General features: G+C 72.3%; 54 protein-coding genes, 1 pseudogene and 1 riboswitch (1 of these 56 only partly in view). Of the genes and pseudogenes, 23 read left to right on the top strand and 32 right to left on the bottom strand.

Translation table 11 applies throughout. From position 1 onward, the window contains the following. The 3 genes from RM446_RS03065 to RM446_RS03055 all read left to right on the top strand — a co-directional run. Positions 1-846, top strand: the 3' portion of a protein-coding gene (locus RM446_RS03065) for a polyprenyl synthetase family protein (RefSeq protein ID WP_311543514.1). It extends 225 nt beyond the left edge of the window; the window shows 846 of its 1,071 coding nt (coding positions 226-1,071); its start codon lies beyond the left edge, outside the window; it ends in the stop codon at positions 844-846. Between the two features lie 213 nt (positions 847-1,059). Further along, positions 1,060-2,349, top strand: coding sequence for a DUF418 domain-containing protein (locus RM446_RS03060; protein ID WP_311543513.1), 1,290 nt, complete (start codon positions 1,060-1,062; stop codon positions 2,347-2,349). Positions 2,350-2,440: 91 nt separating this feature from the next. Continuing rightward, the gene (locus RM446_RS03055) at positions 2,441-3,319 is read left to right on the top strand and encodes an NAD(P)H-binding protein (RefSeq protein ID WP_311543512.1); all 879 of its coding nucleotides are present in this window, start codon (positions 2,441-2,443) and stop codon (positions 3,317-3,319) included. Between the two features lie 24 nt (positions 3,320-3,343). Here RM446_RS03055 and RM446_RS03050 read toward each other — a convergent pair whose 3' ends face one another. The 4 genes and pseudogenes from RM446_RS03050 to RM446_RS24890 all read right to left on the bottom strand — a co-directional run. Continuing rightward, entirely contained in the window at positions 3,344-4,969 is a 1,626-nt protein-coding gene (locus RM446_RS03050) for a long-chain fatty acid--CoA ligase (RefSeq protein WP_311543511.1), read from the bottom strand. Between the two features lie 187 nt (positions 4,970-5,156). Next, the gene (thiE, locus tag RM446_RS03045; RefSeq protein ID WP_311543510.1) at positions 5,157-5,807 is read right to left on the bottom strand and encodes a thiamine phosphate synthase; all 651 of its coding nucleotides are present in this window, start codon (positions 5,805-5,807) and stop codon (positions 5,157-5,159) included. Between the two features lie 113 nt (positions 5,808-5,920). Then, positions 5,921-6,280, bottom strand: a complete 360-nt coding sequence (locus RM446_RS03040) for an Rv2175c family DNA-binding protein (RefSeq protein ID WP_311543509.1) — start codon at positions 6,278-6,280, stop codon at positions 5,921-5,923. A gap of 116 nt (positions 6,281-6,396) precedes the next feature. Next, positions 6,397-6,761 (bottom strand): annotated as a pseudogene (locus RM446_RS24890) (IS982 family transposase); the annotation flags it as partial. A 78-nt stretch (positions 6,762-6,839) separates the two neighbouring features. Continuing rightward, a riboswitch (TPP riboswitch) is annotated at positions 6,840-6,953 on the top strand. On the opposite strand from RM446_RS24890, the gene thiO reads away from it, so the two are divergent. The 5 genes from thiO to RM446_RS03010 all read left to right on the top strand — a co-directional run bounded on the left by thiO (position 6,950) and on the right by RM446_RS03010 (position 12,091). After that, positions 6,950-8,176, top strand: coding sequence for a glycine oxidase ThiO (thiO, locus tag RM446_RS03030; protein WP_311543506.1), 1,227 nt, complete (start codon positions 6,950-6,952; stop codon positions 8,174-8,176). It overlaps the preceding riboswitch by 4 nt. After that, entirely contained in the window at positions 8,167-8,367 is a 201-nt protein-coding gene (gene thiS, locus RM446_RS03025; RefSeq protein ID WP_311543505.1) for a sulfur carrier protein ThiS, read from the top strand. The genes thiO and thiS overlap by 10 nt, the downstream gene beginning before the upstream one ends. Positions 8,368-8,470: 103 nt before the next feature. Next, positions 8,471-9,217: a thiazole synthase gene (locus RM446_RS03020; RefSeq protein ID WP_311543617.1), complete on the top strand. Its 747-nt coding sequence runs from the start codon at positions 8,471-8,473 to the stop codon at positions 9,215-9,217. 174 nt (positions 9,218-9,391) lie between these two features. Continuing rightward, entirely contained in the window at positions 9,392-11,338 is a 1,947-nt protein-coding gene (pknB, locus tag RM446_RS03015) for a Stk1 family PASTA domain-containing Ser/Thr kinase (RefSeq protein WP_311543504.1), read from the top strand. A 60-nt stretch (positions 11,339-11,398) separates the two neighbouring features. Continuing rightward, entirely contained in the window at positions 11,399-12,091 is a 693-nt protein-coding gene (locus tag RM446_RS03010; protein WP_311543503.1) for a response regulator transcription factor, read from the top strand. A gap of 102 nt (positions 12,092-12,193) precedes the next feature. On the opposite strand, the gene glpK is transcribed toward RM446_RS03010, so the two are convergent. After that, on the bottom strand, positions 12,194-13,672 hold the full coding sequence (gene glpK / locus RM446_RS03005; protein WP_311543502.1) for a glycerol kinase GlpK: 1,479 nt from the start codon (positions 13,670-13,672) through the stop codon (positions 12,194-12,196). 277 nt (positions 13,673-13,949) lie between these two features. Between glpK and RM446_RS03000 the strand changes: the two genes are divergently transcribed. Both RM446_RS03000 and thiI read left to right on the top strand, forming a co-directional pair. Continuing rightward, positions 13,950-14,975 (top strand): 6-phosphofructokinase, encoded by a 1,026-nt coding sequence (locus RM446_RS03000; protein ID WP_311543501.1) that lies wholly within the window; start codon positions 13,950-13,952, stop codon positions 14,973-14,975. A gap of 252 nt (positions 14,976-15,227) precedes the next feature. Continuing rightward, complete coding sequence (thiI, locus tag RM446_RS02995; RefSeq protein ID WP_311543500.1) at positions 15,228-16,502, top strand: tRNA uracil 4-sulfurtransferase ThiI; 1,275 nt, start codon at positions 15,228-15,230, stop codon at positions 16,500-16,502. A gap of 119 nt (positions 16,503-16,621) precedes the next feature. On the opposite strand, the gene aroF is transcribed toward thiI, so the two are convergent. Next, on the bottom strand, positions 16,622-17,668 hold the full coding sequence (gene aroF / locus RM446_RS02990) for a 3-deoxy-7-phosphoheptulonate synthase (RefSeq protein ID WP_311543499.1): 1,047 nt from the start codon (positions 17,666-17,668) through the stop codon (positions 16,622-16,624). A gap of 338 nt (positions 17,669-18,006) precedes the next feature. On the opposite strand from aroF, the gene RM446_RS02985 reads away from it, so the two are divergent. Continuing rightward, positions 18,007-18,609: a molybdopterin-dependent oxidoreductase gene (locus RM446_RS02985; RefSeq protein ID WP_311543498.1), complete on the top strand. Its 603-nt coding sequence runs from the start codon at positions 18,007-18,009 to the stop codon at positions 18,607-18,609. Positions 18,610-18,703: 94 nt separating this feature from the next. On the opposite strand, the gene macS is transcribed toward RM446_RS02985, so the two are convergent. From macS to RM446_RS02970, 3 genes are read right to left on the bottom strand one after another with little or no spacing between them, the layout of a single operon-like run. After that, entirely contained in the window at positions 18,704-20,041 is a 1,338-nt protein-coding gene (gene macS, locus RM446_RS02980; RefSeq protein ID WP_311543497.1) for a MacS family sensor histidine kinase, read from the bottom strand. Between the two features lie 51 nt (positions 20,042-20,092). Continuing rightward, entirely contained in the window at positions 20,093-20,914 is an 822-nt protein-coding gene (locus RM446_RS02975) for a hypothetical protein (RefSeq protein WP_311543496.1), read from the bottom strand. After that, a complete protein-coding gene (locus tag RM446_RS02970; protein ID WP_311543495.1) occupies positions 20,911-21,678 on the bottom strand; it encodes an alpha/beta hydrolase in 768 nt (255 codons plus the stop codon). The genes RM446_RS02975 and RM446_RS02970 overlap by 4 nt, the downstream gene beginning before the upstream one ends. Before the next feature lie 295 nt (positions 21,679-21,973). Between RM446_RS02970 and RM446_RS02965 the strand changes: the two genes are divergently transcribed. Next, on the top strand, positions 21,974-22,864 hold the full coding sequence (locus tag RM446_RS02965; protein ID WP_311543494.1) for a lysophospholipid acyltransferase family protein: 891 nt from the start codon (positions 21,974-21,976) through the stop codon (positions 22,862-22,864). 143 nt (positions 22,865-23,007) lie between these two features. On the opposite strand, the gene RM446_RS02960 is transcribed toward RM446_RS02965, so the two are convergent. The 3 genes from RM446_RS02960 to RM446_RS02950 all read right to left on the bottom strand — a co-directional run bounded on the left by RM446_RS02960 (position 23,008) and on the right by RM446_RS02950 (position 25,340). Continuing rightward, positions 23,008-23,727, bottom strand: a complete 720-nt coding sequence (locus RM446_RS02960; RefSeq protein ID WP_311543493.1) for an endonuclease/exonuclease/phosphatase family protein — start codon at positions 23,725-23,727, stop codon at positions 23,008-23,010. Between the two features lie 87 nt (positions 23,728-23,814). Next, positions 23,815-24,765 (bottom strand): ROK family glucokinase, encoded by a 951-nt coding sequence (locus RM446_RS02955; protein ID WP_311543492.1) that lies wholly within the window; start codon positions 24,763-24,765, stop codon positions 23,815-23,817. A 134-nt stretch (positions 24,766-24,899) separates the two neighbouring features. Then, positions 24,900-25,340 (bottom strand): hypothetical protein, encoded by a 441-nt coding sequence (locus RM446_RS02950; protein WP_311543491.1) that lies wholly within the window; start codon positions 25,338-25,340, stop codon positions 24,900-24,902. A gap of 274 nt (positions 25,341-25,614) precedes the next feature. On the opposite strand from RM446_RS02950, the gene RM446_RS02945 reads away from it, so the two are divergent. Then, the gene (locus RM446_RS02945; RefSeq protein WP_311543616.1) at positions 25,615-27,408 is read left to right on the top strand and encodes an AMP-dependent synthetase/ligase; all 1,794 of its coding nucleotides are present in this window, start codon (positions 25,615-25,617) and stop codon (positions 27,406-27,408) included. 100 nt (positions 27,409-27,508) lie between these two features. Here the strand turns inward: RM446_RS02945 and RM446_RS02940 are convergent, their stop codons facing one another. From RM446_RS02940 to RM446_RS02915, 6 genes are all read right to left on the bottom strand, one after another. Further along, a complete protein-coding gene (locus tag RM446_RS02940) occupies positions 27,509-28,660 on the bottom strand; it encodes a glycosyltransferase family 4 protein (protein WP_311543490.1) in 1,152 nt (383 codons plus the stop codon). Positions 28,661-28,710: 50 nt separating this feature from the next. Continuing rightward, positions 28,711-29,001: a hypothetical protein gene (locus RM446_RS02935; RefSeq protein WP_311543489.1), complete on the bottom strand. Its 291-nt coding sequence runs from the start codon at positions 28,999-29,001 to the stop codon at positions 28,711-28,713. Further along, the gene (locus tag RM446_RS02930; RefSeq protein WP_311543488.1) at positions 28,992-29,375 is read right to left on the bottom strand and encodes a maleylpyruvate isomerase N-terminal domain-containing protein; all 384 of its coding nucleotides are present in this window, start codon (positions 29,373-29,375) and stop codon (positions 28,992-28,994) included. Before RM446_RS02930 ends, RM446_RS02935 begins: the two co-directional genes overlap by 10 nt. 7 nt (positions 29,376-29,382) lie before the next feature. Then, complete coding sequence (locus RM446_RS02925) at positions 29,383-30,390, bottom strand: C40 family peptidase (protein WP_311543487.1); 1,008 nt, start codon at positions 30,388-30,390, stop codon at positions 29,383-29,385. 497 nt (positions 30,391-30,887) lie between these two features. Continuing rightward, complete coding sequence (locus RM446_RS02920; RefSeq protein ID WP_311543486.1) at positions 30,888-31,880, bottom strand: C40 family peptidase; 993 nt, start codon at positions 31,878-31,880, stop codon at positions 30,888-30,890. Positions 31,881-32,276: 396 nt separating this feature from the next. Next, on the bottom strand, positions 32,277-33,710 hold the full coding sequence (locus RM446_RS02915; protein WP_311543485.1) for an NYN domain-containing protein: 1,434 nt from the start codon (positions 33,708-33,710) through the stop codon (positions 32,277-32,279). A gap of 323 nt (positions 33,711-34,033) precedes the next feature. On the opposite strand from RM446_RS02915, the gene RM446_RS02910 reads away from it, so the two are divergent. The 3 genes from RM446_RS02910 (at position 34,034) to RM446_RS02900 (ending at position 36,937) form a co-directional block, all read left to right on the top strand. After that, positions 34,034-35,776, top strand: a complete 1,743-nt coding sequence (locus RM446_RS02910) for a DEDD exonuclease domain-containing protein (RefSeq protein WP_311543484.1) — start codon at positions 34,034-34,036, stop codon at positions 35,774-35,776. A 67-nt stretch (positions 35,777-35,843) separates the two neighbouring features. Further along, entirely contained in the window at positions 35,844-36,605 is a 762-nt protein-coding gene (locus RM446_RS02905; RefSeq protein ID WP_311543483.1) for a rhomboid family intramembrane serine protease, read from the top strand. A 53-nt stretch (positions 36,606-36,658) separates the two neighbouring features. Continuing rightward, the gene (locus RM446_RS02900; protein WP_311543482.1) at positions 36,659-36,937 is read left to right on the top strand and encodes an Lrp/AsnC family transcriptional regulator; all 279 of its coding nucleotides are present in this window, start codon (positions 36,659-36,661) and stop codon (positions 36,935-36,937) included. Positions 36,938-37,036: 99 nt separating this feature from the next. On the opposite strand, the gene RM446_RS02895 is transcribed toward RM446_RS02900, so the two are convergent. The 3 genes from RM446_RS02895 to RM446_RS02885 form a co-directional block, all read right to left on the bottom strand. Next, complete coding sequence (locus RM446_RS02895) at positions 37,037-37,246, bottom strand: hypothetical protein (RefSeq protein WP_311543481.1); 210 nt, start codon at positions 37,244-37,246, stop codon at positions 37,037-37,039. A 390-nt stretch (positions 37,247-37,636) separates the two neighbouring features. Further along, the gene (gene trpD / locus RM446_RS02890; protein ID WP_311543480.1) at positions 37,637-38,704 is read right to left on the bottom strand and encodes an anthranilate phosphoribosyltransferase; all 1,068 of its coding nucleotides are present in this window, start codon (positions 38,702-38,704) and stop codon (positions 37,637-37,639) included. Positions 38,705-39,113: 409 nt separating this feature from the next. Then, positions 39,114-39,554, bottom strand: a complete 441-nt coding sequence (locus RM446_RS02885; RefSeq protein WP_311543479.1) for a hypothetical protein — start codon at positions 39,552-39,554, stop codon at positions 39,114-39,116. A 391-nt stretch (positions 39,555-39,945) separates the two neighbouring features. On the opposite strand from RM446_RS02885, the gene ctaE reads away from it, so the two are divergent. The 4 genes from ctaE to qcrB are packed head-to-tail and all read left to right on the top strand — an operon-like array spanning position 39,946 to position 44,337. Next, on the top strand, positions 39,946-40,572 hold the full coding sequence (gene ctaE / locus RM446_RS02880) for an aa3-type cytochrome oxidase subunit III (protein ID WP_449657169.1): 627 nt from the start codon (positions 39,946-39,948) through the stop codon (positions 40,570-40,572). Positions 40,573-40,589: 17 nt separating this feature from the next. After that, positions 40,590-41,522: a cytochrome bc1 complex diheme cytochrome c subunit gene (gene qcrC, locus RM446_RS02875; protein WP_311543478.1), complete on the top strand. Its 933-nt coding sequence runs from the start codon at positions 40,590-40,592 to the stop codon at positions 41,520-41,522. Continuing rightward, the gene (qcrA, locus tag RM446_RS02870; protein WP_311543477.1) at positions 41,515-42,648 is read left to right on the top strand and encodes a cytochrome bc1 complex Rieske iron-sulfur subunit; all 1,134 of its coding nucleotides are present in this window, start codon (positions 41,515-41,517) and stop codon (positions 42,646-42,648) included. Before qcrC ends, qcrA begins: the two co-directional genes overlap by 8 nt. Positions 42,649-42,651: 3 nt before the next feature. Then, a complete protein-coding gene (gene qcrB, locus RM446_RS02865) occupies positions 42,652-44,337 on the top strand; it encodes a cytochrome bc1 complex cytochrome b subunit (RefSeq protein ID WP_311543476.1) in 1,686 nt (561 codons plus the stop codon). 390 nt (positions 44,338-44,727) lie between these two features. Here the strand turns inward: qcrB and RM446_RS02860 are convergent, their stop codons facing one another. From RM446_RS02860 to ctaC, 4 genes are all read right to left on the bottom strand, one after another. Beyond that, positions 44,728-46,047: a L,D-transpeptidase gene (locus RM446_RS02860; protein ID WP_311543475.1), complete on the bottom strand. Its 1,320-nt coding sequence runs from the start codon at positions 46,045-46,047 to the stop codon at positions 44,728-44,730. A 211-nt stretch (positions 46,048-46,258) separates the two neighbouring features. Then, positions 46,259-46,684 (bottom strand): cytochrome c oxidase subunit 4, encoded by a 426-nt coding sequence (locus RM446_RS02855; RefSeq protein ID WP_311543474.1) that lies wholly within the window; start codon positions 46,682-46,684, stop codon positions 46,259-46,261. Between the two features lie 15 nt (positions 46,685-46,699). Next, positions 46,700-48,373, bottom strand: coding sequence for an aa3-type cytochrome oxidase subunit I (gene ctaD / locus RM446_RS02850; protein WP_311543473.1), 1,674 nt, complete (start codon positions 48,371-48,373; stop codon positions 46,700-46,702). Beyond that, positions 48,373-49,380: an aa3-type cytochrome oxidase subunit II gene (gene ctaC / locus RM446_RS02845; protein ID WP_449657168.1), complete on the bottom strand. Its 1,008-nt coding sequence runs from the start codon at positions 49,378-49,380 to the stop codon at positions 48,373-48,375. Before ctaC ends, ctaD begins: the two co-directional genes overlap by 1 nt. Positions 49,381-49,773: 393 nt before the next feature. Between ctaC and RM446_RS02840 the strand changes: the two genes are divergently transcribed. After that, complete coding sequence (locus RM446_RS02840) at positions 49,774-50,010, top strand: sulfurtransferase TusA family protein (RefSeq protein WP_311543471.1); 237 nt, start codon at positions 49,774-49,776, stop codon at positions 50,008-50,010. A gap of 90 nt (positions 50,011-50,100) precedes the next feature. Here RM446_RS02840 and rpsD read toward each other — a convergent pair whose 3' ends face one another. Then, positions 50,101-50,712: a 30S ribosomal protein S4 gene (gene rpsD, locus RM446_RS02835; RefSeq protein ID WP_311543470.1), complete on the bottom strand. Its 612-nt coding sequence runs from the start codon at positions 50,710-50,712 to the stop codon at positions 50,101-50,103. A gap of 75 nt (positions 50,713-50,787) precedes the next feature. Between rpsD and RM446_RS02830 the strand changes: the two genes are divergently transcribed. Further along, the gene (locus RM446_RS02830) at positions 50,788-51,141 is read left to right on the top strand and encodes a hypothetical protein (protein ID WP_311543469.1); all 354 of its coding nucleotides are present in this window, start codon (positions 50,788-50,790) and stop codon (positions 51,139-51,141) included. 167 nt (positions 51,142-51,308) lie between these two features. On the opposite strand, the gene RM446_RS02825 is transcribed toward RM446_RS02830, so the two are convergent. The 5 genes from RM446_RS02825 to RM446_RS02805 all read right to left on the bottom strand — a co-directional run bounded on the left by RM446_RS02825 (position 51,309) and on the right by RM446_RS02805 (position 55,564). Beyond that, positions 51,309-52,283 carry a carbohydrate kinase family protein gene (locus RM446_RS02825; protein WP_311543468.1) on the bottom strand — a complete coding sequence of 325 codons (975 nt, stop codon included), beginning with the start codon at positions 52,281-52,283 and terminating at the stop codon, positions 51,309-51,311. 458 nt (positions 52,284-52,741) lie between these two features. Continuing rightward, positions 52,742-53,092, bottom strand: a complete 351-nt coding sequence (locus RM446_RS02820) for a HesB/IscA family protein (protein WP_311543467.1) — start codon at positions 53,090-53,092, stop codon at positions 52,742-52,744. 239 nt (positions 53,093-53,331) lie between these two features. Next, positions 53,332-54,477 carry a glycerate kinase family protein gene (locus RM446_RS02815; RefSeq protein WP_311543466.1) on the bottom strand — a complete coding sequence of 382 codons (1,146 nt, stop codon included), beginning with the start codon at positions 54,475-54,477 and terminating at the stop codon, positions 53,332-53,334. A gap of 128 nt (positions 54,478-54,605) precedes the next feature. Continuing rightward, entirely contained in the window at positions 54,606-54,785 is a 180-nt protein-coding gene (locus RM446_RS02810; protein ID WP_311543614.1) for a DUF397 domain-containing protein, read from the bottom strand. Further along, on the bottom strand, positions 54,785-55,564 hold the full coding sequence (locus tag RM446_RS02805) for a helix-turn-helix domain-containing protein (RefSeq protein WP_311543465.1): 780 nt from the start codon (positions 55,562-55,564) through the stop codon (positions 54,785-54,787). Before RM446_RS02805 ends, RM446_RS02810 begins: the two co-directional genes overlap by 1 nt. Before the next feature lie 97 nt (positions 55,565-55,661). On the opposite strand from RM446_RS02805, the gene RM446_RS02800 reads away from it, so the two are divergent. Then, the gene (locus tag RM446_RS02800) at positions 55,662-55,928 is read left to right on the top strand and encodes a hypothetical protein (protein ID WP_311543464.1); all 267 of its coding nucleotides are present in this window, start codon (positions 55,662-55,664) and stop codon (positions 55,926-55,928) included. A 110-nt stretch (positions 55,929-56,038) separates the two neighbouring features. Here RM446_RS02800 and pspAB read toward each other — a convergent pair whose 3' ends face one another. After that, the gene (pspAB, locus tag RM446_RS02795) at positions 56,039-56,629 is read right to left on the bottom strand and encodes a PspA-associated protein PspAB (RefSeq protein ID WP_311543463.1); all 591 of its coding nucleotides are present in this window, start codon (positions 56,627-56,629) and stop codon (positions 56,039-56,041) included. Between the last annotated feature and the right edge of the window lie 35 nt (positions 56,630-56,664).

Raw genomic sequence — 56,664 nt, 5'->3', positions numbered from 1 at the left:
CACGCCGCCGCGGCGTCGCTGGAGTTCCTGCAGGCCTGCGCGCTCATCCACGACGACGTGATCGACAACAGCGACACGCGGCGCGGCCTGCCCGCCACCCACAAGCGCCTGGAGGAGCTGCACGAGCGCTCAGGCTGGAGCGGGTCGGCCGCGGACTTCGGCCGCGGCGCGGCGATCCTCATCGGCGACCTGTGCCTGGCCTGGAGCGAGGACCTCTACCAGGCCAGCGGGCTGGAGCCGGAGGCGCTGCAGGCCGGGCGCACGCCCTTCGACGCGATGCGCACCGAGGTGATGGCCGGGCAGTACCTGGACATGCTGGAGCAGGTCCGCGGCGGCGGCGCCGTCGAGGCGACGCTGCGGGTCATGCACTACAAGGCCGCCAAGTACACGGTCGAGCGCCCACTGCACCTGGGCGCTGCGCTGGCGGGCCGCTACGAGGACCTCTCCCCCGTCTACACCGCCTACGGGCTACCGCTGGGCGTGGCATTCCAGTTGCGCGACGACATCCTGGGGGTCTTCGGCGACCCCGAGGAGACGGGCAAGCCGGCAGGCGACGACCTGCGCGAAGGCAAGCGCACGCTGATCGTGGCCGAGACGCTGGAGCGCGCGGGGGCGGCCGACCGCACCGAGTTCCTCCGGCTTCTGGGAGACCCCGGCCTGTCGACGGGGGCCGTGGAGTGGATGCGCGGTGCGGCCGAGGACTGCGGCGCGCTCGCGGCCTGCGAGCGCCGCATCGACGACTACGTCGAGCAGTCCGGAACGGCGCTGGAGAGCGGCCTGCTCGACGGCTCGGCGCGCTCGGCGCTGGCCGACCTCGTGGTCGCGGCCACCGCCCGCAAGCACTGACGGGCCCCGGCGCCGTGCGGGCCGCTGCGGCCCCGGAGGCGCGCGGCCCCGGGCCAACGGCCCGGTGCGGCGGTCCTCGCTGCCTCCGGGCCCCGCGCCTCACCCGGCGGCGGAGCAGCGTCCCTTTCGCCGACGGTCGCACCGGGACGCCGCTTCGTGCACGCTGAGGGGAAAGCACGTCCCGCGGCGCCGCCCGCGCTTGGAGGCACCATCGTGGACGCCACACCACCCCCCGCACGCGGCCCCCTGCGCCCGGCAGAACGCGCTCCGGCCCCGGATCTGGCCCGCGGGTTCATGCTCCTGCTGATCGCGCTGGCCAACACCCCTCTGTACCTCTACGGATCCCGGCAGTCGCCGCTGGGCGCCCACCCCGTCGACGGGACGGCGGCCGACCGCGCCGTGCAGTTCGTGATGATCCTGGCCGTGGACGGGCGCGTCTACCCGATGTTCGCGTGCCTGTTCGGCTACGGGCTGATGCGCATCTACGACCGCCAGCGCGAGGCCGGCGCCTCGCGGCGGGAAGCGGCCGCGGTGGTGCGCCGACGCAACCTGTGGTTGCTCGTGTTCGGATTCGTGCACGCCGCGCTGCTGTTCCTCGGCGACGTCCTGGCCGCCTACGGGCTGCTCGGGCTCGTCCTGGGCGGCCTGCTGCTGGGACGCGGCGAGCGCGCGATGCGGTGGACGGCGGCGGTCCTCGCCGGACTGGCGCTCGTGCTGTGGGTGTTCAGCGCGCTCGGCGCCGCCCTGGCGGCGCTCGCCCCGCCCGGCGCCGTCGGCGGGGGCGAGGCGGAAGCCGGCGTGTCCGGCATCCTGCGGTCCTCGTTCAGCGAGAAGGACTACCTCGCCTCCGTCGCGGACCGTCTGGCCGCCTGGGCGTTCATTGCGCCGCTCCAGGCCCTCGCACTGGTGATGCCCGCCATGATGGCGCTGGGCCTGGTGCTGGGCCGCCGCCGGGTGCTGGAGCGCCCCGACCGGTACTTCCGCCCGCTCGTCGCCACCGCCGCGGCGGGGATCGGTCTCGCCTGGGCGTCGGCCCTGCCCGAGGCGCTGGCCCATGTCGGCGCCGTTCCGGCGAGCGGCGCCGTCACCGCGGCGCTCAGCGGTGTGCGGCAGCTGAGCGGCGTGCTCGGAGGCGCGGGCTACGTGGCGCTGTTCGCGCTGGTCGGCCGCGCGGTGGGCCGCAGGGCGCACCGCGGACCGGGCACTGCCGCCGTCGTCGCGGTCGGCAAGCGCTCCCTGTCCTGCTACCTGGCCCAGTCGGTGCTGTGCGCGCCGCTGCTGGCGGCCTGGGGCCTGGGCCTCGGCGCGCACCTCGGCAGCGCGGCCACGGCCCTCTTCGCCGCCGGCGTGTGGCTGGCCACGCTGGTGGGCGCTTACGCACTGGAGCGGGCCGGTCGGCCCGGACCGGCCGAGGCGCTGCTGCGCCGGCTGAGCTACGGGCCCGCGGCCCGCAGCGGCGCCGACGGCGCGCAGGCCGGCCCGACCGGCGGTCCGACGCGCTGAGAGGCGCGCGAAAACCCGTGACCGCGGGCGTCCCGAACGCGCCCTCCCGGGGTCGGTGACCCCGCGCCCCGACTGTCGCAAAATGCCATCCATGGGGAAGTACGGGGACTACCAGGCATCGACGCACATGATCGGCATCACGGGCGCCACCGGCGCCCTCGGCCGACGGGTCGCCGAACGGCTCGCGCAGCGCGGCGCGTCCCAGCGGCTCATCGTCCGCGACCTCAACCGCGCACCGGATCTGCCCGGGGCGAGCGCGGCCATGGCCGCCTACGAGGACATCGACGCCTTCGAGCGCGCCGCCCGGGGCGTCGACACGCTGCTGCTGATCCCGGCCCCCGCCTCCGACGATCGCGTCGAGCGGCACCTCGGCGCAGTGGACGCGGCGCTCGCGGCGGGTGTCGGCCGCATCGTCTACGTGTCGTTCCTCTCCGCCGGGCCCGCCTCGGTCTGCGCCGCGGCCCGGGACCACTTCTACACCGAGGCCCGCATCCGCGCCTCGGGGGTGCGCCACACCTTCCTGCGGCCCGGCCTGTACCTGGACCTGCTGCCGTCCTGGGTGGACTCCGCCGGGCTCATCCGCGGGCCGGCCGGCCAGGGCCGCCTGGCGTGGGTCTCGCGCGAGGACGCGGCCGAGGCGGCGGTGGCCGTCCTCACCGGCGGTACCGGGCACGACGGCCGCACCTACGATCTCACCGGGCCCGAGGCGGTGGGGCTGGGCGAGACCGCGCGCCGGCTGTCGGCGCTGACCGGGCGCACCATCGCCTACGCGCCCGAGAGCGTGCCGACGGCCGGGGGCCGCCTGCGGGTGGGAGAGTCGTGGGCCGGAGGCGGCGCCTGCGCCGCGATCGCCGCAGGCGAGCTGGACGTGGTCTCGCCCTCCGTGCCCGAGCTGATCGGCCGGCGCGCCCAGTCAATCGAGGGCTACCTGCGCACCCGCCCCAGCGCGCTGCACCACGCACCGGTCTGACGCCCTGCGGCACCGCCGGGAGCGTCACTCGCGCGTGTCGACGACCTCAAGCCCGCCCGAGGCGTGCCTGGATCGCAGGGCCTTCTTGTCGAACTTGCCGACGCTGGTCTTGGGCACCTCCGCCACGAAGGTCCAGAACTCCGGAAGCTGCCAGCGCGCCATCTTCTCGGCGAGGAACTCCCGCAGCTCCGCTGCGCCGGCCTCCGCGCCGTCCCTGAGGACGACGGCGACCAGGGGGCGCTCGTCCCACCTGGGGTCGGGAACGGCCACGACGGCCGCCTCGGCGACGTCCGGATGGGCCATCACGGAGTTCTCCAGCTCGACCGAGGAGATCCACTCGCCGCCGGTCTTGATGACGTCCTTGGCGCGATCGGTGAGCCGCAGGAAGCCGTCCGGGGTCAAGGAGCCGACGTCGCCGGTGCGCAGCCAGCCGTCGTGGAACTTCTCCGGGTCCTCGCCGCCGTAGTAGGAGCCGGTCACCCAGGGCCCGCGCACCTCCAGCTCGCCGACGGAGACGCCGTCGTGCGGCACCGGCGCGCCGTCGGGGCCGATGAGCCGGCCCTGCACCGACGCGGGCAGGCGCCCTTGGCTGAGGCGGTAGGCGCGGCGCTCGCTTCCGGCGGCCTCGGCGGGCGGGCGGGCGAAGCTGCCCAGCGGGGAGGTCTCGGTCATGCCCCAGGCGTGCAGCACGGGCACTCCGTAGTGCTCCTCGAAGCGCTCCATGAGCGAGGGCGGGCAGGCCGATCCGCCCACCACGACGCTGTGCAGGCTGGACACGTCGCGCGGCGCCGACTCCAGCTCCTCGAGCAGCCCCTGCCAGATGGTGGGCACGGCCGCCGCGATGGTCGGGCGCTCGGCCTGGATCATGTCGGCCAGCGGGCCCGGCTGCAGGAAGCGGTCGGGCAGCAGCAGCGAGGCGCCCACCATGAGCGTGGCGAAGGGCACCCCCCAGCTCATGGCGTGGAACATGGGCACCACCGCCAGCGCGGTGTCGCCTTGGCCCACGGCCTTGCTGTCGGTCATGCACACCTGCATGGAGTGCAGGTACATCGACCGGTGGCTGTAGGCGACGCCCTTGGGATCCCCGGTCGTACCGGAGGTGTAGCACATCGCGGCGGCGTCGCGCTCGTCGATCTCGGGCCAGTCGAAGGTGTCGGGCCGGCCCGCCAGGAGGTCCTCGTAGGAGTGCACCTCCACGCCCTCGGCGGCGAGGCCGCCGGGCTCGCCGCCGGCGACGACCACGTGGCGCACGGTGCGCAGCCGCGGCAGGACCGGCGCGAACAGCGGCACGAGGGAGGAGTCCACGATGACGACGCGGTCCTCGGCGTGGTCGGCGATGTAGGCGACCTGGTCGGCGTGCAGCCGGATGTTGAGCGTGTGCAGCACCGCGCCCATGGCCGGGACGGCGAAGTAGGCCTCCAGGTGCTCCTGGTTGTTCCACTGGAAGGTGGCCACGCGCTCGTCGCCGGTGACCCCGAGTCCGCGCAGGGCGTGGGCGAGGCGGGCGGCGCGCGCGCCGACCTCGCCGAGGGTGGCGCGGCGGGGCTCCCCGCCGGTCCAGGTGACGACTCGGGCCCGGCTGTGCACCGAGGTTCCGTAGCGGACGAGGTCGCCGACGGACAGCGGAACGTCCTGCATGGTGCTGCGCATTCGCCCTCACCCTTCACGCAGTACGGACGTGACTCGTGTCACCGACGCTAGAAGGGGCGGAGCACGCGGGAAAGCATGCCGGACACATCGTTACCTGACGGTGTTAGGAGGGTTCGACCCGTGCGCGGCGATGCAGAGCCCTGAGGCAGGGCCCCTCGGGCGCAACCGCCGGTAGGCGCGGGAGTGCTCAGCCCGCGGCGGCGAGCCTGCGCGCGAACTCCGCCGCCGCGGCGCGCGGGTCGTCGGCCTCGGTGACGGCGCGCACGACGACCACGCGCCGGGCGCCGGCCGCGAGCACCCGGTCGAGGTTGGCCAGGTCGATGCCGCCGATGGCGAACCAGGGGCGCTGCGGCGCAGCCGCGGCGGTGCGCTCCACCAGCTCCAGCCCGGCAGCGGGCCGCCCCGGCTTGGTGGGCGTGGTCCAGGTCGGACCCACGCAGAAGTAGTCGACGCCCTCTTCCCGGTCGGAGGCGGCCGCCATCGCCGCGTCGCTGTTGGAGCGGCCGATCAGCGGCCCGGCGCCGACGACGGCACGCGCGTGCGGCACCGGCAGGTCCTCCTGGCCCAGGTGCAGAATGTCGGAGCCCGCGGCCAGGGCGATGTCGGCGCGGTCGTTGACCGACATCAGGGCGGCGTGGCGCTCGCAGGCGGCCCGCACGGTCTCCAGCGCGGCGAGCTCGCCGCGGGCCTCCAGGGACTTGTCGCGCAGCTGGACGATGTCGACGCCGCCGGCCAGCGCGGCGTCGAGGAACTCGGCGAGGTCGCCCCGGTCGGCGCGGGCGTCGGTGCAGAGGTAGAGGCGCGCCCGGTCCAGGCGCTCTCGCAGGCTCGCGTTCACCGGGCCAGGGTAGCCGCCGAAAGCCGGGCGCCCTCGCGCGCCCTCGCCCGCCGGGGACCGGCCGCCCCCGCGGGTGCCAACGCCCCGGGCGTGCGCGGATGCTCCTGCGGCCGTCAGAAGGCCATGGCCTGCGCGCGGCGGCGGACCTCGGTGCCGCGGTTCTCGCTCAGCGCCTCGATCGGCGCTCCCGGCAGCGTGTCGTCAGGGGTGAACATCCACTGCAGCGCCTCTTCGGTGCTGAATCCGGAGTCGGCCAGGACGGTGAGGGTGCCGGGCAACCCCTTGACGACGTCGCCGCGGGAGATGAACGCGGCCGGGACGCAGAGCTCGCCGCCGCGCCGCACGCCCAGCAGCTTGTGGTCGGCGATGAACTGCTTGACCCGGTTCGGGCTGACGTTCAGCTCCTTCGCCGCGTCCTTCAGTGTCATCCATTCACCGACGAGGGCGTCGATGTCGCTGTCGTTCTCGTTCACGCTGCCAATGTGCCACACCCGCTGCCGTGTCAAACGCCGCTGCGGCGGTGTATCGCTCTGGGCTTAGCCCGGCCTCCGCCGGGACGCCCCGCAGTGCCGGGACATCACATCTGGGTTCGCGAGGCGCCGCAGGGCACGGGAGTGCCGTCCACCAACCGCAGTTGTTCGTGCCGGGTCGGTATGGCCCGGGCCAGCCACATGGCGGCCGCGAACATCTGCGGGGCCAGGGTGCGCAGGCGCCGGTGGTACTCGGCCTGGTCGATCAGGCGCGGGAACAGGTGTCCGATGCGCTCGGGGGCGCGGCGCAGCCACCTGCGTTCGTCGTTGTAGCGCAGCAGTGCCTGGGCCACCGCGACGCAGACGAGTTCGGCGTCGGTGGGGCCGGTGGCCGCCCGCCGCGGGCACGCTGGGGCCGGGGTATGACGCAGTCGTCGAGATGGACGTAGAGTGCAGTGAGAAGGGCGTCTAGGTTTGTCTTCACACACTGATCTTGGCGCCCTTCGTCATGTCCTCGCTACGGTCACCGATTTCCCATCGACGATCTAGAATGGGTACGGACGAGAACACCCGCGGGAGCCGGGGCGGGACCCGGCTGAGAGGGAGGCTGGCGGCCTCCGACCGCATGAACCTGATCCGGGTCATTCCGGCGAAGGAAGTGGCAGCAGGACCGTGTGTGCAGCAACCGACCTCTCCTCCTCGCAGCGCACCGCCGACGTGGTCGTCGTCGGCGGCGGGCTCATCGGGCTGGCCACCGCCTGGCGGGCCGCCCGCGCCGGGCTGAGCGTGACCGTGGTGGCCGAGCCGGTCGAAGGCTCCGCTTCGACCGTGGCCGCCGGCATGCTCACCCCTGCCACCGAGGCCTCCTTCGGCGAGGAGGCGCTGATGCGCTTCGCCGTCCTCTCCCGCGACCGCTACCCCTCCTTCGTCGCCGAACTGGAGGAGGACAGCGGACTGGCGGCCGGCTACCGCGCCGAGGGCACCCTGCAGGTCGCCTTCGACTCCGACGACATGGCCCGGCTCGGCCACCTCGGCGAGCTGCGGGAGCGGCTGGGCCTGTCCACCGAGCGGCTCACCGGGCGCGAATGCCGCAGGCTGGAACCGATGCTGGCGCCGTCGGTGCGCGGCGGCTACCTGGCCTCCGACGACCACTCCGTCGACCCGCGCGCGCTGCTGGAGGCGATGCGGGCGGCCGCCGAGCGGCGGGGCGCCGTGGGCGTTCGCGACCGCGTGCGCCGACTGGTCCTCGACGGCGGCGGCCGCGCCCGCGGCGTCGTGCTCGACTCCGGCAACGAGGTCTCGGCCGGGCAGGTGGTGCTGGCCGCCGGGGTGGCCACCCCGGCGATCGCGGGAATCCCCGAGGGCGTGGTGCCGCCGCTGCGCCCGGTGAAGGGCCAGCTGCTGCGCCTGCGCACACCCGGGGGCGAGGACCCGATCGTCGCCCGCACCGTGCGCGGTCTGGTCAAGGGCTCACCCGTATACCTGGTGCCGCGCGGCTCCGGCGAGGTCGTGCTCGGCGCCACCCAGGAGGAGCAGGGCTTCGACACCCGTCTGACCGCCGGCGGCCTGTGGCAGGTGCTGCGCGACGCCCACGAGCTGGTGCCCGGCGTCAGCGAGCTGGAGGTCGCCGAGACCTGTGTGGGCCTGCGCCCGGGCTCGCCCGACAACGAACCGCTGCTGGGCCCCACCGCGGTCCCCGGCCTGCACCTGGCCGCCGGCCACTTCCGGCACGGTGTGCTGCTCGCCCCGGCCACCGGCGACGCCATGGCCGAGGCACTGACCACCGGCGCGCTCCCCGACTACGCGCGCCGGTTCGCCGCTGTCCGCGCCGCCGGCGGTCCCCCCGCCACCGCGGACGGCGGCCGCACAGAGGGAGGCGAGCAGGACCAGTGGATGTGATCATCAACGGCGAGCGCCGCGCGGTCCCACCCCGGACCACCGTGGCCGAGGTCGTGCGCTCGCTGACGCGCCAACCCGCCGGTGTCGCCGTCGCGCTCAACGACGAGGTCGTTCCCAAAGCGGGCTGGACCACCACCGAGGTCGGCGAGGACGACCGCGTCGACGTACTCACAGCTGTCCAAGGAGGCTGACGTGGCCCACACGCACACCCCGGCGAGCCCCGGGGCCGCCGGAGCTTCCGGCACCGGCCGCGAGGAGCGGCCGGACCACGGCGCGGAGGCCGGCGGGGACCCGCTGGTCATCGCCGGGCGCTCGTTCACCTCCCGGCTCATCACCGGGACCGGCGGCGCCCCGTCGCTGCGCATCCTGGAGGACGCCCTGGCCGCCTCGGGCACCGAGCTGACCACCGTCGCGCTGCGCCGGGTCTCCCCCGGCGCCGAAGGCACGGTGTGGGACGTCCTCCGCCGCAACGGCATCCGGGCGCTGCCCAACACGGCGGGCTGCTTCACCGCGGGCGACGCGCTGCGCACCGCCCGCCTGGCGCGCGAGGCGCTGGAGACCGACTGGGTCAAGCTGGAGGTCGTCGCCGACGACCGCACCCTGCTGCCTGACCCGGTCGAGCTGCTCGACGCGGCCGAGCGCCTGGTCGACGAGGGCTTCACGGTCCTGCCCTACACCAACGACGACCCGGTCCTCGCGCGCCGGCTGGAGCAGGTCGGCTGCGCCGCGGTCATGCCGCTGGGCGCCCCCATCGGCTCGGGTCTGGGCATCCGCAACCCGCACAACATCGAGCTGATCGTGGAGCAGGCGCACGTCCCGGTGGTGATCGACGCCGGCATCGGCACCGCCAGCGAGGCCGCCCTGGCCATGGAGCTGGGATGCGATGCGGTGATGCTGGCCACCGCGGTCACCCGCGCCCAAGACCCGGTGCTGATGGCCGCCGCCATGCGCGACGCCGTGAACGCCGGCCGCGCCGCCCGCCGCGCCGGGCGCATCCCCGTACGGCGCTACGCGCAGGCGTCCTCCCCGGCCGTGGACTAGGATCCGCACGCGGCCCGTCCGGCCGCCGCCGGGCGGGCGGCGGGCGGGCGGCGTGTCCGGTCTCACTCGCGGCCGCGACATTCTCGCAGTTCAGGCGCCTTTACCCGATCGCGGTCCGGCCGCGGACGACCTCAGGCGCCACCCCCGCACACACGACGCCTTACACTCCCGAGTGTGGACATGACGACTGCCGACCCTCTGGTGGGCACGACACTCGATCAGCGCTACCACGTCGAGGCACGGGTGGCCAGCGGAGGCATGGCCACGGTCTACGTCGCGCACGACACGCGCCTGGACCGCCGGCTGGCCTGCAAGGTCATGCACCCCTCCCTGGCCCAGGACCCCTCCTTCGTGCGCCGCTTCATCAACGAGGCGCACTCGGTGGCCAAGCTCTCCCACCCCAACGTCGTGCAGGTCTACGACCAGGGCACCGACCGGGGCCACGTCTACCTGGCCATGGAGTACGTGCCGGGGCGGACCCTGCGCGACATGCTCAACGCGCGCGGGCGCCTCTCGCCCGCGGACGCGGTCGAGGTCATCTCGCCGGTGCTGGCGGCGCTGGGCGCCGCGCACCAGGCCGGGCTGGTCCACCGCGACGTCAAGCCCGAGAACGTGCTGCTCACCGAGGACGGCCGCGTCAAGGTCGCCGACTTCGGCCTGGCGCGGGCGGTGGAGTCGTCACAGCAGAACACCACCAAGACCGGCACCGTCATGGGGACCGCCGCCTACCTGGCGCCCGAGCAGATCCAGCGCGGTGCCGCCGACGCGCGCACCGACGTCTACGCGGCCGGCATCATGCTCTACGAGCTGCTGACCGGGTCGCAGCCGCATACCGGCGACACCCCCATCTCGATCGCCTACCAGCACGTCAACGAGGACGTGCCGCGGCCCTCGCGCGCCGTCTCCGGGCTTCCGCCCCAGGTCGACACCCTGGTCACGCGCGCCACCGAGCGCGACCCGAGCTACCGCCCCGGCGACGCCGGCCAGTACCTGGCCCTGGTGCTGAACCTCAAGTCGGCGCTGCCGGCGGCCGATGCGGCCGATCCGGCCCACGGCGGTGCGGCCGCCCCGGCCACGGCTTCGGATGTATCCAACGACACCCTCGTCGTCGAGACGGGAGGGGCGGCCCGGGAGGAGGCCGCGCCGGCGTACCGCGGCGGCAGGGGGCGCCGCGCCCGCTCGCGGCTGGACTACCGCAGCTACCCGATGATGATCGTCGCGGGCGTACTCGCGGTGGTGCTCCTGGTGTTCGGCTGGTGGTTCCTGGTCGGCAGGTACGAGCCGGTGCCCGACGTCGTCGGCATGCAGGAGTCCGGCGCCCGCGCGGTGCTGGGCGACATCCCGGTGCAGATCGAGACCTCCGACAAGCGCGTCTACTCCGAGGAGTCGGCCGGCTCTGTCGCCGAACTGGAGCCCGCTGTCGACGAGCGCATCCTGCCCGGCGACACGGTCACCCTCTTCCTGTCGAAGGGGCCGCAGAGCGTCGAGATGCCCGACCTGGTGGGCCAGAGCGCCGGCGACGCGCGGGAGGCGCTGGAGGACCAGGGCTTCGCCGAGGTCGTCGAGCAGGAGACCGAGTCCCAGGACCAACCCGCGGGAACGGTCATCAGTACCGACCCCGAGGCGGGCGCCGACGCCGACCGCGAGCAGCCGGTGACCCTGTCCGTCAGCGCGGGGTTCGAGGTCCCCCAGGTCGAGGGGATGCAGCAGGACCAGGCGGAGACGGCGCTGCAGGACGCAGGGCTGCAGGTCTCGGTGACCGAGGAACCCAGCGAGGACGTGCCCGAGGGCGAGGTCGTCTCGCAGGACCCGCCCGGCGGCGAGACCGTGAGCTCCGGCGACACGGTCGAGATCACGGTCTCCTCGGGGCCCGATGACATCGAGATCCCCGACGTGACCGGGTGGAACGTCGTCGACGCGAAGAAGAAGCTGGAGGAGCTGGGCTTCAAGGTGAAGGTCACCAGGATCTTCGGCGGCGACACGGTCTCCAGCTACACCCCGCAGGGCACGGCGAAGAAGGACACCGAGATCGAGCTGATCGCCAGTCCGTTCGGCGCCGGCGGCGGCGGCGGACCCCCGGGCGGAGGGAACGGCCAAGGCGGCGGCCGCGGCGACGACTGACGTCAGCAGGAGCATCCGCGGCGGCCGCGCCCTCCGCGGCGTGTTCGCTAGAGTCACCCCATGATCGAGCGGGCAGAGGCCGGATCGCCGGAGCGGCGACCGATCCGCATCATGGTCGTCGACGACCACCCGATGTGGCGCGATGCGGTTGCGCGCGACCTGGCCGAGGCCGGCCTGGAGGTGGTGGCCACCGCGGGCGACGGGGCCAAGGCCCTACGCGTGGCCCCGGCGGCTCGGCCTACGGTCGCGGTCGTCGACCTGCAGCTGCCCGACATCGGAGGCGTGGAGGTCACCCGCCGCCTGCTGGCGTGCGGCGAGCCGCCGCGCGTGCTGGTGCTCTCGGCCAGCGGCGAGCAGGCCGACGTCCTGGAGGCGGTCAAGGCCGGCGCCACCGGATACCTGGTGAAGTCGGCCCAGCGCGAGGAGCTGCTGGAGGCGGTGCGCCGCGTGCACGCCGGCGAGGCGGTCTACACCCCCGGCCTCGCCGGGCTGGTGCTGGGCGAGTACCGGCGGATGGCCGCCGAGCCCGAGCCGGCCGGCGAGCCCGCGGCGCCCTCGCTGACCCCGCGTGAGACCGAGGTGCTGCGGCTGGTGGCCAAAGGGCTGGGTTACAAGCAGATCGCCGAGCGCCTGACGCTGTCCCACCGCACCGTGCAGAACCACGTGCAGAACACGCTGAACAAGCTCCACCTGCACAACCGCGTCGAACTGGCGCGCTACGCAATCGACCGGGGACTCGACGGCGACGGGTGAGCCCGGCGCTGTACGGGCGGAGGCGCCCTCAGCCGCCCTCGCGGCCGCGCGGAGTGCGGCCGCGAGGGCGGTGCCCGCATGGGCTTCCCGTCCGGCGGGGCTTCAGCCCAGCTCGGCCCAGCCCTTCGAGCGCTCGACGGCCGTGCGCCAGCGCCGGTGGGCGGCTTCGTCGCGGTCGCCGGGCTCGAAGCGGCGGTCCAGGTTCCAGGTGCGTGCGAGCTCGTCGGTGGAGGACCACACGCCTGTGGCCAGTCCCGCGAGGAAGGCGGCGCCCAGCGCAGTGGTCTCCTGCACCTCGGGCCGGGCCACGCTTACCTGGAGCTGGTCGGCCTGGATCTGGCAGAGCAGGTCGTTGGTGGACGCGCCGCCGTCCACCCGCAGCTCCGGCAGCCGGGTGCCGGAGGCGGCCGCCATGGACTCGGCGACGTCGCGGACCTCGAAGGCGATCGCCTCCAGGGTGGCGCGGGCGATGTGGGCGCGCTGGGTGCCGCGGGTGATGCCGAAGATGGCGCCGCGGGCGTGCGGGTCCCAGTCCGGAGCGCCCAGGCCCGTCAGCGCGGGGACGAACACCACGCCCCCGGAGTCGGGCACGCTGGCCGCCAGCCCTTCGGACTGCGGGGCGCTGTCGATGAGTCCGAGCCCGTCGCGCAGCCACTGCACGGCCGCGCCGGTGACGAAGATCGAGCCTTCCAGCGCGTAGTCGAGCCGCCCGTCGGGGTGCTGCCACAGCACGGTGCTGAGCAGCCCGTGGTCGGGCGCCACCGGCTCCGAGCCGGTGTTCACCAGCACGAAGGAACCGGTGCCGTAGGTGCACTTGGAGGTGCCCGCGGTGTAGCAGTTCTGTCCGAACATGGCGGCCTGCTGGTCGCCGGCGATCCCCGCGATGGGGATCCGCAAGCCGAGGAACTCCTGCGGGTCGGTCTCACCCACGACCCCGTAGGAGGGCACGACCTCGGGCAGCGCGGAGATCGGCACGCCGAGCAGATCGCACATCTCCGCCGACCACTCGCCGCGGTGGATGTCGTACAGCAGGGTGCGGGAGGCGTTCGAGGCGTCGGTGACGTGCCGGGCTCCGGCGGTCATCCGGCTGATGACGTAGGAGTCGACGGTGCCCACGACGGTCTCTCCGGACTCCACGCCGCTCCAGGCCCGCTGGTCGTTGCGGCGGATCCAGGTGAGCTTGGTGCCGGTGAAGTAGGGGTCCAGTCGCAGGCCGGTGACGTCGGTCACACGGCCTTCGTGCCCTGCCTCGCGCAGCTCGGCGCAGATGCCCGCCGTTCGGCGGTCCTGCCAGACGATGGCTCTGCGGGGCGAGTTGCCGCGCTCGCGGTTCCACAGCACCGCCGTCTCACGCTGGTTGGTGATGCCCACGCAGGTGGGCACGCTGTCGGTGGCGTCCAGGGCCGTCTGGCACGCGGCCAGGGTCGCCTGCCAGATCTCCTCGGGAACGTGCTCGACCCAGCCGGTCTCGGGGTAATGCTGGGCGAACTCCTGATAGCCGCGGGCGAGAACACCGCCGTTCTCGTCGACGACGAGTGCGGTCACGCCGGTGGTACCGGCATCGAGCGCGAGGACGGACATGGGTTGGCCTCCAGCACGTTGGGCGACTATGGTCTAGACCATGCGGACGGTGCGGGACTGAAGGCGCCGCCCCGGCTCCGATCCGCCATCCGGGGGACTTACCCCCCGGCAGGCGGCTTCCAACGCTCGGCGGGCGCCTTCCGTGGCACCGGTCACATTGTGGCCCCTGGTGTGACGGCGGACGACCGCTGTCGCCCTCTGGTCCGCACCGCCCGAACGGCGCCCCCGCGCCGGCAGAGGCGGTCAGGTTGTCCACAGGAATTCGAGGAGTGCACGCATGCGAGTCGGGGTGCTGACCGGTGGCGGCGACTGCCCGGGGCTGAACGCGGTCATCCGCGCAGTGGTCCGCAAGGGCATCAAGGACTACGGCTACGAGTTCGTCGGGTTCCGGGACGGCTGGCGCGGGCCGCTGGAGGGCGCGACCATGCCCCTGGACCGGGCGGCCGTCAGCGGGATCCTGCCGCGCGGCGGCACGATCCTGGGGTCCTCGCGCACCAACCTCATGAAGATCGAGGGCGGCGTCGAGCGGGTCAAGCAGAACATGGCCGAGCTGGGCATCGACGCCCTGGTGGCGATCGGCGGCGAGGACACCCTGGGGGTGGCCACACAGCTGACCGACCGCGGCGTCAACGTCGTGGGCGTGCCCAAGACCATCGACAACGACCTCAACGCCACCGACTACACCTTCGGCTTCGACACGGCCGTCAACATCGCCACCGAGGCGGTGGACCGGCTGCACACCACCGCCGAGTCCCACCACCGCGCGCTGGTCGTGGAGGTCATGGGCCGCCACGCCGGCTGGATCGCGCTGCACTCGGGCATGGCCGCCGGCGCCAACGTCATCCTCATCCCCGAGCGCCCCTTCGACATCGACGAGGTCGTGGCCCACGTCGAGAGCCGGTTCGAGACCAACTACGCCCCCATCCTCGTCGTCGCCGAGGGCGCCCACCCCAAGGACGGCCAGATGGAGCTTTCCGCCGGCGAGAAGGACGCCTTCGGCCACGTCCGCCTCGGCGGCATCGGCCAGCGCCTCTCCGAGGAGATCGAGTCGCGCACCGGCAAGGAGGCCCGCTCGGTGGTCCTGGGCCACGTGCAGCGCGGCGGCACCCCCTCGGCCTTCGACCGCGTGCTGGCCACCCGGCTGGGCGTGAACGCCATCGAGGCCGTCCACGACCAGGACTACGGCAAGATGGTCGGCCTGCAGGGCACCGACATCGTGCGGGTCGACCTGTCGGCGGCCACGGACAAGCTCAAGACCGTGCCGACCGAGCGCTACGAAGAGGCCGAGGTCTTCTTCGGCTGACCGCACCGCGGCGGCGCACCGGCGCGCACTCACCGCGCACCGCTCCACGGCGCGCCCCGCCGCGCCCGGCGACCCGCCGGGTCCAGCGGCCGGGGCGCGCCGTCGGCGTTTCGGAGACCCCCTGGGCCTGCGGACGGCCGCGTGCGCGGGAATCCTCCGTCGCGACCGGTCGTTGCGATGTTCGATACTGGAAGCGGCGGGGCACGGCCTCCGCCCTCCCCTCACCCGTCGAGACATCTGGGAGCCGCAGTCATGGCCGTCATGTCCGAGCCCGAGGCACTCGAAGGACGCGAGGCCCAGGCCGCCGTCCAGGAGCGGTCGGCGTCCGGACCGCACGAGCTGTGCGTGCTGATGAAGCTCGGCGAGATCGTGCTCAAGGGCAGCAACCGCAGCCTGTTCGAGCGCCGCCTGCACAACAACATCCGTGCGTCCGCGCGCGGCCTGAGCCCGATCAAGCTGACCCGGCGCGGCTCGGGAGTCGTCATCGTCCGCATGCCCGGCGCCTCCGACATCGAGGTCGCCGAACTGGCCGAGCGGATGCGCAACGTGATGGGCGTGGTGTGGGTGCACCTGGTGCGCCGGGTGCCCAAGGACCTCGACGCGGTCACCGCCACCGCCGTGCAGGCGCTGGCCGACCGCAGCGGCAGCTTCGCCGTGCGGGCCCGCCGCCGCGACAAGCGGTTCCCGCTGACGTCCTCGCAGCTCGCCGGGCACGTGGGCGCGGCGGTGCAGCAGGCCCACGGCCTGCCGGTCGACCTCAAGCACCCGCAGAACCCGGTCTCCATCGAGGTCGACAAGGACGAGGTGTTCGTCTTCACCGACGGCATCCCGGGCCAGGGCGGCCTTCCCGTGGGCATGAGCGGGCGCGCGCTGGTGCTGATGTCGGGCGGCATCGACTCGCCGATCGCCGCGCACCGGATGATGCGCCGCGGCCTGAAGGTCGATTTCCTACACTTCTCCGGCATGCCCTTCACCGGGCCGGAGTCGATCTACAAGGCCTACAGCCTGGTGCGCCAGCTGGACCGGTACCAGGTGGGCTCGCGGCTGTTCGTCGTCCCCTTCGGCAAGGCGCAGCAGCAGCTGAAGTCCTCCGGCGCCGAGCGGCTGCAGATCATCGCCCAGCGGCGGCTGATGCTCAAGACCGCCGAGGCGCTGGCCGACGACCTCAAAGCCGAGGCGCTCGTCACCGGCGACGCGTTGGGGCAGGTCTCCAGCCAGACCATGGCCAACCTGACGGCGCTGGACGACTCCGTGGACCTGCCGATCCTGCGGCCGCTGATCGGCATGGACAAGACCGAGATCATGGACCAGGCGCGGCGGATCGGCACCCTGTCGATCTCGGAGCTGCCCGACGAGGACTGCTGCACGCTGCTCACACCGCGCCAGGTCGAGACCGCCGCCAAGATCCCCGACCTGCGCCAGATCGAGAAGCGGCTGGACGCCGAGGAGCTGGCCGAGCACCTGCTGACGGTCAAGCAGCTGCACCGCCCCAGCTTTCTGGGCGACGCCGCGCCCGCCAAGGTCTGAAGGGCCGGGCGCCCGGGTACCGGCGCGCCGTTCGCGAGCGCGGTCCGGCGGTCTCCGCCGTCTCTGCGGAGACGGGCGGAGACCGCCGGACGGGACGGCCCCGGCGCGTCCGGAAGGCGCTACACGCCCGCCGCTGCCGGCTCCGGCGCGGGGGTGAGGGTGCGGCCCACCAGCGGCGCGAAGGTGGCCGCGATGCCGGCCAGCTCGCCGATGTCGTCGCCGACCAGCGCCTGGGGACCGTCGCACAGCGCGGTCTCGGGTGCGGGGTGCACGTCGACGATGACGCCGTCGGCCCCGACCGCGATCGCTGCGCGCGACAGCGGCAGCACCAGGTCGCGCTTGCCGCCCGAGTGCGAGGGGTCCACGATCACCGGCAGGTGCGACAGGCTCTGGGCCACCGGTACCGCGCTGATGTCGAGGGTGTTGCGGGTGGCCTTCTCGAAGGTGCGGATGCCCCGCTCGCACAGCACGATGTCGAGGTTGCCGCGCTGGGCGATGTACTCGGCGGCCATCAGCCACTCCTCGATGGTGGCGTTCATGCCGCGCTTGAGCAGCACCGGGCGGCCGGCCTCGCCCGCTGCCTGCAGCAGGGCGAAGTTCTGCATGTTGCGAGTGCCGATCTGCAGCATGTCGGCGTAGTCGGCGACCAGGTCCACGTCGGCGGCGTCGACCACCTCGGTGACGACGGGCATCCCGGTCTCGGCGCGCACGTCGGCGAGGATCTTCAGGCCGGTCTCGCCCAGCCCTTGGAAGGCGTAGGGGGAGGTGCGGGGCTTGTAGGCGCCGCCGCGCAGCAGCGAGGCCCCGGCCGCGCGGGCCATGCGCGCGGCCTCCAGCGTCTGTTCGGGGGTCTCGACCGCGCACGGTCCGGCGATGACGGTCATGTTGTCGCCGCCGACGGGCACGCCGGCGACCCGCACCGTGGAGCGGCCCGGATGGTGCTCACTGCTGACGAGCTTGTAGGGGACGCTGATGCGCAGGACGTCGCTCACGCCGGGCATGGCGCGAAGATCCAGGGTCTCGAACTGCCGTACGTCGCCGACCAGGCCGATGATCGTGCGGCTCACTCCGCGGGTCACGTAGGCCTCGCCTCCCGCGTTCGCGACGAGGTCGACGAGGTTGTCGATATGTTCGCGTGTGGCCCCAGGCCCCATGACGATGACCATGTGCGTTGTCCCTTCGGAACTTCGGTGTCCGTTCCCGGACGCGGTGGAGTTGTCGGCCGGACGGGCCGGGAGCGGCAGCCGGGCGGAAGCGGAAGGGGCCGGGCAGCAAAAGAGCCCCGGGCCGCTTCCGGCCCGGGGCTCCTCAAGTCGTCCGTGTCAGCGCAGCGCTTGGCGGGCGACCGTCCTAGCCGTGGGCCGGTAGCCATAAAAGCGCCAAAAGCTCTGCTGCATGGAAGCGACTATAGCGCATGCCCCGGCTCGCCCCGAACGGGCGGAGGGCGCAGCGCGCCGCCGCCCGGCCCTGGCAGGATGGCGAAGAAGCGCGCGAAGGAGAGCGATTGTCGGATCAGCCGCTGCCGCCGGGGCAGCACGTCCCACGCGGCCGACCCGCCCTGCACTACGGCCCGGTGCCGCGGTTCCGTGCGCACAGATGGGACCTGCGGGTCTACGGTTTCACCGAGTCGCTGGGCGAGTACCGGTGGAGCTGGCCCGAGTTCGACGCGCTCCCGCACGTGGAGGCCGTCGCCGACCTCCACTGCGTGACCAGGTTCACCGTGTCCGCCGTGCCCTGGAGCGGCGTATCGACCGCGACCCTGGCCGAGCTGGCACCGCCCGCCCCCGCCGTCACGCATGTGATGGTGTGGGCCGAGTACGGCTACAGCGCCAACATGCGCCTGGACGACTTCCTCGCCCGCGACGCGCTGCTGGCCACCCACCGCGGCGGCGAGCGCCTCGCACCCGAGTACGGCCATCCGGTGCGCCTGGTCGTTCCGCACCTGTACGGATGGAAGAGCGTGAAGTGGGTGCGCGCGGTGGAGTACCTCGCCGCCGACCGCCGCGGCTTCTGGGAGGAGCGCGGCTACCACAACCGCGCCGACCCTTGGAAGGAGCAGCGCTACTCCTACCAGGAGGAGCCCGGCGACGGACCGCCGCTGGGGTAGCCGAGGCGCGGCCGCGCGCCTGCACCCGGTACAGCGTCGTCGATCTTGTAGCCATCGTCACTGGAAATCGTTTTCCTTCACGATGGCTACAAGATCAACGGGGTTCGGGGCCTGCGGTCTGGCGCGGCACCCGCAGCTCGATCTCGGTGCCCTGGCCGGGCGCCGTGGTGACGTCGGCGGTACCGCCGAGGTCGGCGATGCGGCCGCGGATGGACTGGGTGACGCCCAACCGGCCCTCGGCTGCGGCCTCGTCGAGACGGTGCGCCTCGATGCCGGGCCCGTCGTCGCGGACCGTGACCGTGACCGTGCCGCCCTCGTCCTCCAGCAGCACCCAGACCCGGGTCCCGGGCGGACAGTGGCGTTCGACGTTGCTCAGCGCCTCGCGGACGGCGGCGTCGATCTCGCGGGCCGCCCGGGGCTCCACGGCGACCTCGTTCGCCGGCGCCGAGAGCGTCACTCGGGCCCCGGCGTGCGCGTCGAGCAGGGCCGCCAGGTCGGCGGTCGGCCGGGCGTCCCCTCGTGCGGCGGGTCCGGCCGCGCCGCCGCCCGCTCCCCCGGCCGGAGCCTCCGCCGTAACCGCGCCGTGCCTGCCGCCGACAAGCGCCCGCAGCCGCGCCTCCTGCTCGCCCGCGAGGCGGCCGAGCTCGGCGGCCTCGCCGCCCGCCTCGGCGCCGCGGCGCCGCACCATCGCGAGGACCTGCAGGACGGAGTCGTGGATGGAGCGTCCCAGGCGCTCCCGCTCGCGCGTGCGCGCCTCCAGCTCGACGGCTTCGGCGAAGCGGCGCTCGGCCGCCGCAGCGTAGCTCGCCAGGTAGCCCACCGAGTAGCCGGCCAACAGCAGGAGCACGACGCCGCGCGGCACCGCGGCCGTGACGGTCAGGCCCATGGAGGTCCGGACCGCGATGTCGACCACGCCGTGCGCCAGCGCCGCGCCCAGCGCCACGCGCCGACCGGCCAGCACGGCGGCCGCCAGGACGGCACCGCCGAACCAGGTGGTCGTCAGGGGCGGGGCCATGCGCAGGTAGCCGGGTTCGACCGCCAGGGCGGTGGCCGCCAGGCAGCCGAAGGCGACGGCGAGGTCGGCGGCCAGCAGCAGGCGGGTGCGGCGGTGCGGCCGGGCGTAGAGCACGGCCGATGCGGCCGTCCACGCGGCCATGGCGCAGAGCACGCCCCACGCCGCCCAAGGCCGTGCGAGCAGGTCGAGGTACTGCGCCAGCAGGAACACGGCATAGCCCACCGACGCCGCGCGGAAGACCGCGATGGCGCGCCAGAGGGGCGTGGAGAGCCCGGTCGGCCGATTGGGCCGCCCGTCGCCGCGCCCGACCGCCGCGCTGCTCGCAGCGGAGCCCGCGGTCCCCTGCCCGGCGGCCGGGGTGCCGCGAGGGGGCGCGGGGGCCGACGCGGAGGCGAGGTCGGGGGATTCGGGGCTCATCGGCTCAGGGTCCTGCCGGGCGGGGGACGGGAGGCGGGCGGTGCGGCGGGGTCAGACCACGGCGCCGTCGTCGGGGCCGTTGTCGCCGGGCGGGCGGTCGCCCATGCGGACCACGAGCACGACGAAGCCTGCGATGAAGGCGGCCACCGCCAGGAAGGCCAGCCAACCGGGCAGCGACATCCCCAGCAGCATCGAGCCCAGCAGCAGCAGCGGACCGCCGAAGAGCCCGGCCCAGGAGAGCCGGCTGGTGAGGTCGCCCCGGGGCAGGGGCGGCGGCGGGGGCGGCACGAAGTGCTCGCGGTCGTCGGCGGACTCGGCCGGGCGGACCACGCGGGCTGGCGGTGCGCCGCCGGTCTCCTCGTCTTCGCCGTAGTCGGCGTCGTCGGGATCAGGGTCGGAGGAGGCGGCGCGCTCGCCGGCGGCGAGGTTCTCCGCGTCGGGCCAGGCGGCCTCGGCCGCGGAGGGGGTGTCGTAGAAGCGCGCGACGAGGTCGGCCCACACGTCGTCGTCACCGGCCGCCGCCGCGGCTGCCTGCCCCGCACCGGGCTCGGGCTCCACCCGCGTCTGCCGTCGCAGGCCCTCGGTTGTCTCGGCGCCGCCCGGTTCGAGGCCCCGGTACTCCAGGTCCGGGAGCTGGTCGCGCAGGATCTCCCCGGCGGTGGCCCGCTCGTGCGCGTCGACGTAGAGGTGGTCGGTCGGCGGCTCCTCCTCCGCGCCGGAGTCGTCGAGCAGCCCGTCGTCCAGCTGCACCGCGTAGGCCGCGATACCGGACTCGCGCAGCGCGTCGAGCATCTGGTCGGCCAGAGCGGTGGGAAGCACGATGAGCGGGACGTAGGTGTCGGCGAGCAGACCGTTGCCCCGGCGATGAGTCATCGCTTCGTCCCTTCCCCGCTTCTGCTGTGCTCGCGCACGAACGCGAGGCTGCCGTCGAAGATGGTTGAGGCGTCGTGGTCGAGTGTGGCCACGTGGTAGCTGTTGTCCAGGGAGTGGACGCGCAGCGGCGCGTTCACCGCCCTACTTGTGAGGATACGCAGACTCTGCGGCCCCACGACATGATCCTGGGGACTCCGGTAGGCGAGAACCGGCGCGGTGACAGCCGGCAGGCCGCGCTTCGTGGCGCGCCACAGCTTCGGGAGTGTCGCCGCCGCGGCGGTGGGGACCCTCTCATAGGATCCCTCGCCGACGCCGGGCTTCTTGACGTCCTCGCCCACCGCGGCCGTGGTGGGCACCAGCGGGGCCAGCAGCCGGGCCACCAGCAGCAGGCGGTTCTCCAACGCCAGCGACGGGTTCACCACGACCGCGCCGCGCACTTTGTCGGGGTGCAGTTCGGCCATGCGCAGCGCCAGGCATCCGCCCATCGACAGGCCCATGACGAAGACGGTGTGGCAGAGCCCGTGCAACCGCAGCAGGGCGGACTCCACCGCCTCCACCCACTGCGTGCTCGTGGTCCGGGCCATCTCCTGCCAACTGGTGCCGTGGCCGGGCAGCAGCGGGACGTCGACGGTCAGCCCGGCGGCGGCAAGGTGCTCGGCCCAGGGGCGCAGGGCGCGGGGCGTCCCGGTGAAGCCGTGGCACAGCAGAACGCCGACGCCGTCACCGGATCGGCGGTAGGGCTCGGCACCCGGCATCGTCGGCATGGAGGGCCCTCCTGGGGATCCGGCGGGGCGCGGCGGACGGCCGCGGGTTCACTGGACCGACTTTACGAAACTTGTACGCGCTCCGCCTCCCGGATACTCGTCCTCGGGGTCGGCGGAAGAGGCCGCAGCAGCGGCCCGCGGCGGGCCCGCGGCGCGACTACCTGCGAGTAACTTGTTCCGCCATTGGTAGTACGACCGCGACAATGGGAAGATGGCGGCGATTGTTCGTGCAAGCGGGAAGGCTGACGTGGCGAGTTCGTCGAAGCACGCCCCGCATGAGCGGGGGTGAGTGCCGGTGTTCTACTGGGTTGTCAAGGCGATTCTGGGGCCTGTGATCGCGGTGCTGTGGCAGCCGCGCGCCGAAGGCGTCGAGAACGTGCCCCGGCACGGCCCGGCGATCATGGTCGGAAATCATCTGTCCTTCTCCGACCACTTCTTCGGACCGCTGCCCCTGCCCCGCAAGATCACGTTCCTGGCCAAGGCCGAGTACTTCACCGGGACAGGGCCGAAGGGCCTGCTCAGCCGCCTGTTCTTCACCGGGGTCGGGCAGATCCCCATCGACCGGTCCGGCGGCAAGGCCAGTGAGGCGGCACTGCGCACGGGGCTGAAGGTGCTCAAGCAGGGCAAACTGCTGGGAATCTACCCCGAGGGCACGCGCTCGCCCGACGGCAAGCTCTACCGCGGCCGCACCGGAGTGGCGCGCATGGCACTGGAGTCCAGGGCGCCGGTCGTGCCGATGGCCATGATCAACGCCGACAAGATCATGCCGCCCGGGCGCACCCTGCCCAAACTCGGCATCCGGCCCAAGGTCGTCTTCGGCAAGACGCTGGACTTCGCCCGCTACTACGGGATGGAGCGCGACCCGCGGGTCCTGCGCGCCGTCACCGACGAGATCATGTACGCCCTGATGGAGCTCTCCGGCCAGGAGTACGTCGACCGCTACGCTCAGTCGGTCAAGTCCGATCTGGAGGCTGCGGCCAAGGAGGAGAAGAAGGAGCAGCACGCCGGCGAGAAGGAGCGCAGGCGCGCAGAGAAGGCCGAGCGCAAGTCCGAGCGCAAGAAGCGGAAGAAGCGCGGCAAGCGCTCGTCGGCCGAGGCCGACACCGACCCCGAGGGCGTGCCCGCCCCCGAGGCCGACGGAACCGGAACCCGGCGGCCCGACGACAACCCGGGCGCCGCGGCGTAAATGAGCGGCGCCGCGGGGGCCTGCGCCGCCGCTCCCGCTCCGGCGCACCCCGCGGCGAACGGCTTGCTGTGCCCGCTCCGCCCACGCCCCGCTCGACCGCGCCTCCGCCTCCGCCTCCTGATGAACGGACCGCCCGGCCGGCGTCAGCCGCCGGCCGGGCGCCGCCCTTCGGGCCCGTCGCCCAGCGCGATGTCGGCCAGTACCGGGAGATGGTCGCTCGCGGCGGCCAAGTCGGCCGGGTCGACCAGGTCGACGGGCACGCCGGCGCGGCGCACCAGCACGTCGCCCGAGGCGAAGACGCCGTCGACGCGGTGGCTCGGCGCGTGCGCGGGGAAGGTCGCGGACCCGCCCCACGGGTGCTCGGCCGCGGCGTCGCGCAGCCCGGCGGTCAGCAGCCGCCAGGCCGTGTCCTCGGGGCGGCAGGCGACGTCTGCGGCGAGCACGAACGGCCCCGGGTTCTCAGCGGCGAAGGCGGCCAGGCGGTCCACCGCCTCCCCGGCGTGGTGCAAGCGGGCCCCCGGGTGCTGGTCGAGGCGGGTGCAGGCGATCAGCAGCGGCACCCCCTCCACCTGCAGCGCGACCATGGACAGGGTCCGTACGCGCAGACCCGGGTAGCGGCGCAGCACGCGGTGGCCGACGCGGTGCACCTCGAGTCCGGGGCGGTACAGAACGGCCAGCCCGCCGGTGCGGCGGCTGATCGCCGGGACCATGCCGACCGAGCGGTCCAGCCTGCGCCTGCGGGACTGCCAGCGCAGCAGGTCGGGCACCTCCTGCAGGCACACGACGTCGGGCGCGCAGGCGCCGACCACCCGCGCCACGGCGTCGGCACCGCCTCGCAAGCCGTCCACGTTGTAACTGAGCATGCGGAGTTCCGTCACACCCGCACACCTACCCGCGCCGACCGGCGGCATGGGCGGAGGGGCGGGGCGGAGTCGGCGGCGCGGGACGGGTCAGCGCAGCGCGAGGTCGGCGGCGCCGACGATGCCCGCCCGGGAGCCGAGTTCGGCGACGCGGATCTCGGCCAGGCGGCGGGTGGCGCGCCCCGTGACGTGGCGGGCGAAGGAGTCGCGGACCGGGGCGAGCAGAACGTCTCCGGCGTCGGAGACGCCGCCGCCGATCACGAACAGCTCCGGGTCCAGGATCGCCGCGAGGTCGGCCAGTCCCAGGCCCACCCACTCCCCCACCGCGCGGAAGCAGGACAGCGCGCCCTCGTCGCCCTCCCTCGCGGCGGCGGTGATCTCGCGGCCCTGGATGTCCTCGGCCCTGCCCCCGGCCAGCTCCGCCATCCGCTCGGCGCGCTTGGGTTCGGCGCGGGCGAGGTCGAGGGCCTCACCTACCAGGGCGCGGCCGCTGGCGTACTGCTCCCAGCAGCCGTGGTTGCCGCATCCGCACCGGCGCCCGAACGGCACGACCCGGTAGTGGCCGACCTCGCCGGCCACGCCGTAGCGGCCGCGCTGCAGCTCGCCGTCCATGACGACGGCGCCCCCCACTCCGGTGCCCAGCGTGACGCAGACGACGTGCGCGCTGCCGCGGCCGGCGCCGAAGCGGACCTCGGCCCACGCGGCGGCGTTGGCGTCGTTCTCGACTACGACCGGCAGGTCCACGCGCCGCCGCAGCCGCTCCTTGAACGGCTCCTCGGTCAGACCCAGGTTCGCGCCGAGCACGATGGTCGCCCGGTCGGCGTCGACGAACCCGGCGGTGCCCACGCCGACGGCGGAGACGGCGCTCTCGGCGTGCCGGTCGCGCAGCTCCCGCACCGCACCGCCCACGACGTCGGCCAGGGCCTCGCCGTCGCCGTAGGGGGTGGGGTGCTTGACGACGTCGCGGACCCGGCCCCGGGAGTCGGCGATCCCGGCGGCCACCTTGGTGCCGCCGATGTCCACGCCGATCGTCATCCGCATGCGCGGCTCCTCCTGCTCGTCTCCCGCGGGCGCGCGGCGCCGCGCGCCCGCGGCTCGGGGCCCGGAGGGCTGGAGCACGGGCGGCGCGGGCGGCGCGGGCGATTGGTCTAAACCGGTTCCCGCGGGATTCTAATTCAGTCCCCGCGCGAGATCCCACGCGGCGGCTCGACCTCGGCACGGTCGGCGCCAGTGCCGCTCGGGCGCGGCCGGTCGGGGTCGGGGGTGCGGCGCTCCAGGGCGCGCTCGACCACGCCCAGCGTCTCGCCGACGGCGCCCACCACGGCGATTCCGGCCCGCCCGAGGTGCCCCGCGACCTCCGGGCCCTTCTTGCGCGCGATTCCCAGCAGCTCGTCCACCGGCGACGCCGCGGGGCGGGGCTGCTCGTACTTGACGGCCTCCTCCCACACGTCCCCCTTGCGCGGCGGCGCGCTCGCCGCGGCGGCGCCGCGGCGCACTCCGGCCACGAGCAGCCGCCGCTGGAGCGTGTCGACCATGCGCAGCGCGTCGTCGATGATGTCCTGCGACCCGTTGCCGCCCTTGTCGGTGCGGTCGGTCCCGCGATCAGGCTCGGCCATGGTGACTTCGACCCCGCTTTCGTGTCGGCCCTGTGCCTCGGCTCTGCCCGTCACGTTAGCCGCCCGGGGCTCGGCCGGGGCGGGGCGCCCGGGTGAAATCCGGGGACGCTCCGGAGGATCCCGGGGTCCGGCCCGGAGAACGGCCGGTATGCGGCCGGAAGGTCACTTTCGGATACCAACGGCACTCAGGCGAGAACGTGTTCTACCCGCGAGTAAGGAAAGTTGTTACGGTCGTGCTGTCCCCTCGTGGAAGCAGATGTCCGGGAGCAATGACGTGCGCGAATTCAGCAGTCCGGTGAAAGTGGAAGTCGCGGCGGAGTCGCGGCTGCCCGACACGCTCTTTGCGCGGGCCCGGGAAGAGCCCGACGCCGTCGCGTTCCGCCGGCAGGAGGCCGGCCAGTGGCGCGACGTCACGTGCGCGCAGTTCCGCGACGACGTCTCCGCCGTCGCCAAGGCTCTGATCGCGGCCGGGGTCGAGCACGGCGACAGGGTCGGCCTGATCTCCCGCACCCGCTACGAATGGACCGTGATCGACTACGCGGTCTGGTCGGCGGGCGGCGTCACGGTCCCGATCTACGACTCCTCGTCGGAGGAGCAGATCTCCTGGATCCTCAGCGACTCCGGGAGCCGGGCCGTCTTCGCGGAGAGCGAGGAGCACGCGGCCCGCGTCGAGGCCGTGCGCGGCGAGCTGCCCGAGTTGGAGCACGTCTGGCGCATCGAGGGGCCGGCCTTCGACGAGTTCCGGCAGAGCGGGGAGGGTGTCGGCGACTCCGGGGTCGAGGAGCGGCGCACCGCGGGCACCGCCGACGAGGCGGCGACCCTGATCTACACCTCGGGCACCACCGGCCGCCCCAAGGGCTGCGAGCTGACCCACCGCAACCTGCTGTTCACCATCCTCAACACGGTCCACGGGCCGCTGGAGGAGGTCTTCTCCATCGAGGGCCGCTCGACGCTGCTGTTCCTGCCCTTGGCGCACTCCTTCGCCCGCATCATCCAGGTCGGCTGCGTGGAGTCGCGGACCGTGATGGGCCACTTCCCCACGACCGGCCCCGAGGTCATCGACGCGCTCGGCACGTTCCGCCCCACGTTCCTGCTCGCCATGCCCCGCGTGTTCGAGAAGGTCTACAACAAGGCCGAGCAGAAGGCCGTCTCCGAGGGCCGGGGCCGCATCTTCCGCGCCGCCGCCGACACCGCCGTCGCCTACAGCCGCGCGCTGGACTCCGGCCGCGTGCCGCTGGCGCTGCGCCTGCGCCACGCGCTGTTCGAGCGGCTGGTCTACGGCAAGATCCTCGCCGCCGTGGGCGGGCAGGCCCGGTACTCGGTCTCGGGCGGCTCCGCGCTGGGCGACCGGCTCGGCCATTTCTTCCGCGGAGTGGGGCTGACCATCATCGAAGGCTACGGACTCACCGAGACCTCGGCGCCCACGTCCGTGAACAGCCCGTCCAAGAACAAGATCGGCACGGTGGGCCCGCCGCTGCCCGGAGTCACCCACAGCATCGGCGACGACGGCGAGGTCCTCGTCAAGGGCGACCACGTGATGCGCGGGTACTGGCGCAACGAGCAGGCTACGCGCGAGGCGTTCGACTCCGAGGGCTGGTACCGCACCGGCGACCTCGGCTCGCTGGACGAGGACGGCTACCTGTCGATCACCGGCCGCAAGAAGGAGATCATCGTGACGGCCGGCGGCAAGAACGTCGCCCCCGCGGTGATCGAGGACCGGCTGCGCGGCCACGCGATCGTCAGCCAGTGCATGGTCGTCGGCGACAACCGCAACTTCATCTCGGCGCTGATCACCGTCGACCCCGAGGCCTTCGAGTTCTGGAGGAAGGAGAAGGGCAAGAGCGGCGACATCCCCGACCTGGTCGAGGACCCCGATCTGATGGCCGCCGTCCAGGAGGCGGTCGACGACGCCAACAAGGCGGTCTCGCGCGCCGAGTCGGTGCGCAAGTTCACCATCCTGCCGTCGGACTTCTCCGAGGAGGGCGGCCAGATGACGCCGTCGCTCAAGGTCAAGCGGCACGTCGTGGCCAAGCAGTTCAGCGAGGAGATCGACCGGCTCTACAGCTGAGCGCTCGGGCCGGGAGGCCGGCGGGGCGGGCGGGGGCCGGGCTGCCCCCGCGCGCCCCGGCTCCTGCGGTACCGCCGGCGCCCGCGCGCTGCGGCGGCGCTCACTCCTCCAGCAGGTCGGCCAGCCGCTCCGCGACGCCGTCCCAGGTCCACTCCCGCTGCACCCGCGCACGGCCGCGCTCGCCCATGGCCGCGGCCCGCTGGGGGTCGCGCAGCAGCCCGATGAGCGCCCGCGCGGCGGGGCCGGGGCGGGTTCCGTCGACCACGAGCCCGGTCTCGCCCTCGCTGACGGCGTCGGGCGCACCCCCGGAGCGCCCGGCCACCACCGGCAGGCCGGTCGCCGAGGCCTCCAGGTAGACCATCCCCAGCCCCTCGACGTCCAGCCCGCCGTTGCGGGTGCGGCAGGGCATCGCGAACACGTCGGCGGCGTCGTAGTGGGCGGGCAGCTCGCCAGCCGGAACGTCGCCGGTGAAGCGCACCGACCCGGTGACCCCCTGCTCGCGCGCCAGCGCCTCCAGACGCCCCCGGTAGGGGCCGCCGCCCACCAGCAGCAGCGCCGCGTCGGGCACGTCGGCCAGCACGCGCGGCCAGGCCCGCAGCAGTGTGTCCTGGCCCTTGCGGGCGACCAGCCGCGAGACGCACACCACCACCGGCCGCCCGCGCAGTCCGTGGCGCTCGCGCACGCCCTCACCGCCCGCACCGGGGCGGAACCGCCCTGTGTCGACGCCGGGCGCCAGCCGCCGCATGCGCGCGGCGGCCTCAGGCGTCAGCGCGCGCGCCAAGCGGGCACGCGTGTACTCGCCGAGGTAGGTCAGGACGTCGGTGTCCTCGCCGATGCGGCGCAGCGCACGCCGCGCGCCCGGAAGCGCCGACCAGCCGGTCTCGTGGCCGTGCGTCAGGCCCACGATCCGGCGCACCCCTGCGCGCCGCAGGCCGCCGGCCATCAGGCCCAGCGGAGCGGCCGCGCCGAAGAGCACCGAGTCGCACTCCTCCAGCGCCGCGATCCGCTCGGCCCGCCGCCGCACCGCCGGGGTGGGCAGCAGCACCGGGGTCCGCTCCCGCACCACGGGAAAGGGCAGCCCCAGGTCGAAGTCGGCGGCCTCGTCCGGTGCACCCGGCCCGCGCGGACGCGGGGTGGAGCAGTACACGACCACGGAGTCCGGCGGGCGGCGCAGCGCGAGCTCGTGCACGAAGGCCTCGATGCCTCCGGGACGCGGGGGGAAGTCGTTGGTGACGATCAGCGTACGCGGCACGGCCCCGAGTCTAGGCGGATCCGGGCTTGCCGGGTGCTCGGCCGCGCGGGTCAGCCCAGCGCCAGGAAGCGCACGCCGGCGGCCTCCAGCGCCTCGGCGCCCGGACGGCCCGGCAATGCCCGCCCGGTCGCCGCGCGCACGGCCTCCAGCGTCTCCGGCCCGAATGCGCCCGGGCCCGCGGAAAACAGCAGGTCGGCAACGGCCTCCAGCGCCGGACGAGACGTCCAAGCGCCGCGCTCCAGGGCGTCGGCGAGGTCCAGGCCGTGCAGCACCACCTCGACGACGCGGGTGACAAGGAACTCCTCCAGTGCCATCGCGTCGCCGTGGCGGGTCAGCACCACGCTGCCCGCGGGCTCGGCCGCCAGCCGGGGGCGCAGATCGCGCCAGGTGCGCTCCAGCACCCGCCCCGGCTCGCCGGGCCCCGCGCCGCTGTCTCGGCGGCGTCGGCGATCCTGCGCCCGTCGACCTCGGGCGAGAACCGGGCGTCCGGGCGATAGTAGCCCGCGGCCGACACCCGGGCCTCCCGCGGCCCCGCGCCGTCGAGCGCGTCGGCGACGCGGACCAGGGCCCCGGCCGTGTGGGCGGCGAGCGCCGCCACGTCCCAAGGCGGGCAGCGCGTCGGCAGCCGCGCCTCTGCGGCGGACAGGCCCACCAGGACCGGAGCCAGGACCGCGGTCTCGGAGTCGAGCGCGGCCGTCGCCGCCGAGACCCGCACTGGGGCGCTACGGGCGGATGGCCGAGTGGAAGTTGCTCTGGTAGTAACCGCTCAGCGCGACCTCGGCGACCGGCTTGGACGGGTTGGAGGCGTGCACCATCATGTTGTTGCCGACGTACATGCCCACGTGGTCGGGGCCGTCGTAGAAGAAGATCAGGTCGCCGGGCTGCATGTTGTCCCAGGAGACCGGGGTTCCGGCGTTGACCTGGCTGTAAGTGGTGCGCGGCAGACTGACGCCGGCCTCCGCCCAGGCGGCCTGCACCAGGCTGGAGCAGTCCCACACGTCGGGGCCGGTGGCGCCCATGCTGTAGGAGTCGCCGATCTGGGCGTAGGCGAAGTCGATGGCCACCCCGGCGCTGCCCGAGGCGCTGCCCGTGTAGGTGGCGCCGCCGCCTCCGCTGCCGACGCCGGCGGTGGCGGCCTCCTGCTGCTCGGCCGTCAGGTCGTCGAGAATGTCCTGCTGCTTCTCGATCTTCTTCTCGGCCTCGCCCTTGGCCTCCTCGGCCTCGTCCAGCTTGTCCTTGGCCTTGTCCTCGGTGTCGGCCGCCTCGGCCGTCAGGTCGTCCAGCTTGCCCTTCTGCTCGTTGAAGTCGACGAGCGTCTGCTTCTGGTTCTCCGAGAGGTAGCCCAGGTCGGCGGCCTGCTCCAGGGCGTCTGCGGGTCCTTGGGAGCCCAGCAGGTAGGCGGGCGAGCCGAAGTCGGCGTTGGTGTAGGCCGCGTTGGCGAGCCCGCGGATGTCGTCCTGCATGCCGTCGATCTTGTCTTGAGTGTCCTGCTTGTCTTCGCGCAGGTCCTCAAGCTTCTCTTTGGCGGCGTCGTGGTCTTCCTTCGCCTGGTTGTACTTCTCGGCGAGCTCCGCGTGCTCCTCTTCGAGCTTCTCGATCTTGTTGCGGACCTCGTCGGCGCTCGGCTCGGCGACCGCGGCGCTGGAGGACAGGATCAGGGCGCCTGCGGCGACGAAGCCGACGGTCGCGAGATGCCGGCGGAACGAGCCACGTTCATGGCGTTCATCCACGATGGTGGCACACCTTTCTGCCAGGGGGCCGCCTGACCGGAGGCTCCTCGGAATACGGGCGGCCGCGGCGGTCGGCGGTCACGCCCGGGGCGCAGTCGGCGCCCGATGATCCGGGGAAGCTGCTGCGGCGTGCGAGAGGACACGCCTGCAAGGGGGTCCCGGTCTCCGCCGGCCCGGGGGTGGAATCGGCGCGGTCGGAGGTCGGCGGGAGCCGGCCGGCGCCACCCTTGTGATGGCACGTACAGACGACCGGGCTCGGCGAGGAACACTAGTGCATCCCCAGCACCATACTCAACCGATTCGTTACTATATCTACCTCTTTACGGACCGTCCGCAATGGAACGTCCGGATCATCCCCGCCCCAAAACGAGGTCACGTCACCGGGCCCCGAACCCCGCCGATCTTGTAGCCATCGTAAAGGAAAGCGATTTCCGTTTGCGATGGCTACAAGATCGACGGTGCTGTGCCGGGGCGGCGCACCGAACCCCATCGGCGATCTAGGGGCGCACGCCGAACTGGAACTGGCCGTCCCAATACCCCGAGAGCGACACGACCTCGACGTTCTTGCCGGTGCGCGGCGCGTGGATCATCTGGCCGTTGCCGACGTAGAGGCCGTCGTGGCCGAGGCCGCCGAAGAAGAACAGGATGTCGCCGGGCTGCAGCTGGTCGTAGCTGACGCGCGGCCCGGCCTCGGCCTGGCCGTAGGTGGTGCGCGGCAGGCTCACCCCGGCGGCACCCCACGAGCGCATCACCAGGCCGGAGCAGTCGTAGCCGCTGGGGCCCGTGGCGCCGTAGACGTAGGGCTTGCCCAGCTGGGCGTAGGCGAAGTCGAGGGCCGCGCGCGCGTCGCCGGAGGCCGCGCCGGTGTAGCTGCCCCCCGCGGAGTCGCCGCCGGTGGCCGGGTCGGCGGAGGGGAACTCGGCGAGCAGGTCCTCCTGCTCCTCGATCTTCCCCTCGACCTCGTCCTTCTTGTCCTCGATCTCCTCCTTCTCGTCCTTGGCGTCGGCCAGGGCCGCGTCGGCCTCGTCCTTCAGCCGGAACAGGCGCTCGGAGGAGTCGCTGAAGTCGTCCAGCTGCTCCTTCTGGGTCTCCGAGAGGTAGCCGACGTCGGCCGACTGGGCCTGCAGCTCCTCGGGGTTCTCGACGTTGATGATGTTGGACGGCGAGTCGAGATCGGTGCCGCGGTAGGCGGCGCTGGCGAAGTCGGCGACGTCGTCGCGCAGCTTGTCGTAGCGCTCCTGCTCGTCGCCGACCCGGTCCTCGAGGTCGTCGGCCTTCTCCTTGGCCGCCTCGTAGTCCTCTTTGGCCTTGTTGTACTCCTGGACGATGCCGTCGGCTTCCTCCTGGAGATCGCCGATCTTGGCCTCGACCTCCTCTTGGGTCGGCTCGGCATAGGCCACCCCGGAGGGCACGATCAGGCCTCCGACGGCCACGACCCCGAAACCGGTCGCGATCCGGCGGGCCGTGCGCCGACCACCTGTGCTCGTCATGGCGGTCCACGCTCCTTACGGGTCAGGTCCACATGCGGGATGAGGGGGATCGGGGCGGGGCGACCGGAATCCGGGCAGGGTGCCGGGTGAGCGGGAACCGCTGACACACCGGGCCGGACCTCCGGTCGGTGCGGCGGCACGCCTCGAAGGCGCCGCCGTCACCGGGGGGCCACCCGCAGAGCGCACGACACGGCGGCACTGGCGCCGCAGCCGCGACCCTCGCGTTCTTCGCGGGAAGCCGAACAAGCTCCGGATAGAACTTAGCGGACCGGACAGGGCACCTCAACCACAGCGACCGACGCGTCACCCGGTGCACACGGGGTTTCGGACGCCGCATCGGTCGCACACGACCCCGCGCGGAAACCGCGGCGGCGTCCGGCAGCGCCGGGACGGCGCCTATCCGCTCAGCCTGCGCAGCAGGAGAGACGACGCGACGGTACGCGCCCCCTCGCGGCGGACCGCGGCGACGATCTCCTGGTCGGAGGTGACCACGGCCAGCGGCCGCCCCCGCGGTTCGGCCCGCACCAGCCGGATGATCAGCTCGTCGGCGGTCTCGTCCGGCTCGCTGAACAGCAGCCGCACCCGGCGCGTCGCCGAGAGCACCGGCGGCGTGCTGACGTCGGCGCCGTCGAAGACGCAGGTGATCTCGGTCTTGGCGCGGCTGGCGAGCCCCTCCAGCGACGACAGGAGCCGGTTGCGCTGGTCGGCCAGCGGCAGGGTGCCGTAGCCGGTCTTGGTGACGTTGTAGCCGTCCACCAGCACGTGCATCCGCGGCAGGCTCAGCAGTTCGTCGACCAGCCCCGGGTCGTCGTCGGGCAGCCCCTTGCCGGGGACGGACGCCGCCCCGGCCGGGTGCTGCTCCGCGACCAGGTCGGCCGGGCTCTCGATGGAGCTGGGCAGCGCCAGCTCCCGCCGCAGCCCGTGGGAGGCCTCCAGCAGCACGTCCAGCAGCACCCGCAGCCGTGCCTCGTCGGCGCTGCGCCCGGCCCGCGCGGCCCGGCGCGCGTTCTCCACCTGCGCTTCGGCCGCGGCGAGGCGGTTGCGCAACCGGCGGTTCTCCGCCTCCACCGCGTTGACCTGTCCGGTCGTGGTGGCACTGCGGTCCGCCGCCTCCGCGATCGCCTGCCCGGCCTCGTGCTCGGCGTCCTTGGCGCGCTCGCGCTCGGTGTGCAGCCGACGGCGCAGGTCGGCGATGATGCTGCGCTGATCCTTGAGTTCGCTGCGCAGCCGCGCCAGCTCCGCGCGCTGGTCGCTCTTGGCCTCGTCCAGCCGGCGGCGCAGGTCGGCGATGGTGCCGGCGGCGTCGTCCACCTCCTTGGCGGTCTCCTGCCGGTCCAGCTCCTCGCGCACCCGGTCGACGACGGCGCGCCAGCCCTCGGGGCGCACCAGGTAGGCCGCCGCCGCCACCGCGACGGGGTCGGCGGCCGGCGGAACCACCCCGCGGCGCAGCTCGCCGACCAGCTCGGGCCAGACCTGCGCCACGCGCTCTGCGACCTGTCCGCGAAAGCCCGCGTCGGCCTCCAGCTGCGCGGCGATCTGCGGCCCGGCGAGCCGCGCGCGGCGGCGCGGCTCGAACTTCGCGACGCGGCGCAGCACCGGCGGCAGGTCGGACATGCGCATCCCGCTCAGGACGTCGGAGCCGTACTCGACGACCCGCGCGCGCACGGCTTCGGGCAGCGGGCGCTCGGGCCCCTCCCCGGCGGCCTCTGCGCCGTCCGCGCCGTCCGCCTCGTCCGCGCCCCCGCCGCCTCCGCCCTCGGCGCGCTCCGCGGCGGCCGCGGGCTCGTCGGCTCCGCCGCGCACCGGGCGTCCGCCGGCCTCGGAGGTCATGACCGCACCCCGGCGCCGCGAACGCACCGCCCGCGCCGGGGCGGAAACGGATACCGCACACCCATCTGCCTGGTCCTCCTGCACTCCGCACCTCAAGCCTCGCTGCGCACCGGGCCCGCCGCCGCGGCTCGCGGCCCGGTCTCCCCCGCGGTCTGGGCCATCCTTCCACGGAGACCGCGGCGGAAACCGGCCGAACCGCGCGGGCCCTGCCCTGAAGCACCCCGCGCCTGTCGGCGGCCGACGCACTGCGCCACCTGCCCCGACGCGGCCGCCGGCACCGCCCGGCCGCAGGCGGCGTCGGTGCCCCCGTTTACCCTGTCCGGGTGGCCGAGCAGCACGCCCCCGTCCAGGGCACCCTCGACGACTTGGGGATCCCCCTGTCGGAATGCACCTTCGTCGTCGTCGACCTGGAGACCACCGGCACCCGCGCCGACGCATCGGGCATCACCGAGGTCGGCGCCGTCAAGGTGCGCGGCGGCGAGGTGCTCGGAGAGTTCTCCACGCTGGTCAACCCGGGTCTGCCGATCCCACCGTTCATCACACTGCTCACCGGGATCACCCAGGCCATGGTCGCCCCGGCGCCCGCCGTCGAGAGCGTGATCCCCGGGTTCCTGGAGTTCGCCGGGCTGGAGCGCGGCTCCCTCCTGGTCGCGCACAACGCCCCCTTCGACGTCGGCTTCCTCAAGGCCGCCTGCGCCGCGCACGGCTACGACTGGCCCGCGCCGCAGGTCGTCGACACCGTTGCGCTCGCCCGCCGGCTGGTCACCCGCGAGGAGGTGCCCAACCACAAGCTCGGCACGCTCGCCGGCTTCTTCGGCGTCGCCGACCAGCCCACCCACCGCGCCCTCGACGACGCCCGCGCCACCGTCGGCGTGCTGCACGGCCTGCTGGAGCGCCTCGGCGCCTTCGGCGTCGAGACCGCCGAGGAGCTGCGCGGCTTCCGCTCGGCTCCCACGGCCGCCCAGCGCACCAAGCGCCACCTCGCCGACGACGTGCCCGCGGCCCCGGGCGTCTACGTCTTCACCGACGCCAAGGGCGACGCGCTCTACGTCGGCAAGAGCACCGACCTGCGCAGGCGCGTGCGCTCCTACTTCACCGGCTCCGAGAAGCGGGGACGCATCCGCGAGATGGCGGCCCTGGTCGAGGGGGTCACCCCCATCGTGTGCGAGACCGGGCTGGAGGCCGAGGTGCGCGAGCTGCGGATGATCGCCGAGCGCAAACCGCCCTACAACCGGCGCTCGCGCAACCCCGAGCGCGCTCCCTGGCTCAAGCTCACCGCCGAGGACTTCCCGCGCCTGTCGATCGTGCGCACCGTGCGCGACGACGAGGCGCCCTACCTGGGCCCCTTCCGCTCCGCGCGCGAGGCCCAACTCGCCCGCGAGGCGCTGCACGAGGCCTTCCCGCTGCGCCAGTGCACCCGCGGGATCACACCCGCGACGCCCACTGCGGCCTGCGTACTGGCCGAGCTGGGCCGGTGCGGAGCGCCCTGCTCGGGCGCCGAGACCGCCGCCGACTACGCCGTGCACGCCGCGGCCGCCCGAGGAGCCATGACCGCCGACCCCGCACCGGTGGTCGAGCGCATCACCGCCCACATCCGCGAGCTGTCCGAGGAGCTGCGCTACGAGGAGGCCGCCGGCCACCGCGACCGGCTGGCCGCGTTCCTGACCGCTGCGGCGCGCAGCCAGCGCCTGGCCGCCCTGTCGGCGATCCCCGAGCTGGTCGCGGCGGCGCCCGCGCGCGCGCCCGCGGGCGCCGCACGGACCGGCTGGGACGTGCATGTGGTGCGTCACGGGCGCCTGGCGAACAGCGGGGTCATGGCGCCGGGCGCCGACCCCGCGGAGTTCGTCGAGGCGCTGACCGGATCCGCCGAGTCCGTGTTCCCCGGCCCCGGGCCGGCGCCCTGCGCCAGCGCCTGGGAGATGGAGTGCGTGCTGCGCTGGCTGGAGACCCCCGGCGTGCGCCTGGCCGAATCCGCCGAAGGCTGGACATGCCCCGTCAATGGGGCCGAGAAGTACCGCCACCTGACAGACTGGGAGCGCGGCGTGTCGGCGCCCGCGCACCGCTGAGGCCCCGCGCCGGCGGACGCGCCGGCCCGTGCCCGCAGTGACCGGAGTCCTCGCCCAAGGAGTGCAGATGGCGGGTATCCCGCTGAGTGACGACTACCCGGTGCGGCGCGTGCCCACGGTGACCTACGCGCTCGTCGCCGTCAACGTCGCCGCCTACCTGCTCTCGCCGCTGTCGCTGCTGGCCGTGTGGTACGACGCCGGCGACCTGCCCCGCCAATGCGCCGTCGAGCACTACTTCCTGCGCTGGGCGGCCGTTCCCGTGGAGCTGCTGGGCGGACCCCAGGTCGAGGGGTCGGGCCCCTGCCCCGCGCCCGGCCACACGAAGGTGGCCTGGATCTCCGCGCTGACCTCGATGTTCATGCACGGAGGGGCGCTGCACCTGATCGGCAACATGGTCTATCTCTTCGTCTTCGGCCCGGTGGTCGAGGACCGCCTGGGCCGGCTGCGCTACCTGGGCCTCTACGTGGGCAGCGGCCTGGTGGCCACCTACGCCTTCGCGCTCACCCAGGCCTCGGCGGAGGTCCCGCTCGTGGGCGCCTCGGGGGCCATTTCGGGGGTGCTCGGCGCCTACCTGCTGGTGCAGCACCGAAGCCGCGTGGTGACCCTCGTGCTGGTCTTCGTTCCGGTGCGGCTGCCGGGCTGGGCACTGGTGGGCACCTACTTCATCCTCCAGTACTTTCTCTACGTCAGCATGTCGGCCTATCCCGGCTCCGACGCGGGCGTGGCCTACGCCGCCCACGTCTACGGCTTCATCGCCGGCGCGCTGGGGGCGCTGCTCATGCACCGCATACGCTGGCGCTCCGGGATCCGCCGCTCCGACGTCTACTGACCGGCCCGCGAACGGCGGCACCCGCGCCGACCCACCGAACCGGAGGACACCCCGTGATCACCGCGATCGTCATGATCAAGGCCGAAGTCGCCCGCATCCCCGAGGTCGCCGAGGCGATCGCCGAGATCGGCGGCGTCAGTGAGGTCTACTCCGTCACGGGCGGCGTCGACCTGATCGCGATGGTGCGGGTGCGCGGCCACGAGGACCTGGCCGAGGTCATCCCCGGTCGTGTCAACAAGGTCCCGGGCGTGCTCTCCTCCGACACCCACATCGCCTTCCACGCCTACTCCAACCACGACCTGGAGGCGGCGTTCTCTTTGGGCATGGAGTAGCTCTCCCGGGCATGGCCCTGCGGCGGCCGACGGGTGGGGCGCCGGAACGCCCTTCCCGCACCGCCGGGAGCGGCCGCCGCGGGAAGGGCGGGACCGGGGCTACTCCGAGGGCTGGGGCAGGTCGGGGCACTCGACGGTCGGGTTGACGCCGAAGTAGTTCAGCGGTCCCGCCCCGATCGTCGTGAGGGTGCTGCCGATCGTCGCGCAGTTGGCCTCGTCTGTGCTGAAGTAGCCGCGCTGGATGGCCGCGAACAGGCCGATGAGCAGCCAGACGACCACGACGGTGCCGATGACGATTCTGCTGCGCACTACTGCCTCCTGGGGGTGAAGGGTGGATGGGGGGTACGGCTCTGTGCCGATGTCGCAGACGGCCTACCCCTCTGGCGGGCGATGTCACCACTTTCGTGCCGTCCCGCCGCATACCGCCGACGCGGGACATCACCGTTGATCTTGTAGCTATCGCAAATGGAAATCGATTTCCTTCACGATAGCTACAAGCTGTGTGGGGCCTCCCTCTGGTCGGCCGTACCGGAGGAACAAAACGAGGGTGAACCGGCCCGCTCCAGACCCACTTCAGGGAATGTCACGGAACGATAACGGGATGTCGTGGGCGTCTCGCGATGGAGTGCGTTTGCCCAGCTCAGAGGATCTAGCTCCGCTGTTTTGGGAATAGATCAACGGGGTTGAGCCAGGTTCCGCTCAGGCCCGCTTGGCGTGGGACTGGCTGATCTCCACCCAGTCGTCCAGCACGCGGGCCGCGGCTCCGCTGGTCAGTGCGTTCTCGGTGATCTCCAGGGCCGCGCCCAGCGTCTCGGCGGGGCCCGCCGTGCCGAAGCCGGGCGTGGTGGCGGCCACCGCAGCCGACGCGTTGAGCAGGACCGCGTCGCGCACGGCGCCCTCGGCAGCGGGGCCGCCCGAGACCAGCTCCCGGACCACGCGGGCGTTGTACTCGACGTCGCCGCCGCGCAGCGCGCCCGGCTCCGCGCGCTCGATCCCCAGATCGGCGGGGTCGAAGCGCTCGTGGGACACCTCGCCGCCGTGCACCGTCCAGATGCGGGACGTGCCGGTCGTGGTGAGCTCGTCCAGGCCGTCGTCGCCGCGGAAGACCATGGCCGAGGTCCCGCGCCGGGCGAACACGCCGGCGATGGTCTCGCACATGTCCTCGTCGAAGACGCCCACGGCCGCGGCGCCCGGCCGCGCCGGGTTGGTCAGCGGGCCCAGGAAGTTGAACACGGTGGGCACGCCCAGTTCCTTGCGCGTCTTGGACGCGTGGCGCAGCGAGGGGTGGAACAGCGGGGCGAAGCAGAAGGTGATGCCCGCTTCCTCGGCCACCCGCGCGGTGTGCTCGGGCGCCAGGTCGATGACCACGCCCAGCCGCTCCAGCACGTCGGCGGTACCGCAGGACGACGACGCGGCGCGGTTGCCGTGCTTGACGACCTTGGCTCCGGCCGCGGCGGCCACGATCGCCGCCATGGTGGAGATGTTGACGGTGTGGGCCCGGTCGCCGCCGGTGCCGACGACGTCGACCGTGCTGCCGGGAACCGCGATCCGGACAGCGTGCCGGAACATCCCCTCGGCCAGGCCGGTGACCTCGGCGACCTCGGCCCCCTTGGCGCGCAGCGCCACGGCGAAGCCGGCGATCTGCACGTCGGTGGCCGAGCCGGACATGATCTCGTTCATGGCCCAGCCGGTGTCCTCGGCGGAGAGCGGCCGACCCTCCAGCAGCGCGGTGATCAGCTCGGACCAGGTGCGTTCAGTGGTGCTCACGTGGGTGCTCCTCGGGGGATCGTCCGGGGACGAGTCGTCGGCGGTCGGACTGAGCGAAGTGGCTCAGCCGCGCCATCGAGCGGTGTCGGCCCCGTGGCGGCCCCCGCCCCCGGCGAAGCGCGCCTGCGCGCCGCGCATGACGCGGCCGGCGCTCGCCCCCGTGCGGGGCGCGGCGAGGGCCGCGACCAGCGGTCGCGGGCCCGCCGCGGCGGCGCGGCCGCGCTGCCGGGACCGGCCGCCACCGCTCGCACCTGCGCTGTGCAGCATCGGCAACGTCTCTCGCTCGGGTGGGTCCGTCATGCCCGCCGCGGCGGCACCGCGCGGGCGGACTCGCATGCACACCGCGGGCGCGCGGCCGGCGGTGCACCGCGGCGCCGCCGTTGGGCGGCGCCGCTTCCTGCGTCGGAGACTACCCGAGGGCGGCGGTCTTGGCCGCCTGCTCGCGCATCAGCTCCGCCAGCGCCTCGGCCAGCGCGACGGGATCGATCGGGTGGCTGACGACTTTGTCGGCGCGCGACCATGCGGCCAGCCATCCGTCGTCGCGGCGCCCGATGATCAGCAGCACAGGCGGGCACCGGTAGATCTCGTCCTTGACCTGGCGGCAGACGCCCATACCGCCGGCCGGAGCGGTCTCGCCGTCGAAGACCGCGACGTCGATGCCGCCGTCCTCCAGGCGTGCCAGAACGCCGGGCGCGGTCGCGCACTCGACGAACTCGACCTTGGGGACGTCGGCGGCCGGCCGGCGCCCCACCGCCGTACGCACCTGCTCGCGGGTACCGGGCTTGTCGCTGTAGAGGAGCACGCGCATGCGCGCGGAGGGCTCCCCGGAAGCGGGGCCGTTGGTCGCCATGGTCAACCGTCACCATCCCTGTACGTCACGGCCGGCGCCGGTGCCTTCGGGAGGCGCCCCGGGCGTCCGGGCACGGGCCCGGCGGCCGTCGAGTTGAGACCTTCGCCACCTCAGCATGCCACCGAGGGCGCACGCCTGGCCATCCGGCGCCCCCCGGCGCGGTCGGGGCGCGGTCCGGGCGGTGCGGAACTCCCCCCCGGCCCGGACACGCCGGAAGGTGCGGCGGATCCCGTGACTGGCGGCGCCGCGCGCGCTATTCTCTCTACGGCGCCCCGCTCCGGTCCGCGGGTGCCCGCCCGACGATCACGAGCCGATACCGTTGCCACGGCAGATCGGGCGCCTTTCGGGGGGTCGTGCAACAACCTTCGCGGGATGCCGTAATAATGCTCCCGTGGCGACAGCAACCGCGAATCAACCAACAGGACCGACACCGTTGCACGGTGCGGCAAAGCGACCTGACCTGGTGAGCGTTGGCACCATCGTGTGGCTTGCCAACGAGCTCATGTTCTTCGCAGCGCTGTTCGCGATGTACTACACCATCCGATCGGTGACCCTGGGCGACCCCGAGCTGGGCGAATGGCCCGCTGCCGAACTCAGCGTGGGCTACGCCCTGGTCAACACCATCATTCTGGTGGCCTCCAGCTTCACCGCCCAGGCAGGCGTCTGGGCCGCCGAGCGCGGTGATGTCCGGAAGCTCCGTCTGTGGTTCTTCATCTCGTTCCTCATGGGCCTGGTCTTCGTGCTCGGCCAGGGCTACGAGTACTACGAGCTCATCGCGCACGAGGGCCTGACTCTGCAGTCCAGCGCCTACGGCTCGATGTTCTACCTCACCACGGGGTTCCACGGTCTCCACGTCATCGGTGGTCTGATCGCGTTCCTGATCATGCTGGGACGCACGTACGCCGCGAAGCGCTTCACTCACCAGCAGGCGACCAGCGCCATCGTCGTGTCCTACTACTGGCACTTCGTCGACGTGGTCTGGGTCGCTTTGTTCGCAACCATCTACCTCCTTCAGTGACCCGAAACGGGGAAACCGTGAAATGGATTACCGCGCGGCGACGGCATCCCCTTGCGGGATACGCCGTCGTCATACTCGCGCTCACCCTCTTCGGAGTGGGCTATGCCGTCTTCGCCCCCAGCGCGGAGCGGGCCGAGGCGCAGACTCTGGCGGCCGAGGCCGCTGCGGCTGAGCAGCAGCCGACCGCCGAGGACGTGGCTCAGGGCCGCGAGATCTACACCAAGACCTGCGCCAGCTGCCACGGCAGCGACGGCAAGGGCGGCGAGGGCTACTCCGGCCCCGACATCACCGGCGAAGGCGCCGCGGCAGTGGACTTCCAGGTCAGCACCGGCCGCATGCCCTCCATGAACCCGAACGCGCAGATGCCCCGCAAGCCGTCGGCGCTCACCGAGGAGGAGCTCGCCGACCTGCTCGCGTTCTACAACGCCGAGCTCGGCGAGGAGGGCGCACCCGGCGTTCCCACCGGCGTCCCCGACGCCCCGCCCGAGCAGGCCGACTTCGAGAGCCACGCCGCCTACGAGGAGGCGGCCGAGGAGTGGGAAGCCGGCTACGAGGAGTACATCGAGGGCGCCGACGACACCGAAGCCGGCATGCAGCTCTATCTGGCCAACTGCGCGCACTGCCACAGCTGGTCGGGCGAGGGCGGCGCGCTGACCGGCGGCCGGTGGGCGCCCGAGATCGGAGAAGCGACGCCCCGTCAGATCTACGAGGCCATGATCTCCGGTCCCGGCGCGATGCCCGTGTTCAACGACGGGACCGTCACCCCGGACGAGAAGCAGGACCTGATCGCCTATGTGAAGGACCTCCAAGCCGAGCCGAACGCCGGAGGCATCTTCGACCTCAACCGTGTGGGCCAGGTCGCCGAGGGCTTCATCGGCTGGACCGTCGGTCTCAGCCTGATCGTGGCATGCGCGATCTGGATCACCGCGAAGCAGCGAGCCCATGACTGAGAACAACCGCAACCACCAGACCGACCCGGGCGCCGAGGGCCCCGACCGGGTCATCGGCACGCCCACCTCCGCCGAGGAGGACCGGGTGATCTCCGGCACGACCGATGAGGAGGCGGGCCACGAGGGGGCCTACCCCGCGGCGGAGACCCACACCCGCCCCGAGGAGGTGCAGCGCAAGGGCGAGCGCACCGCCTCGATGTGGTTCACCCTGGCGTTCCTGGGCGGCGTGGGCTTCCTGGTGTCCTACTTCCTGTTCCCGCCCGACGCCCAAGGAGAGCCGTCCATCGCCAACCCGCTGGTGGGCCAGTGGGCGAACATGCTGATGGGCGGCACGCTCACGCTGTCCCTGTTCGGCATCGGTGCGGGCATGACGGTGTGGGCACGCCGGGTCATGCCGCACTACGAGGTGGCCAACGACTACGACGAGCTGCCGTCGGCGCCCGAGGAGAAGAGCTCCTTCAGCGACTTCTTCATGCGCAGCGCCGACGAGAGCGGGTTCACCAAGCGCCCCCTGATGCGCCGCACCCTCCTGCTCGCCATGGCCCCGCTGGGGCTGGCGCCCATCGTGCTGCTGCGCGACACCGGCCCGCTGCCCGGAAACGTCCTCAAGCACACGCTGTGGGAGCGGGGCATGCACATGGTCGTCGAAGGCGCCGACCGCGAGGGCGAGGAGGGCTGGATCCGCGCGGACGACCTCCGCGCAGGCGGCATGATCAGCGCCCTGCCCTACGTGGAGCCCGACCCCGAGCACCCGCACGGGCTGAGCCTCAACGACCAGGCCAAGACGGTCATCCTGCTGATCCGCATGGACGAGTCCGACTTCAGCGACGACATGACGCGGGAGCAGCGCAACTGGACCCACGACGGGATCGTGGCCTACTCCAAGATCTGCACGCACGTCGGATGCCCCGCGGCGCTCTACGAGAGCGGCTCGCACCGGATCCTTTGCCCGTGCCACCAGTCGACCTTCGACGCCTCCAACGGCGCGAAGGTCGTATTCGGACCGGCCCATCGGCCGCTTCCGATGCTGCCCATTACAGTGGACGAAGAAGGCTACCTGGTGGCCGACGGCGACTTCTCCGAGCCGGTCGGGCCGACCTTCTGGGACGCGCAGAGGGGGAACTAGCCGATGAGTCGTACAACACAGGCGCCCAAGGCGCTGCGCGGCGCCGGCAACTACATCGACGACCGGTTCCACCTCGCCAAGACCGGCAAGAAGCAGCTGGGCAAGGTCTTTCCGAACCACTGGTCGTTCATGCTCGGCGAGATCGCCCTGTACTCGTTCATCATCCTGCTCGTCACAGGCGTCTTCCTGACGCTGTGGTTCAAGCCGAGCATGGCCGAGATCGTCTATGACGGCTCCTACGAGCGCCTGAACGGCGTGACGATGAGCGAGGCCTACGCCTCCACGCTCTATATCAACTTCGACGTGCGCGGCGGCATGCTGATCCGCCAGATCCACCACTGGGCCGCGCTGATCTTCGTCGCGGCGATGCTGATCCACATGCTGCGGGTGTTCTTCACCGGCGCGTTCCGCAAGCCGCGTGAGATCAACTGGCTGATCGGTGTGGCGATCTTCGCCCTGGCCATGATCGAGGGGCTGTTCGGGTACTCGCTGCCCGACGATCTGCCCTCCGGCATGGGCGTGCGCATCCTGCAGGGCGTGATGATGGCTCTGCCGATCGTGGGGCCCTACGTGTCGATGTTCCTCTTCGGCGGCCAGTTCCCCGGCGAGGACATCATCCCGCGGTTGTACATGCTGCACATCCTGCTGATCCCGGGCATCCTCCTGGCTCTGATCGGTGCGCACGTGCTCATCCTGTGGCACCAGAAGCACACCCAGTACCCCGGCAAGGGGCGCTCGGAGAAACAGGTCGTGGGCACGCCGATGCTGCCGGCGTTCGCGGTCAAGGCGGGTGGATTCTTCTTCTTCGTCTTCGCCGTCACGGCCGGACTCAGCGCGTTCGTGCAGGTCAACCCGATCCACCTGTTCGGGCCCTTCACGCCGACCTCCATCACCTCCGGGCTGCAGCCCGACTGGTACATGGGCTTCATGGAGGGGTCGCTGCGGATCTTCCCGAACTGGTTCGACCTCAACATCGCCGGTTATGCGATTCCCACCGCGGTTCTGGTGCCGGGCCTGGTGATTCCGGGGCTGGTGTTCGGCGCGATGGCGCTGTGGCCGTTCGTCGAGCAGTGGATCAGCGGCGACCGGCGCCACCACAACGTGGCCGACCGCCCGCGCAACGCTCCGGTCCGCACCGGCATGGGCGTCGCCGGGATCACCTTCTACGGCCTGCTGTGGCTGGCGGGGTCCAACGACATCCTGTCGGAGACCTTCTCCATCAGCCTCTACGCGACCACCTGGTTCTTCCGAATCACGGTCATCGCGGGGCCGTTCATCGGCTTCATTATCGCCAAGCGCGTGTGCCTGGGCCTCCAGCGCCGCGACCGGGATCAGCTGGAGCACGGCTACGAGAGCGGCACCATCCAGCAACTGCCCAGCGGTGAGTTCATCGAGGTGCACAAGGAGTCCTCCGATGAGACCGTGCGGGTCCTGGAGAGCAAGGAACCCGTCTCGCGGATCGATGTGCAGGCCCTCGACGAGAACGGCGTGGAGTCGCCGTCCTCGCGCGGGATGATGGGCCGGCTGCGGCAGCGGCTCGCGGAGTGGTACACCCGCGACAACGTCTCCTTCGATGGCGTGCGCCCGCACACGGGGCACCACCTGCACCACGGTGCCCACGAGGAGGCCGAGGACGAGGAGTCGCACGAGGAGGCCCGCGAGGAGGCCACCCCCTCGCCCACCTCCTAGCCGCCCCTTCCCGGCCGCCTGAGGGCGGCCTGCAGGGACGCAGAACGGCCCGGCACCCCCGCGGGGGTGCCGGGCCGTTCTGCGTCCTCGGGCGGTGGGCTCGGCCTTGCGGAGGCACCGACCCCGTTGATCTATTCCCAAAACAGCGGAGCTAGCACCTCTGAGCTGGGCAAACGCACTCCATCGCGAGGCGCCCACGAAATCCCGTTATCGTTCCGTGACATTCCCTGAAGTGGGTCTGGAGCGGGCCGGTTCACCCTCGTTTTGTTCCTCCGGTACGGCCGACCAGAGGGAGGCCCCACACAGCTTGTAGCTATCGTGAAGGAAAGCGATTTCCCTATACGATAGCTACAAGATCGGCGGTGATGCGCACGGCCGGTCAGGCGCCCGTCAGGCGTCCTCGCCGTGCACCCCGCCCGGCGTCCCTTCGCCGTCGGTGGTGTCGGGCTCGCCGGTGGGGCTGTTGGCCAGCCAGTCGTCCCAGGAGCGCTGCCAGTAACCCCATCCGTTGTCGACCTCGAGCTCGCGGTCGGTGCCGTTGATGATCAGGGGGTCGCCCATCAGCGACTGCTCGTAGAACCACTTGGCGTCGGCGTCGCTCATGTTGGTGCAGCCGTGGCTCTCGTTGGACTCGCCGAGCTGCCCGTTCCACGGAGCGGCGTGGGTGAACTCGCCGCTGTTGGAGAAGCGGACCGCGTAGTCCACGTCGAGCTTGTAGCCCTCGGGGCTGTCGACCGGGATGCCCGTCGTCGACGAGTCCATGACCAGTTCGTCGTACTTCTCCATGGTGAGGTGGACGCCGCTGGTGGTCGTGTACTTGCGGACGTCGCCGCGGCCGTTGCTGACCGGGAACGTCTTGATGGACTCGCCGTCGCGCTCGACGGTCATGGTGTGCTGGGAGTCCTCGATCGTGCTGATCTGCTCGCGGCCCACCTCGAAGTTGAGCTGGTGGTTCTCGATGCCGTAGACGCCGTCGGAGGCCGCGACCCCGGCCAGGCGCAGGTCGACGGTGACCTTCTGATGGGGCTCCCAGTACTCCTGCGGGCGGAAGACCGCGGTCGTGTCGCCGAACCAGTTCCAGGCGCCCTCGACCGGGGTCTCGGAGGTGACCTCCATGGAGTTCTCAACCTGTGTCTTGTTCTCGACGGGCAGGTCGAAGTTGACGATCACCGGCATGCCCACGCCCACGGTCTGACCGCTGGTGGGGAAGTTCGACTGCAGCTCCAGGCGCTTGCCCTCGACCGCCTCCAAGGTGCGGAACTCGCTGACGACCTCGGCCTGCTCGCCGTCGCTGTTCTCGGCAGTGGCGGTCACGGTGACGTCGGAGCCGGGAGTAAGGTTCCGGTCGCTGACCCAGGTGGACTCGTCCTCGCTGAAGGACCCGGTGACCTCGCCGAGTCCGGAGTCGCCGCTCGCCGAAGGGCTCGCGCTCTCCCCCGCCGCGGCGTCGGCGGCACCGCCGGTCTGCTCGATCCGGACGTCGGTGACCTTGCCGTCGGCGGCCTCGACGGTCACCGGGAGGTCGGGCTCGACCTCGCCTGCGCCGTCCTTGGGCGAGATCCGCACGTCGACGGCGGGGCCGGTCTCGCCCCCGCCCGCGCCGGTCGGCGATCCGGAGCCGCCGGTGCAGGCCGTCGCCAGGACGACGGCCAACCCGGCCAGTCCGGCTCCAGTGCCGCGTACAGCCGTTTGGAGTGATCTGCCCTTCACCCTGCGACCTCCAGTCTCGAAGGCGGCCTTTGGTCGGCACTGCCCCCACAGGGCTGATGCCAAACAGTGCCGAGAAGTTCCGCTTTTCCACGGGGACAGGCGGCCGCGGGGGTGTGATACCGGCAACGCACCGGCGGGGACGCCGGCCGCCGGCCGCCGGCCGCCGGGGGGTGGCAGGAGTCGCGGGTGCCCGGCCCGCAGGGACCGGCCGCTAGTGGCTGAACTCGCCGCGGTAGTACTCGAACACCCAGCCGATGACGGTGAGGATGACGGCGAGTACGCCGATGAACACCATCCACCAGCCGATGGTCACGCCGATGGCCATGAAGGCCACCGACATCGCCACGAACAGCGGCCACCAGCTGTGCGGGCTGAAGAACCCGTACTCGCCGGAGTTCTCCGGGATGTCGCCGTCGAGGCGCTCCTCGGGTGCCAGGCCGTGGTACCGCTCGCTGCGCCGCGCCGACTGCCACAGCCAGAAGCCGATCATCCAACCGAAGAAGATCGACACGACGAGCGCGACGGTGCCGGTCCACTCGATCGAGCCGTGGGCCACCCAGGACCAGTACGCGTACATGGCGGCGACCAGGCCGAAGAAGGTCGAGACGCCCATAAACAGGTAGGCCTGCATCTTCATGGTGAGCTCGCTCCCCTACTTCGCGGTTGCGGGTTCGGGCGCCGCACCGGGCGCGGCGGCGTGCGGGTGGTGCAGGTCGAACGCCGGGCGCTCGGAGCGGATGCGCGGCAGCGACGTGAAGTTGTGCCGCGGCGGCGGGCAGGAGGTGGCCCACTCGAGCGAGCAGCCGTACTCCCAGGGGTCGTCGACCTCGACCTTGACGGCGTTGCGGTGGGTGACCCACACGTTCCAGAAGAACACCAGCGTGGAGGCGCCCAGCACGAACGAGCTGACCGAGGAGACGATGTTGAGACCGGTGAACCCGTCCGAGGGCAGGTAGTCGGCGTAGCGGCGGGGAAAGCCCTCGGCGCCCAGCCAGTGCTGCACCAGGAAGGTCCCGTGGAACCCGAAGAACAGCAGCCAGAAGTGGATCTTGCCCAGGGGCTCGTTGAGCATCTTCCCGGTGAACTTGGGCCACCAGAAGTAGAAGCCCGCGAACATCGCGAACACCACGGTGCCGAAGACGACGTAGTGGAAGTGGGCCACCACGAAGTAGGAGTCGGTGACGTGGAAGTCGATGGGCGGCGAGGCCAGCAGAACGCCGGTGAGACCGCCGAACAGGAACGTCACCAGGAAGCCGACGGTGAAGAGCATCGGCGTCGCGAAGACCAGCTGGCCGCGCCACATCGTGCCGATCCAGTTGAAGAACTTCACGCCGGTGGGCACCGCGATGAGGAACGACATGAACGAGAAGAACGGCAGCAGCACCGCGCCGGTGGGGAACATGTGGTGGGCCCACACCGTCACCGACAGGCCGGTGATGGCGATGGTGGCCGCCACCAGGCTCTTGTAGCCGAAGATCGGCTTGCGGCTGAACACCGCGAGCACCTCGGTCGCGATGCCGAAGAACGGCAGCGCGATGATGTAGACCTCCGGATGGCCGAAGAACCAGAACAGGTGCTGCCAGAGGATCGCTCCGCCGTGCTCCGCCTCGTAGACGTGGGTCCCGACCATGCGGTCGGCACCCAGCGCCACCAGCGCGGCCGTCAGGACCGGGAAGGCGATCAGCACGAGCACGCTGGTCAGCAAGCCGTTCCAGGTGAAGATCGGCATGCGGAACATCGTCATACCGGGGGCGCGCATGCACAGCCCGGTGGTGATGAAGTTGACGGCGCTGAGGATAGTGCCCAGACCGCTGACGGCCAGGCCCATGATCCACAGGTCGCCGCCGAGTCCGGGTGAGCGCACCGCGTCCGACAGCGGCGTGTAGGCGAACCAGCCGAAGCTGGCGGCGCCGCCCGGGGTGAGGAAGCCGCCGACGGCGATCAGGCTGCCGAACAGGAAGAGGTAGTACCCGAACAGGTTCATGCGCGGGAACGCCACGTCCGGAGCGCCGATCTGCAGCGGCATGATGACGTTGGTGAACCCCACGAACAGCGGGGTCGCGAACATCAGCAGCATGATCGTGCCGTGCATGGTGAACAGCTGGTTGAAGCCCTCGTGGGTGACCACCTGCATGCCCGGCCACAGCAGCTCGGCGCGCATCAGCAGCGCCAGGATGCCGCCGAAGAGGAAGAATCCGAACGACGTGATCAGGTACATGTACCCGATGATCTTGTGGTCGGTCGAGGTCATCCAGCTGACCAGGATCGACCCCTTGCGCGTGGTCGCGGGCGCTGCCGCCTCGGGGGTCTGCGTCACGGTCGCCATCAGCGGCCTGCCTCCTCGCCGGCCGCGACGGGCGCGTTCGCCTCGTCGGCCGGGGTCTCCTCGTCGGCCGGGGTGTCCTCTTCGGCGACCTCCTCCTCGGGGCCCTCGCCCTCGGGGCCGGGGAGATCGATCCCGGTTCCGGGGTCCTCCGCGCCCGACTCCAGCTGCTCGGCCGTCTCCTGCTGCTCCTCTTGGGCCTTGGCCTCCTGCTTCTCGACCCAGGCGTCGTAGTCCTCGGGCTCCATCACCTTGAGGGTGAAGAGCATCCGGGAGTGGTCGACGCCGCAGAGCTCGGCGCAGCGGCCGGCGTAGGTTCCGGCGGTGCCTTCCTTGACCTTGACCTGGAACTCGTTGTCCTGGTGCGGGATGACGTCCATCTTGAACGTGAAGGCCGGGATCCAGAAGGAGTGGATGACGTCGGGCGAGGTGAGGTCGAAGTGGACCACGTCGCCCTCGCGCAGGACCAGGGTGGGCTTGTTCTCGGGGGTGCCGGCGACGGAGAAGCGCGTCTGCGGCTCGCTGCCCTGCTCCTCGGCCTCGGCCTTGGACTGGTCCTGGTAGTTGAACTGCCAGCTCCACTGGAAGGCGACGACCTCGACGTCGGTGTCGGCCTCCTCCTCGGTGGAGAGCAGCGCTGTCTGATCGCGCGCGGTGAAGTAGAAGAGCACCGCGATGATCACGATCGGCAGGACGGTGTAGAGGGCCTCGATGGGCATGTTGTAGCGCACCTGCGGCGGGAGCTGCTCGGAGCGCTTGCGGTGGAAGATGACCGACCAGACGATCAAACCCCACACGAGAATGCCGACCGCGAACGCCGCCACCCATGAACCCTGCCAGAGCGTGAGGACGCGCTGGCCCTGTTCGGTGATCGGCTCCGGCACACCCAAACGAGTGAACTCGTTCGACGCGCAGCCGGTCGCAGCCAGGCCCAGCGCGGCAAGCGCGGCGCCACGCGGTGCCCATCGGCGCAGCGCGGGGCGCCGATTCCTATGGCGGGTCGGACTCACGGATTGCCTTCCCAGCGGTGATGCCCGCGGACGTTGCGCGGGCGGTCGTATTCCAAAGCTTTTCGGGGGAAACACTAGCGCGATCCACCCGGGCCCCCGATCAGGGGCATGCCTGACCAGCGTGTTGGCAGCGTGTCCGCGCGGGGGGCGCGACCACACGCGCCCGCCCCGCCCCACCGCCCGGTGGCACAGGGATTCGGGCGCTCCGGGGAGTCGGTGTGTTCACCCGGCCCGCCGACCTCGGCCGCCGGAGTGCCCGGGGTATCCGGTTCCGGCCGTCGGTAGCGGGCTAAGGCGAGAGTACCGCTGGATTTACCGGCCTCTTAACCGGGTGCCGTTTAGTGCCCGAGTCGGGTAAAGAATGGAGTACGAGCCACCATCAGAGGAGGTCCGTTGGCGGAGGAGCCGTTGGTGACCGTCGAGGCGGTCGGGCGCAAGTGCCCGATCCCCATCATCATGCTCGCCGGGCGGATCCGGGAGGTCCCGATCGGCTCGGTCATCGCCGTCACGGCCGACGACCCGGCGGCGCGCACCGACATCCCGTCCTGGTGCCGGATGAAGATGCAGGAGTTCGTCGGCGAGGTGCCGCTGCCCCGGGGCAGCGCGTTCCACATCCGGCGCATGTACTGAGCCCGCGGGACGCGCCGGGCGCGGACCGCGGCGGGCGCGTGCGGTCGTTCGGACGTCCCCGGCCCGCATCAGGCACGCGAAGCGCTGGGGCTAGCGCGCGTAGTACTCCACGACGAGCTGCTCGTCGAAGGGCACCGGAACCTGCTCGCGCTTGGGGCGGTCGACGACCGCCACGCGCAGGTCCTTGTGGCTGACCGCGAGGTAGCCGGCGGTCTTGTCGTCGGCGTGCACGCCCTCGGCGGCCTCGACGAAGGGCACCATCTGGCGGGACTTCTCCCGCACACTGATGACCTGCCCGGCCTTGACCTGGTACGACGGGATGTCGACCTTCTTGCCGTCCACGGTGATGTGTCCGTGGTTGATGTACTGGCGCGCCGCGTAGACCGACGGCGCGAGCCCGGAGCGGAGCACGACCGACACGAGCCGCGTCTCCAGCTCGGCGATCAGCTCCTCACCGGTACGCCCGGGCCGCTTCTTGGCCGTCTCGTAGGCACGGGCCAACTGCTTCTCGGAAAGGTCGTAGTACCAGCGCAGCTTCTGCTTCTCCGCTTGGCGCACCGCGTAGTCGCTGGTGGAGCGCCGAACTCGGCGGCCGTGCTCACCCGGGGGGTAGGGCCGCTTCTCGAAGTAGCTGACCGCCTTACGGGTCAGCGGGGTACCCGCGCGCCGGGACAACCGCACCTTAGGTCCGGTGTAGCGCATTCACGTCCTCCGTCTATGAGTCACTTGCGAAAGATGGGAGTCCTAGGTAAGGCTTGCCTAAGTCTAGGAGGTGTCATGCGACAGCCCAGCCCGTCCGAGACCGAACGGATCCGCTCCCTTGCCGCCACGGCGACCCCCACCGCGGCGACGTTGGCAGACAATCCCGACACGCGTTTCAGCGTGCGCGGGGCGGTCGATCACGCCGGCCGCGTCCTGCTGTGGGTCGCGGCGCGCCACCCGCTGCACGAGGCGGTGCGGGAGGAGCGGCGGACAGCCCGCGGCCCGGAGGCCGGTGTCGATCTGTCCGCGCTTCGGCGCGTGGGTCGCACCTCTACTGTACGCGCTCGGCTGTGGTGCCAGGGCAGCCTGGAGGAGGTCCCCGCCCGCGAGCGCCGCTCGGCGGCCCTCCAACCCCCGTTGATCTTGTAGCTATCGTGAAGTAGAACGATTTCCAGTGACGATAGCTACAAGATCAACGGTGCCTTCCCGGGGGACCGCGAGCGGGCCGAGACGCCCGCGATCCGCCGCCGGGAAGGCCCGGTGCACCCGCCGAGGAGCCGCTGCGCGGCGTCGGCGGCGGGTACGGCAGCACGGCCTCAGGCCAGGTGCGGCTTGATCTCGCGCGCGCTCTCCTCGCCGTAGGACTCGGTGATCTTGTCGAGCAGGCTCGCCGCGGTCAGCTCATACTCCTGCGGGCCGTTGACCGCCAGGCAGTGCACCGCGATGGCGTTGCCGACCTGGGCGGAAAGCTCCAGGGACAGGCCCCAGGACAGGCCCGCGAGGAAGCCGGCGCGGAAGGCGTCGCCCACACCGGTGGGGTCGACCTTGTCGGAGACCGCGGCGGGGCCGACCTGGATCGGCGGCTCACCGCGGCGGTCGATGCGGACGCCCTTGGCGCCCAGCGTGGTCACGCGGGTCTGGACCTTGCCGAGGATCTCGTCCTCGCTCCAGCCGGTCTTCTGCTCGCAGAGCGCCTTCTCGTACTCGTTGGTGAACAGGTAGTCGGCGCCCTCGATCAGCTCGCGCACCTGCGGGCCGTCCATGAAGGCCAGCTGCTGCGAGGGGTCGGCGGCGAACGCGAGGCCGCGTTCCCGGCACTCCTGGCTGTGGCGGGTCATGGCGCCGGGGTCGTTGGCGCTGACCAGTACGAGGTCGAAGCCGCCGGCGGAGTCGGAGAGCGGCTTCAGCTCGATGTTCTTCGCTTCGGCCATCGCGCCGGGGTAGAACGACGCGATCTGGTTGTGGTCCTTGTCCGTGGTGCAGACGAAGCGCGCCGTGTGGCGCAGCTCGGAGATGTGCACGCCGGACGTGTCCACCCCGTGGCGCTCCAGCCAGGAGCGGTACTCGTCGAAGTCGGCCCCCGCGGCGCCGACGAGGACGGGGCCCAGGCCCAGCACCCCCATGGCGAAGCTGATGTTGGGGGCGCAGCCGCCGCGCCGCACCTCGAGCTCGTCCACCAGGAACGACAGCGAGACCTGCTCAAGCTGATCGGCGATGAGTTGTTCGGAGAACCGTCCCTCGAAGGTCATCAGATGGTCGGAGGCAATCGATCCTGTAACCGCGATGCGCACTGCAGAGGGCTCCTTGGGTTGGGGAGAATGGACGGTCCTCAAGCCTACCGATGCCGGATTCACCCGCTGAAGGCGCCTGCGATCATACCGCTCCACCGCAGGTCAGAGGCGAGGCATCCGGTCCGTTTCCGGTCTGCGGAAGAGCGGTGTGCACCTGCGCCGCGAATTCCGCGCCGCAGCCGTCACTGCCGGAAAACGGAATCCGGATTGTTCCGCCACGCGCTTTCCGTTCCGCCCTGCGAAAAACGGGGAGGCGAATTCACGCCGCAGCGCGGCGGAACCGCCGTTCGGTGCGGGCGCACCGCCGCAGCGGGTTCGGCGGCGGATTCGGCGCCCTGGCGAAACGACGAGGGTCCGCGCGCCCCGGCGGGGCGCGCGGACCCTCGTCTGGTCTGCGGGCGACGCCCCCACCGCGCCGCCGCCCGTGATCGGTGCGCCGGCGGTCGGAGGCGGTCGCCTCAGTTGAAGGAGTCGCCGCAGGCGCAGGAACCCGAGGCGTTCGGGTTGTCGATCGTGAAGCCCTGCTTCTCGATGGTGTCGACGAAGTCGATGGTGGCGCCCATGAGGTAGGGGGCGCTCATCCGGTCCGTGACGACCTCGACGCCGGAGAAGTCGCGCACGACATCGCCGTCGAGCTCGCGCTCGTCGAAGAACAGCTGGTAGCGGAGCCCCGAGCAGCCTCCCGGCTGCACAGCGACACGAAGCCGCAGGTCGTCGCGCCCCTCCTGCTCCAGGAGGTTCTTGACCTTGCTCGACGCCGTCTCCGTCAGGATGATGCCCTGCGCGGGGGCCTCGCTCTGAACCGTCATCTGCTAGCTCCTCCGTAAAAGCGTGGCGGCCGCCACTGGCACTGGTCGACCCGAACTGGTCAACGCCCGCGGCCGCTGGTGCATTCCTGCCCGTGGCGGGGACGCGCAATGCTGCTGCCGTCCAGACTAGGCGCTCATACCGGCCGCCGCCATATGCGCGATCTGCGCTGGGGACTGCCGCGGGGGGACCCGGACGTGCGGGGACGCGCCGGACGGCCCGCAGCGCGGCCCCGCCGGGCCTACTCGACCGAGGATCCGCCGGCGCCGCCCGCCGCCCCGGTGCGCGCACCCGACCAGCGCCGGGCGACATCCGCGGCGAGCTTGCGCAGCTCCTCGGCGGAACGGCTCATGGCGGCAGCGGTCGAACCCGCCGACTCCACCAGCGAGTACGTCTCGGCGATGCCGGCGGCCGCGGCCTCCTGGCGGCCCACGCCCACCGCTCCGGCCAGAACCACGCAGGGCACACCCTGGTCGGCGGCCGCGCGCGCGACGCCGTGGGGGAGCTTGCCGCGCAGCGACTGGGTGTCGAAGGAGCCCTCGCCGGTGATGACGAGATCGGCGGCGGAGACGTCCTCGGCCAGGCCGACCGCGCCCAGCACGCGGGCGATCCCGGACTCCACGGTGCCGCCGACGAGCAGCATGCCGTAGCCCAGGCCGCCGGCGGCGCCCGCGCCGGGGGCGTCGCGCAGCCCGCCGGGGTCGGTGGCCTCGGCGAAGGCGGCCAGCGCGGCGTCGAGGCGCTGCACCCGGTCGTCGTCGGCGCCCTTCTGCGGGCCGAAGACGGCGCTGGCGCCGTGCAGGCCCAGCAGCGGGTTGTCGACGTCGGTGGCGGCGACGAGCGAGATCCCGCGCACCGCCTCGCGCGCGGCGTCGAGGCCGACGGCGCCCGGAAGCCGCGCCAGCGCGGTGCCGCCGCCGCTGAGCGCTTCGGCGGGTTCGGCGCCCAGCGCCGCGAGCATGCCGGCGCCGCCGTCGTTGGTGGAGCTGCCGCCCAGCCCGACGACCACGCTTCGCGCGCCGTCGGCGACCGCGCGGGCGATCAGCTCGCCCACGCCGCGGCTGGTGGTGCGGCCGGGGTCGCGCCGGTCCTCGGGGACCAGGTGCAGACCGCAGGCCTGAGCGCTCTCGATGTAGGCCGTGGCACCCGACATCAGGTAGCGGGCGGGAACGGGATCGCCGAGCGGACCGGTGACCCGGGCCTCGTGCAGTGTGCCTCCGAGGGCCTTGTGCAGGACCTCGACGAACCCGGGGCCGCCGTCGGACAGCGGCAGCAGCCGGGTCTGCACGCCCGGGTCGGCCGAGCGCCACCCCTCGGCGACGGCTTCGGCGGCCTCGACGGCACTGAGGGTGCCGGCGAACTTGTCTGGGGCTATGACGATGCGCACCCCACCAGTGTGCCGTGCGCCTCATCGCGACCGCCGCCCGGGCCGCCCGGTTGCGGACGGGCGGACGGCGGCGGTGCGGACACCCGCCGCCGCTCAGACGGCGGTCACCGGAAATGTAGTCTGGGGATTCAGAGTCCGTCGACGTCCGCGAGGAACGCCCGCCATTCCGCTACGGGAAATGAAAGGTGACCGCAATCGCGGTTCTGAGTGTCGCGCACGTCGACGGATTCCACAGTCTCCCGGGCCTCGACGCAGTGACTTCCGCTGTCCGAATACGACGACTTGTGGAACCCGTCTGCAGACCACATCACTGGGCCAACATCCCTTCGAGCAACGTCACAGTGTGCGTTTCCGGGAGAGCGCGGGTCAGGGCGTCCCGGATGAACCCGTCAATCCTCGCAGCGTGCGACGCGGTGTCGTACACGAGGTTGCCGTTGCCGTGGTCGCTTGCGGCGACCACGGCGCCGTCACCCAACCGGTAGACGTGAACCGCCGAGGTCACCGACAGCAGTAGCGTCCCGTTCGGCACGATGTGGATGGACGTCCGTTCTCGCTGAGCGAGCTCCAGCAGCGCCTTGGCCTGCTCGATCCGAACGTGTTCGGGAGCCCAGCCCAGCGCGAACTCGGGGAAGACCGCCGTGACGAACGGGTCGCTGGTGCGCGTCAGCCGTTCGTACCGCTCCACGCGTGCGCGTGCGAGTTTGTCCAGCTCTTGGGCGCTTGCCGTCGGTCGCCCCGCGCGAAAGACCTCACGGGCGAACGCATAGCTCTGCACGAGCCCCGGGACCGTCGACAGGGTGAAGGTGTCGATGGACAGCGCCCTGTCCTCAAGCGAGCCGACTGCGCGCATCCACGGGGGCAGCTGAGAGCCCGAGGCCTCGGTTTCCCACGTTCTCACCAGGCGCCCGCCGGCGCTCAGGGTTTCGTCCAACCGTTCGACGTCGGCGCGCTTGGGGGTGATGGTCCCCGATTCCCATCGGGACAGCGAGGAAGCGGAGCCGCCGATCCGCGTGGCCAGCTGCCGCTGTGTGAGCCCGGAAAGTTCACGTAGTTTTGCGAGGTTCGCGCCGAATCCCGTTTCATTCACGCGCTGATCCTATGCACCGATGTGCAACTTGAACCATCCCCGTGCGGGAACATTCCTCTCACTATGAAACGGCGCCGATCAGGTGGACCGTTTCCCCATGGGAGAGCTTGAAATCATTGACCAACTCACAACCGAAGCACGGAAACGCGGTATAGCGCTCAAGCGCTGTCGCGGCTACAGCGTCTCGATCGCCGGGACCACGGTGACCGCCACGGACAATCTGGCGTCCTTCCCCACGTCGACCGGCGCGACGCGGCACATCGCGGTGCTGGACCACATGGGGGCGGCGAAGGTGGTCGACCTGGTGGTCGCCGACGCCGACCCGGCCGCCGTGTTCGCTCACAAGCGGCGGGCGCGCACGTGAGCGCCGCTCCGCGGCTCCGCCCGGCGCGGGTGCGCCCGTACGTGCGGCGCCGCCACCCCGGTCCGCCCGCTTCCGACCGTGGGCCCTCCTCCCGGCCGGCCGGCGGCGGGCTACAGGCCGGGGGCTCCGTAGACGGGGAACCAGCGGGCCTTGTCCCGCTCGACGACGAGGTCGTCGCCCACGGCCGCCTCCACCTGCAGTTCCAGGGCGTTGTCGCGACGCTGGCCGGGCAAGGGCGCGAACGGGTAGAAGGTGCCCCGCTTGTACAGGTAGACCAGCGCCACCCGGCGATCGGCCTCGTCGGCGAAGGCCACCAGTGAGCACAGCAGGGAGGGGCCGTACCCGTGGGCCTCCAGCGAGGAGTTCACGGCGTGGATGTCGGTGACCAGCCCGCTGATGCCGCCGGTCGAGGGATCGGCGGGCTGGGCGGGCGCCTCCATCACCAGCCAGGTGTAGCCGTACTCGTCGGCCGTGGCCTCGACGCGGGGACCGGTGTCGGTGTTGAGGAGGTCGGTGACGCTCTGCTGCAGCTCGCTGAAGGCCTGCCCCTCTGCGGGGCGGAAGGCGACCGAGCCGGTGCCGGTGGGCCGCAGTCCGGCGGTCGCCTGCAGCGTGATGGCGGCCGAGGGCAGACCGAACAGGGCGTCGAGGTCGGGTTCAGCGGGTTTGGAACGGCCCAGTAGGGCGCGCAGGAAACTCATGGTGAAGGTCCTCCCCGTGTTCGGCTGTGGATGCG

Origin of the sequence: Streptomonospora wellingtoniae, from assembly GCF_031845375.1 — a bacterium.
GTDB lineage: Bacteria > Actinomycetota > Actinomycetes > Streptosporangiales > Streptosporangiaceae > Streptomonospora > Streptomonospora wellingtoniae.
This window is presented reverse-complemented; position numbering and strand designations above follow the sequence as displayed.

Excerpts from the sequence above, each read along its gene's own strand:
- RM446_RS03055 (WP_311543512.1), top strand. The coding sequence starts at position 2,441 with ATGGGGAAGTACGGGGACTACCAGGCATCGACGCACATGATCGGCATC.
- RM446_RS03050 (WP_311543511.1), bottom strand. The coding sequence starts at position 4,969 with ATGCGCAGCACCATGCAGGACGTTCCGCTGTCCGTCGGCGACCTCGTC.
- RM446_RS03010 (WP_311543503.1), top strand. The coding sequence starts at position 11,399 with ATGATCGAGCGGGCAGAGGCCGGATCGCCGGAGCGGCGACCGATCCGC.
- glpK (WP_311543502.1), bottom strand. The coding sequence starts at position 13,672 with ATGTCCGTCCTCGCGCTCGATGCCGGTACCACCGGCGTGACCGCACTC.
- RM446_RS03000 (WP_311543501.1), top strand. The coding sequence starts at position 13,950 with ATGCGAGTCGGGGTGCTGACCGGTGGCGGCGACTGCCCGGGGCTGAAC.
- thiI (WP_311543500.1), top strand. The coding sequence starts at position 15,228 with ATGGCCGTCATGTCCGAGCCCGAGGCACTCGAAGGACGCGAGGCCCAG.
- aroF (WP_311543499.1), bottom strand. The coding sequence starts at position 17,668 with ATGGTCATCGTCATGGGGCCTGGGGCCACACGCGAACATATCGACAAC.
- macS (WP_311543497.1), bottom strand. The coding sequence starts at position 20,041 with ATGAGCCCCGAATCCCCCGACCTCGCCTCCGCGTCGGCCCCCGCGCCC.
- RM446_RS02975 (WP_311543496.1), bottom strand. The coding sequence starts at position 20,914 with ATGACTCATCGCCGGGGCAACGGTCTGCTCGCCGACACCTACGTCCCG.
- RM446_RS02970 (WP_311543495.1), bottom strand. The coding sequence starts at position 21,678 with ATGCCGACGATGCCGGGTGCCGAGCCCTACCGCCGATCCGGTGACGGC.
- RM446_RS02960 (WP_311543493.1), bottom strand. The coding sequence starts at position 23,727 with ATGCTCAGTTACAACGTGGACGGCTTGCGAGGCGGTGCCGACGCCGTG.
- RM446_RS02955 (WP_311543492.1), bottom strand. The coding sequence starts at position 24,765 with ATGCGGATGACGATCGGCGTGGACATCGGCGGCACCAAGGTGGCCGCC.
- RM446_RS02950 (WP_311543491.1), bottom strand. The coding sequence starts at position 25,340 with ATGGCCGAGCCTGATCGCGGGACCGACCGCACCGACAAGGGCGGCAAC.
- RM446_RS02920 (WP_311543486.1), bottom strand. The coding sequence starts at position 31,880 with ATGACGAGCACAGGTGGTCGGCGCACGGCCCGCCGGATCGCGACCGGT.
- RM446_RS02915 (WP_311543485.1), bottom strand. The coding sequence starts at position 33,710 with ATGACCTCCGAGGCCGGCGGACGCCCGGTGCGCGGCGGAGCCGACGAG.
- RM446_RS02905 (WP_311543483.1), top strand. The coding sequence starts at position 35,844 with ATGGCGGGTATCCCGCTGAGTGACGACTACCCGGTGCGGCGCGTGCCC.
- RM446_RS02885 (WP_311543479.1), bottom strand. The coding sequence starts at position 39,554 with ATGGCGACCAACGGCCCCGCTTCCGGGGAGCCCTCCGCGCGCATGCGC.
- qcrA (WP_311543477.1), top strand. The coding sequence starts at position 41,515 with ATGACTGAGAACAACCGCAACCACCAGACCGACCCGGGCGCCGAGGGC.
- qcrB (WP_311543476.1), top strand. The coding sequence starts at position 42,652 with ATGAGTCGTACAACACAGGCGCCCAAGGCGCTGCGCGGCGCCGGCAAC.
- RM446_RS02855 (WP_311543474.1), bottom strand. The coding sequence starts at position 46,684 with ATGAAGATGCAGGCCTACCTGTTTATGGGCGTCTCGACCTTCTTCGGC.
- ctaD (WP_311543473.1), bottom strand. The coding sequence starts at position 48,373 with ATGGCGACCGTGACGCAGACCCCCGAGGCGGCAGCGCCCGCGACCACG.
- rpsD (WP_311543470.1), bottom strand. The coding sequence starts at position 50,712 with ATGCGCTACACCGGACCTAAGGTGCGGTTGTCCCGGCGCGCGGGTACC.
- RM446_RS02830 (WP_311543469.1), top strand. The coding sequence starts at position 50,788 with ATGCGACAGCCCAGCCCGTCCGAGACCGAACGGATCCGCTCCCTTGCC.
- RM446_RS02820 (WP_311543467.1), bottom strand. The coding sequence starts at position 53,092 with ATGACGGTTCAGAGCGAGGCCCCCGCGCAGGGCATCATCCTGACGGAG.
- RM446_RS02810 (WP_311543614.1), bottom strand. The coding sequence starts at position 54,785 with ATGTGGTCTGCAGACGGGTTCCACAAGTCGTCGTATTCGGACAGCGGA.
- RM446_RS02800 (WP_311543464.1), top strand. The coding sequence starts at position 55,662 with ATGGGAGAGCTTGAAATCATTGACCAACTCACAACCGAAGCACGGAAA.
- pspAB (WP_311543463.1), bottom strand. The coding sequence starts at position 56,629 with ATGAGTTTCCTGCGCGCCCTACTGGGCCGTTCCAAACCCGCTGAACCC.